Source organism: Ruegeria sp. AE3 (assembly GCF_056542225.1).
On record NZ_JBQFZL010000013.1, the window covers coordinates 1 to 55,886 of the forward strand.

Genomic DNA, 55,886 nt, shown 5'->3' on the forward strand with positions numbered 1-55,886 from the left:
TCTACCAAAGTATCGAAAAACAAATGGGACAAGAAAAACTCAATCAACTCCTCGACCTGCTCGAAGAACTCCAAGCCGTCAAAGTCTGACCGAACGCACATTTGGTCGCGCGGGCCAGCATTGCCGGTTTTCTTTAAGAGACGCAGGTTGGAGTTGCCTAGGCGTCACACACTCCCATCACAAAACGTTTTCCGTCTCAAGCTGAAAGCACCCCGGCTTCTGAGCACAATGCACCTTCACGTTTGACGACGGACCACTTTCGGCCAAAACCTCCAACTCAGTAATACCTGGTGCCAATTCCATTTGGCCACCGTCAAATGACGGCCTTCCACGCGGGCCAAGTCAGTCATTTCAATCGCACCCAAGAGCCATGACACCCTTTGAAAGCAGGCTTTCCCTGCTCAACAAAATACTGGATGTTGGATACAATATCCTCTATAGCTGCGCGTATCGATTGATTCAGGGAGGATCACATGCTCAAGAAACTCGCCGCACTGGCGGCCCTCACCACCATCACCACGGTTCCTGCGATGGCGGACACGCTGGACGATGTCGTAGATCGCGGGACATTGCGCTGCGGTGTTGTGTTGGATTTTCCGCCAATTGGGTATCGCGACGCGAATAACGAACCGGCAGGCTTTGATGTCGAATACTGCAATGATCTGGCCGCCGCTCTTGAAGTTGAGGCCGAAATCCTGCCGCTGACCTGGGCGGAACGCCTGCCAGTGATCGTCACCGGACGCGCAGACGTTGTGTTCGGAGCAACCTCGGACAGCCTTGAACGGGCGCGGACGGTGGGCTTTACCATTCCTTACGCCATCTATTATGCGCAGGGTGTGGTGAATGCCGAAAGTGGCATTGAAACCTTCGAGGATATCCGTGGCAAGCGCGTGGCCGCCGCGATCGGCACCGTGCCCGAGCAGGAATGGCTGAAGATCGCCGCCGAATGGGGTGAAGAAGGCAATTATCAGGGCTATCAATCCGAGAATGAAGTGTTCCTGGCGGTGGCTCAGGGCAAGGCCGATATCGGCATTACCACAAACACTGCCGTGCTGCCGATTACCCAGCAATATGACACTGTTGTTGCCGGTCCTCGCATGCCATGGACCACCGACTACACTTCGGTTGTCGGCAAGCGCGAAGATGTCACCTGGCTGAACTTCCTGAACCTGTTCGTGACCCACCAGGTGCGTTCGGGCCGCTATCAGGAGCATTGGGGAAATTATGTCGGTGGCGAAGCCCCCGAACTTCGCATTCCCGGCGTAATGTACTGATCCTTTACCGTACCAACCTTTCGCCCGGTTCTCTTCGGGCGAAAGGACTGGTAAATTGCGCGAGGAACACCCGTGTTCGACTATAACTTCCATTGGCGGCCGGTGATGAAAAGCCTGCCAGATCTGCTTGAAGCATCGCTGCTGACGATACAGGTTGCCGTGCTGGCAATGGTCCTTGGCATCATCATCGGGCTTTGTCTGGCACTGACGAGGCTGCACCTGAAAGGACTGCCTTACTGGTTCGCCTCAGCCTGGGTCGAACTGGCGCGCAATACTCCGGCACTGTTCCAGCTGTTCTTTTTCGGCTTCGGGCTTGGTGCCTTTGGCCTGCATCTGTCGCCGTACTTCATCGTGCTGGCCGGACTGACATTCAATTGCGCCGGTTATCTGGCTGAAAACTTCCGTGGCGGCTTTCAGGCCGTCCCCGAGACACAGTTACGTGCGTCGCGATCGCTGGGCATGAACGCGTGGCAGGCTTACATACGCGTCGTGATCCCGCAGGTGTTTCGCATTGTCTATCATCCGATCACGAACCAGATGGTCTGGGCTGTTTTGATGTCGTCACTGGGTATGCTGGTCGGCTTCCGGGAACTGTCGGGCGAGACGCAGTTCTTTGCCTCGCGCACTTTCCGAATCTTTGAATATTTCGCCGTCACCGCGGTCATCTACTACGTGATCGTCAAAATCATCCTTTTTGCCTCGCGCCTGCTGGCGTCCCGGCTTTTCCGCTACTGAAGGAGGCACAGATGCAACCCACTGTCAGCTTTTTCAGCGGCTTCAACATCAACGATCTGTGGTTTCTGGGCGAAGCCGCGCTGCGAACGCTCTGGATCTCAATGCTTTCGATTTCCATTGGAACGGTTTTTGGCGTGGTGTGCGGTTGGCTTCTGTACGAGGGCAAACTGGCAGCGACCCTGACGTTGGCTCCGGTTTTGGATATCTTCCGTTCGGTCCCTCTGATCATCCAACTGGTGCTGTTTTACAACTTTGCACCTATTGTCGGACTCAATCTGGACCCGTTCGCCTCGGGCGTGGTGATCCTATCCATCTACACAGCAGCACTGGTTGCGAATGTGGCGCGCGGCGGGATTGAGGCCGTCGGCGATCCGATGCGCCGCGCGGCGCGCAGTCTGGGCATGACCTATTGGCAGGATCTGCGCTATGTCGTCTTCCCAATCGGTGGGCGCGCGGTGTTCCCGGCATGGGTCGGGGTCGCGTTGGGTGTGATGAAAGACAGCGCACTGGTCTCAGTTCTGGGCTATGTCGAGCTGCTCAAGGCCAGCCAGATCCTGATCACCCGCACGCAGGAACCGTTCCTGATCCTGACAATCGCTGGCGCGTTCTATTTCGCGCTCAGCTATCCGATTTCGCGGTATTCCGCGTCACTAGAAAAAAGGTGGGCCCAATGATCGAAATTCGCGACCTGCACAAATATTTCGGATCGCTGCATGTGCTGAAAGGCATCGATCTGGATGTGCAGAAAGGAGAAGTTCTGTCGGTGATCGGTGCGTCAGGCTCCGGTAAATCGACCCTTCTCTATTGCATCAACGGGCTGGAACCGATCCAGCAAGGATCGGTCAGGGTTGATGGCATTGATGTTCATGCTAAAGGCACCGACATCAACAAGCTGCGCACAAAGCTGGGGATGGTGTTCCAGCAATGGAACAGCTTTCCGCACCTGACAGCACTGGAAAACGTTGCGTTGGCCCCGAAGATTGTCAAAGGCAAGTCGAGGGACGAGGCGCGTGACATTGCCGCAAAGCAGTTGACCCATGTAGGGTTGGGCGAGAAGCTGAACGTCTTTCCCTCGGCCTTATCGGGCGGTCAGCAGCAGCGACTTGCCATTGCCCGCGCGCTGGCGATGGAGCCGGAATACATGCTGTTTGACGAAGCAACCTCGGCGCTGGATCCTGAACTGGTGGGCGAGGTTCTCGACACGATGCGGTTATTGGCCGAAGAAGGGATGACGATGATTTGTGTCACGCATGAGATGGGTTTCGCTCGTGATGTATCAGACCGGGTTGCTTTTTTTCATCAGGGCGTGATGGAAGAGATCGGTCCGCCTGCCCAGATTTTTAGCGAAGCCCAATCCGAACATACCCGCAAATTCCTGTCGAATGTGCGATAAAAGCCCCCGCCCCAATACAATTAGGAAGGTTACCTTCATGTCCCAGAATATCTTCACCGGCACCATGCCAGCCCTGATGACCCCCTGCAAACCGGACCGGACACCGGATTTCGACGCGCTGGTGAAAAAGGGCAAGGAAATGATCGAAGCAGGTATGTCTGCCGTGGTCTATTGCGGCTCGATGGGCGACTGGCCTCTCTTGTCGGATGCCGAACGGATGGAAGGTGTCGAACGTCTGATCGCGGCCGGACTGCCTGTTGTCGTCGGCACCGGTGCGATAAATTCGAAATCCGCCGTAGCGCTTGCCGCACATGCGCAAAAAGTTGGTGCGGCAGGGCTTATGGTGATCCCGCGTGTATTGTCGCGTGGATCGTCCATCGCGGCGCAGCGCAACCATTTCAAAGCGATCCTGTCGGCTGCACCTGATATTCCGGCAATCATCTATAACAGCCCGGTTTACGGCTTTGCGACGCGCGCCGATCTGTTCCTGGAACTGCGCGCAGATCATCCCAACCTGGTTGGGTTCAAGGAATTCGGTGGCAAAAGCGATCTGCGCTATGCGGCGGAACACATTACCTCGAAAGATGATCAGGTCACACTGATGGTTGGTGTAGACACCGAAGTCTACCATGGCTTCGTCAATTGCGGCGCCACCGGCTCGATCACAGGGATTGGCACTGCCCTGCCAAAAGAGGCACTTCTGCTGGCGGCCCTGTGTCAGAAAGCGGCAGCCGGTCATGCCGAAGCCCGCCTTCGCGCGCGGGAACTGGAAGAAGCCTTTGGCGTGCTGGCCAGCTTTGACGAAGGCACCGATCTGGTACTGTATTACAAACACCTGCTGGTCCTGAACGGCGAAGAAGAGTACCGCTTGCACTTCAACGAAACCGACGAGTTGACGGATGCCCAGCGCAACTATTGCGAACAGCAATACGACCTGTTCCGCACTTGGTTTACTGATTGGTCCGACCAGGGCGGGGTCATTGCTGAATGCATGTGATTGACAGTCACACCGGGGGAATGCCTACGCGGGTAATCCTCGACGGTGGCCCCGATCTGGGGTCCGGCCCACTGGCCGAGCGTGCACGACGCTTGGCCACCGAGCATGAGGTGTTCTACAAATCCATCTTACTGGAACCGCGCGGACAGCCCGGAATGGTGGGCGCGCTTCTGGTCGCGCCCGAAGATTCAAGATGCGAGACCGGCGTGATCTATTTCGATGCGGATGCCGTTCTGGGCATGTGCGGGCATGGCACCATCGGTTTGGGTGTCACTCTGGCCCATATGGGTCGGATCCGGCCGGGCACGCACCGGGTGGAAACCCCGGTCGGGGTCATCTCGGTGGAGTTGCTGGACGCCAATACCGTGCGCGTCACAAATGTCGAGAGCCGCCGCGTGCGGGCAGCTGTGCAAATTGAGGTCGGCAGCCATGGGTCGATAACCGGCGATCTTGCCTATGGCGGAAATTGGTTCTTCATTGTTGATCCCAGCCCGATCCCGGTGAATCCGGGAAATTTTCGTGCGTTGACAGATCTGACCATCGCCATACGTGAAGCCTGCATCGCACAGGGCGTGCGTGGTGAAAACGGAGAACTGGTCGATCACGTGATCCTACAGGATCAATCCCCCAACAAGGATGTTCACAGCCGCAACTTTGTACTGTGCCCGGACAATCAATATGACCGGTCGCCCTGCGGTACGGGCAGTTCGGCGCGCCTCGCCTGTCTGGCGGAAAACGGGGCGCTGGCCGCCGGGGAAGAGATTGTGCAGGAAAGCGTGATCGGCAGCCCCTATGTGCTGAGCTACCAACCCGGCCCAAACGGGGGTGTCATTCCCACCCTAACCGGGCAGGCGCATATCATGTCGGAAGGCAGGTTGGTTTTCGCGCCGAATGATCCGTTCCGTGATGGTATCGCGCTTTGAAATCAAGTCCGGGGACAGACACTGTCCGGTCCCCGACCCCGCACCACGATTTGAGAACCTGTAACCATGCAGCATGACACCAAAACGGACATAGTTGTGATCGGTGCTGGCATCATTGGCATCAGCGCTGCGCTGGAATTGCAAAAGCGTGGAAGGCAGGTGCTGGTGCTGGACCGTGAAGGCGTTGCAGCCGGAGCGTCAAAGGGCAATGCCGGGGCCTTTGCCTTTACAGATATCGTGCCGCTTGCAACCCCAGGGATCATGCGCAAAGCACCAAAATGGCTGCTTGATCCGCTGGGGCCTTTGTCGATTCCACCCGCTTATGCGCTGAGTATTGCACCGTGGATGCTCCGGTTCTGGCGGGCCAGTTGGCGGGATCGTTATGCTGCCTCACTGTCCGCACAAGCCGCGCTGATGAACCACAGCCGCGCCGCGCTGGAGCGCCAGATCGCGTATGTTGACGGCGAGGCGCTGATGCAGCGCGAAGGCCAGTTGCAGTTGTTCGAGAATGAGAGCGAATTCCGTGCCAGCCTGCCCACCTGGGACCTGCGCAAGGACCATGGCATTCCGTTTGATCTTTTGGACAGTCCGGATGCAATTGCCGAGATTCAACCCGGACTGAACCGGCGATTCACCCATGCGGGTTTTACCCCGACATGGATGAATACCGTCGATCCGGCCCGCTGGACCAAGCATCTGGCGGAACAGTTCATCGCGCGCGGTGGGCAGGTTAAGATCGCAGGGATCACGGCACTGATACCAACCGATGACGGCGTGCGTCTCTTCACCGTCAACGGTGACATTTCGGCAGGTCAGGTGATTGTCGCCGCCGGAGCCTGGTCACACCAACTGGCCAAATCCCTAGGGGATCATATCCCGCTAGAGACCGAGCGGGGTTATAACACGACCCTGCCCGAAGGCGCTTTTGACCTGCGCACGCATCTGACTTTTGGGGGGCAAGGGTTTGTGGTGACCCGGATCAACGGCGGTGTGCGCATCGGTGGCGCGGTCGAACTGGGTGGATTGAAGCTGGCCCCGAATTACCGGCGCGCTGACACGTTGCTGGCCAAGGCCGGGCGCTTCATGCCAGACCTTAACCTAGAGGGCGGCACGCAATGGATGGGCTTTCGCCCGTCACTGCCCGACAGCCTGCCAGTGATTGACCGATCTTCGCGCGCACCAAAGGTGCTTTATGCCTTTGGCCATGGTCATCTGGGGCTGACCCAATCCGCAGGCACGGCCGAACTGGTGGCCGATCTGGTCACTGACGCCAAGCCGGTGCTCGATATGTCACCTTTCGCATCCACACGCTTCTAATCTGGAGAACACCTTATGAAAATCACCGGGCTGAACGTATATCAGGTGAATCTGCCGCTGAAAGAAGGCCGCTATAGCTGGTCCAACGGCAATTTTGTCGAAGTGTTTGACAGCACCGTTTTGGAAATCATCACGGATGAGGGGTTGAAAGGCTATGCCGAATGCTGCCCGCTTGGCTCGGCCTATCTGCCGTCTTTCGCGCTCGGCGTCCGGGCCGGGCTGGCAGAGCTGGCCCCGCATTTGATCGGGCAGGACCCGCTGAATATCGGTCAGATCAACCGCACGATGGATGCGGCCTTGCGGGGTCATCCTTATGCCAAGGCCCCGGTGGATATTGCCTGCTGGGATCTGCTGGGCAAGGCCACGGAACAGCCGCTTTACACCTTGCTGGGTGGCGCGGCGCAGGACGATGTGGTGCTTTATCGCGCGATCAGTCAGGAAGCACCCGAGATCATGGCCAAAAAGATCGAAGGCTATGCCGCCGAAGGCTACACCAAGTTTCAGCTCAAGGTGGGTGGCGAGGCCAATGACGACATTGACCGTATCCACGCCACCCGCGCCGTTCTGAAAAAGACGGACCTGCTGGTAGCGGACGCCAATACCGGCTGGACCCGGCACGAGGCCGCCCGCGTGGTGGGAGCGATTTCGGGTCTGGATGTCTATGTGGAACAGCCTTGCCTGACGTATGAGGAATGCGTGTCGATCCGCCGCCGCACCGCGTTGCCTTTCGTGATGGACGAGGTGATCGACACCCCCAACACGCTGGTCCGCGGCATTGCCGAAGACGCGATGGATGTGATCAACCTCAAGATCTCGAAAGTCGGAGGGTTGACCAAAGCCCGCCTTATGCGTGACCTCTGCGTGGCGCACGGCATCCCCATGACGATCGAAGACACCTGGGGTGGCGACATTACCACTGCGGCGATTGCACATCTGGCCCGTTCAACGCCGTCCGAGTTCACATTCTCTGCCACGGATTTCAATTCCTACGGCACGGTGGACATTGCCGAGGGTGCGCCAAAGCGTGTCAACGGCCGGATGACCGCACCCGCCCGTCCGGGTCTGGGCGTTACACCGATTTTCGACGCTCTGGGCGAGCCTGTCGCACAATATTGAGAGATCCGATGCGGAGCAGCAAAACCGTTCATGTCATTTCAGCCCATGCAGAAGGCGAAGTAGGGGATGTTATCGTTGGGGGTGTCGCCCCGCCACCGGGCGATACCTTGTGGGAACAGCGCAGCTTTGTCGCGGGCGACCAGACGCTGCGCAACTTCGTTCTGAACGAACCTCGGGGCGGTGTTTTCCGTCATGTCAATCTTCTGGTGCCCCCGAAACACCCCAAGGCCGACGCGGCCTTTATCATTATGGAACCCGAAGACACGCCACCCATGTCCGGTTCGAACTCGATCTGTGTTTCAACCGTATTGCTGGATGGCGGAATCATTCCGATGCAGGAACCCGAAACTCATATGGTGCTTGAGGCCCCAGGCGGGCTGGTTCGTGTACGGGCGGAATGCAGCGGTGGAAAAGCGCAACGCATTTTCGTGCAGAACCTGCCCAGCTTTGCCGACAAACTGTCCGTCCCGCTTGAGTTACCCGGATTGGATACGATCATGGTTGATACCGCCTATGGGGGTGACAGTTTTGTCGTGGTCGATGCACAGGCATTGGGATTCGAGATTGTCGAACACGAGGCCCGTGACATCGCCCGATTGGGGGTGAAGATCACCAATGCAGCCAATGAACAGCTTGGGTTTTCGCATCCTGAAAACCCGGATTGGGACCACATTTCATTCTGTGCTTTCTGCGGCCCGATCAGCCAGACCGAGACCGGATTAACTGGCAAATCTGCCGTCGCAATCCAACCGGGCAAAGTTGATAGATCGCCCACGGGTACAGCGGTTTCCGCACGCATGGCGCTGATGGCTGCAAAGGGGTTGATGTCGCCGGGTCAGACATTCGAGGCGGTCTCGATCATCGGATCACGGTTCACTGGCAGGATCGTCGATGCCACCGAGGTGGCGGGCCGTGCCGCGATTGTCCCCGAAATAAGTGGGCGCGGCTGGATCACCGGCATTCATCAACACATGCTTGACCCAGATGACCCCTGGCCTGGCGGGTATCGCTTGTCGGACACCTGGGGTGTCTGACTAAATAGTGCATTGACCGTGCCCGCTCTCAGGGAAAGGCGGTCACAGAAGGTTCCATTCGCACTTGGTCTTACCTCGCTGTCTCAGCAGGGTTGAAACAACATGGATATTGGATGCATTATTAAACGGAGTGTCCTTAATCAGCTTTCTAAGTGGTCGCGTCGCGGCTCAACTTGGAATAACCGCCGGTAACCGGTAGCTGTACCCAAACAAGTGGCAGGAAAAATATGGCAGGAAAGCGCGCAATAACCAAGCAAAGCCTACCAGATGTCATCGCGAACGATCTTCGTGAGCGGATACTGAATGGTGAACTTGCCGAAGGTGAAGCTATTCGCCAGGAAGCTCTGGCCGAGGAATACGACGTATCGCGGATGCCCATCCGCGAGGCCCTGAAGCGTCTGAACGCTGAAGGCCTGATTCAATGGGCCAATAATCGGGGCGGATCAGTCACCAAGCACTCCCTGAATGAAATCGGAGAGATATTCGACCTTCGAATGCTTATTGAAGTCGATCTTTTCCGCAGAGCCATTCCGCAGATGACATCTGCCGACTTTGCGCGATGCAACGACATATTGACACAGATGGAAGCGTCTTATGACGAGAATGACGTCGGGAAGTGGGGGATCCTGAACTATCAATACCACTCCGCCCTTTACGCGGCATCGCAGAGGAAACTGACAAATGAATTGCTGGATCGCGTCAATCTGCAATCAGACCGCTATGTCCGAATGCATCTGAGCGTGATGAAGCAGCGGGAACCGGCGAAAAAAGAACATCGAGAGCTGTTGAAACTAGCGCAAGCAGGGAACGTCGACGAAGCCTGTGACATGCTGATGCGGCACATCCGGCGAACAAAGGAACAACTGCTGGAGATGATCGTGGCAAAACGCGCCATGGAGGAGACCTAACAGGGCGCTTGATTGCCCTCCTTAATTGGATACATTATCCATAACATTAGAATCGTAGATATGGAACATTCATGACCTGCTCCCCCCATGGTAAGCACCTCATCGCTGGAAATTGGCTTTCAGGTGACACGGTTTTTCAGTCACAGCCCGCTTTTGGATCTTCACACAGTTTTTCGGTGGGGCGTCTTCAGGATGTTGATGCAGCTGCGGAAGCTGCCGAAGAAGCGTTCTGGAGCTATGGTTTTTCGACCCGGGAAGACCGCGCGGCATTTCTGAATACCATAGCAGATGAGATCGAAGCCCGCGCCGAGGCGATTACTGCAATAGGCACGCAGGAAACCGGCCTGCCCGAGGCCCGTCTGCAAGGGGAGCGGGGTCGCACATCGGGTCAACTTCGCTTGTTTGCCACACATATTCTGAGCGGTGAGTATCTGGATCGGCGCCACGACGGCCCGTTGCCAGACCGCTCGCCGCTGCCGCGCCCGGATCTGAAAATGATTCAGCGCCCTATTGGCCCTGTCGCTGTATTCGGTGCTTCGAATTTCCCTTTGGCCTTTTCAACCGCAGGCGGCGACACCGCAGCCGCTTTGGCTGCTGGGTGCCCCGTTGTCGTAAAAGGGCACAGCGCTCACCCGGGTACCGGTGAGATCATAGCCGAGGCCATACATGCTGCCATCGAACGCTGCAAAATTCATCCCGGTGTTTTCAGTCTGATTCAGGGGGGTGACCGGACCGTAGGTTCCGCTTTGGTACAACACCCGCTGATCAGGGCTGTCGGATTCACTGGCTCATTGGCTGGTGGTCGGGCACTGTTCGATCTGTGTGCCGCGCGTCCTGAGCCAATCCCGTTTTTCGGTGAACTTGGCTCGGTCAACCCGATGTTCATTCTCGATGCTGCGCTGACGAACCGGGGCGACAACATTGCTCAGAACTGGGCGGGGTCGCTGACCATGGGCGCAGGTCAGTTCTGTACCAACCCCGGGGTCGCCGTTATGCTGGCGGGTGCAGCAGCGGACCGCTTCGCTGAGACCGCGCGAACCGCCCTGTCAAAGACACCCGCGCAGACCATGCTAACCGACGGCATCGCCGACGCTTATCGAGCTGGTCAGGCAAGGATCGCCAATACAACAGGTGTGCAGGAGGTTCTGACCTCGATGTGTGGCCAACGCACCGCGTCCCCGCACCTGTATCGCACCAATGCTGTGAACTGGCTGGCAAACGAAACCCTTGGTGAAGAGGTTTTTGGCCCGCTAGGCGTTATTGTGACCGCCGAAACGCCTGACGAAATGCAGGCCGTCGCACACAGCCTGCAAGGTCAGCTGACCTGTACACTGCATATGGATGATGCGGACATGGACACCGCGCGGTCCCTGATGCCGATCCTCGAGCGCAAGGCCGGGCGTGTGCTGGCCAATGGCTTTCCCACGGGCGTCGAGGTCTGCGACAGCATGGTGCATGGCGGCCCCTACCCCGCTTCGACCAATTTCGGTGCTACCTCGGTTGGCACATTGTCAATCCGGCGGTTCCTGAGACCAGTGTGTTACCAAAACATGCCAGACGCTTTGTTACCCGAACAATTCCTCTGATCCTTCAACAACACGCTGCAAAAGCATCAAGGCTCATCGCGAGAAAAGCGATGAGCCAAGTGCCCTATGCGCGAGTTTGACGGATACTGCGCTTTGGCCTGTTCAGTTGCTTTGCTAAACACCTGCCAGTTAGCCCCACTTACGGCTCTCTTTTCCATTGGTGTTAGCATGTTGTTCATACCTACTGACCATGGCGGAGACCATCGCCCACATATCCGTAAGTGTTTAAGCTGGTAAACGCGGATTAAAAAACAACTTGCTACAAATACACACCATAATGCATAAATATTGCTAGCATTTTAGAGCATTTGAATAAGAATAACACGTTTCTGGGGGCAAAAATCGAGCTTGGCGCGCTTCGCGCTTACTTAGACCCGTCGGGGGAAGGGGCTCTGGTTTGACTTGGTTAAAGATTGTGTTGGTTGTATTTGTTGTCGCGCTCATGCCGGCGCAGGCCCTTGCCAACATCGGAACAGTTATCAGCGCCAAGCAAGGCGCTCAGATCATTCGCGCCGGAAACACTCAGCCTGTCATTTCAGGAATGGACGTTGAATCAGGCGATACGATATCTACAGATCACAGCGGTTTGGTACAGATCGTATTTGTGGATGAAACAAAAATTGCCGTTGGCCCCAATGCGCATATGGTGTTGGACGTGACTATGCTGCGCGGCAATCGAAAGGCCAAAAGCTTTGCCGTGCAGGCCTTGGGTGGCAGCTTTCGATTCATTTCCGGCAAAAGCCGAAAAGGTGCATATTCGATCAAGACACCGACTGCGACTATGGCCGTTCGTGGAACAACTTTCGACATGTGGGTCGTATCACAAACTCAGAGTGCGATGCTTGTCCTGCACGGAACGGTTCAAATGTGCAGTGCACAGGGGTCTTGCAGGTCCACAGGCCGCGTATGCAGCATGTATGCCACCAGCGGAGGCGGGACAGTCGGGCGGCCTGCTGATCAGGAGCAGTATGATCAGGCGCTGAAATCTGGTTTCCCATTTGTTCAGTCGCAGGAAGGCCTGCTGCCTCCATTGCAGGTGAGGGTTGAGGGGTGTTCTGGCGAAGGTGCACCCGTGCAGCAGGCCAAAGTCGACAGGGCCGACATTCGCAGAACTGCGCCGCAGCCGCGCGCAATCAGCGTCGCAGCACCGCCATCGCCCCCGTCACAACCAGAGCCGGAAGTAGAACCCGAACCGGAACCAGAAGAGCCTGAACCGGAAGAACCGGAACAACAGGAGCCGAGAAACGAACTGGTCCAATAGCGCTTTTGACCAATTGGGCTTTGCCTCACTTTTTCGGAGAACGACGTGAGCAACGAGAAGCGCAAAACCAAGACAGGGAAATGGGCGTTCCGCCTTGTCGGATTGTGTCTGATCCTGGTGGGCTGTTTCATCCGGGTCATGGATCCCTATCCGGTGCGAATGACCCGTCTGATCTATTTCGACGTTCTGCAAAGGTCATCTCCGCGAGAGTTCAATCCCGACCTTCCCATACGGGTTGTAGATATTGACGAAGCCTCTCTGGCCAATTGGGGGCAATGGCCCTGGCCCCGGACTCTGGTGGCGCAAATGGTTCAGAATCTGGGTGAATACGGTGCTGCGGCTATCGCATTTGATATGTTGTTCGCTGAGCCTGACCGGTTTTCCCCCTCACGGCTTCTGAACGATCCGTCTCTGGAAGGGGTTCTTACAGTTGAACGGCACGCTCAAAAGCTCGATAACGATGTCTTGCTTGGGATGGAAATCGCCTATTGGCCGGTCGTTCTTGGGACTGCCGCACGAATGTCGGCGGAAGGAAACCCCATCACTGCAAAAGCAGGTATCATTGAATTCGGTGAAAATCCCGCCGCGGGTCTAATTTCAGTTCCTCATTGGACGCCAATTGCGCCTCCGTTGGACCGGACCGCGGCAGGTATTGGTGGGGTCAACGTCTCGCCCATCGGGGGAACAGGTATCATGCGCCGCGTGCCGGTTCTTTGGCGCGGGCCGGATGGGTTGTTGCCGGGTCTGTCAATTGAAGCCCTGAGAGTTGCCTTGGGCGAGACCAATATTGTGGCCGAAGGTGCGCAGGATGAAACAGGCATAATGTTGGCGGTTGAGGTCGGGGGATACCGGATACCAACGACAGAAAACGGCGAGATTTGGCTGAGATACAGGCGCGATGCGCCCGAGCTGTATATTTCGGCCAACGATATCCTCAAAGGCTCGGATGATGCGGACGTTCGGGCGGAAGTTGAGGGGCGGATCATACTGATCGGAACGTCGGCCGCCGGTTTATTCGATATGCACCAGACGGCGCTTGGCGAGAGCGTTCCCGGCGTTTCAATTCACGCCCAGGTGCTGGAACAGGTCCTGACCAACGAAATGCTAAGCCGCTCGGATGTGACCGCTGCGCAGGAAATGCTTGCCTTCGCCTTTCTCGGGCTTGTCGTGATTGCCGTCATGTCCAGTTTTGGTGCGGTTGCATCTTTCATTGCAGGCGGTGTCGCCGCTGCCGCCGTTCTGATATTGAGTTGGCTGGTCTTTCAAAACCAGTCGGTTTTGTTCGACGCCACATTTCCGCTTATCGGTGGCATGGCTAATTTCGGGCTGCTGGCAGGATATCTTTTCCTGTCTACCGAACGGGAAAAGCGCAAAATCCGAAAAGTCTTTTCTCATTACGTCGCCCCGGAGATCCTTGATGAGATGGAAGCCTCGGGACATCAGCTGCAATTGGGAGGTGAGACGCAGGATATCACAGTGATGTTTTCCGACATCCGGGGTTTTACACCTTTGTCTGAGTCCGCATCTGCCACCGAGCTGGTCTCGCTGCTGAATGCGCTTTTTTCCAGTATCGGCGACCAGATACTGGCTGAACGAGGAACCATCGACAAGTTTATCGGCGACGCTGTTATGGCGTTCTGGAACGCGCCTTTACCTGTCGCTGACCACCCGTGCCGGGCTGCATTAGCCGCGCTGAAGATGCGGCGCGCTTTGGCAGAGTTCAATGCATCCGACATCATGCGAAACCGCCCCCCTATCGCGCTGGCAACGGGGCTTGCGACCGGACAGGCCTGCGTCGGCAATATCGGCTCGCAGAAACGGTTCAACTATACGGTCATCGGTGACGTCGTGAATGTCTCAGCGCGAATCGAACAATGCTGTCGAACGGTCGACTACGACATCGTCGTTTCAAACGGCGTCCATGAAATCACGCATGGGAATCTGGCCATGTTAGAGGCCGGGCATGTTGATCTGAAAGGCAAAGCCAACCCGGAACCCGTCTTTGTTTTGGTGGGCGATCAGACCCTGTTGCAAACAACGGCATTCCAGGATCTCAGGACTGCACATGCAGAGCTGATTTTGGCGATCACAAATCGACACCCTAACAGCCTGGTCAAGACCTTGTGCCAACAGTGCGAAAATCTGGCTGAAGACATCGAGCCCGGCTTGCGTCAGTTCTACAGGGCGCTGTCCGGTCGCGCCGCTGACTTCCGGTCGAACCTGCCATCCGGGCAATTCATGTTCACACGCCACAATCTTGGATAACCAGTCATGTTTTCCAGCGGTTGCACTCTTTGGGTCACGCTCACACCAGAACAAACTGGTGCAGAACGGGTCGAAAACCGCCGTTACTGTAATCTCTGTCCGTCATTCCCGAAGTAATATGCGCGGCTGGGATCAAACCCGAATTGTACATCGTCACCCGGGGCAATCGCGTGCTGGCCAAACAACCGGACCGTGATTGGCACGTTGCTGGTTTGCAGAATGACATTTGTATCACCACCCAACTGTTCAACATGTGAAACGGTGCCGGCAATCGGTCCGCCGCTTTCCAAGCGGATGTCTTCCGGGCGCAGCCCAAGTTCACGCGCATCGCCCGGGGTCAGGCTGTCCGCAGGCAGAAAATTCATGGACGGTGAACCAAGAAATCCGGCGACAAAGCGGTTTGCCGGGTTGTTGTACAGCTCCATCGGGGTGCCGACCTGTTCCACCCGTCCGTCGCGCAGCACCACAATCTTGTCGGCCAGTGTCATCGCTTCTGTCTGATCGTGCGTGACGTAGATCATCGAAGCCGAGAGTTGCCTGTGTAGATTTGCAATCTCAATCCGGGTGTTCATGCGCAAAGCGGCATCAAGATTGGACAGCGGCTCGTCGAACAGAAACAGCTTGGGTTGGCGAACGATGGCGCGACCGATGGCAACACGCTGGCGCTGCCCCCCCGACAGTTCGGATGGGTAGCGGTCAAGGTAGGGCTCCAACCCCAGCATCCGGCTCGCCTCGGCGACGCGCTCGTCGATCACGGTTTTCGGCTGGCGTTCCTGTTTCAGGGCAAGGGTCAGGTTGCCGCGTACATTCAGGTGTGGATAAAGCGCGTAGCTCTGGAACACCATGGCGATGCCGCGTTTCGAGGGCGGGGTCAGATTGACCTGCTCGCCCGCAATTCTGATCTCGCCCGATGTGGCGTCTTCAAGCCCTGCAATAACGCGCAGAAGAGTGGACTTTCCGCATCCGGAAGGGCCGACAAAAACCACAAACTCGCCGTCCTCAACCTCAAGACTGATGTCCTTCAGGACCTCTACATTGCCAAAAGATTTGTGAATGTTTTTCAGTGACAGGGCGGTCATTGGCTGGTCTCCTCAAGAGAAACGGGTTGGCCGGTGCGGATGCTTTGGTCAGCGGCCAGGCAGATTGCAAGGGATTGTACGGCGTCGGACATGTGGCGGGTCAGGTCGATATCCTCGGCGATGGCGCGCAGCATATAGGCTTGTTCAGCATCGCAGAGTTCCTGATGACCGGGCTCATCAGGCATGTCGATAGTCCGGTCGCCCTGCGGCGTGTGAACCAGAAGGCCACCAACCTTGGTATGACCATCGATGTCTGCTGACGCGCCCTTGTTTCCGTCGGTGATCGAAACAGACCCGTTGGGCGAAACGATGTCCTTCACGAAAAACGCAGTTTCGGACATCATCGGACCCCAGCCAGCCTCGTACCACCCGATCGAACCGTCATCGAACACCACCTGAAACTGGCCGTAATTGTACATGTCAGGCGCGATCTCATCCGACAGGCGCAGTCCCATGCCATGGACGCGAACAGGCTTTGCATCGGTGATCTGGCACATCACATCGACATAATGCACACCACAATCCACGATGGGTGACGTGGTCTGCATCAGGGCCTTGTGCGTCTCCCACTCAGGCCCTGAGGATTGTTGATTCAGGTTCAGACGGAACACATAGGGGCCACCCAGAGTGCGAGCCTCGGCGATCAGGCGCATCCAGGATGGGTGGTGGCGCAGGATATAGCCCACCACCAGCTTTCGGTTCAGCCGCGCCGCTGTTTCGACCACACGCCGCGCATCGACAACGTTGGTGGCGAGTGGTTTTTCGACAAACACATGGGCACCCGCCTCCATCGCAGCGCAGGCGTAATCCGCGTGACTGTCCGAATAAGTCGCGATAACAACCAGATCCGGTTTGGTTTCGGTCAGAGCGGCTTCAAAACTTGAATACACCGGATAGCGCGTCAGATCAGAGTGATCCACGCGGCCGGATCGGTTCACCAGCCCGACAATCTGCGCGTCCGGGTGATGGTGATGTGCCAGCGCATGGCTCAGCCCCATGTTCCCAAGGCCTGCGATCAGGACGCGAGTCATTTCACCGCTCCTGACGTGATGCCGCGGATAAGCTGTCGCGAGAAGATCACATAGAGGATCAGCACCGGCAGGATCGCCATTGAAAGGGCTGACAGGACCGCGTTCCAGTCTGTCACAAACTGACCGATGAAGACCTGGCTGCCCAGTGTCAGTGTCTTGGTCTCTTCCGCAGGAGCCAGGATCAGCGGGAACCATAGATCGTTCCAGATCGGGATCATGTTGAACACGGCAACCGTTGCCATTGCCGGACGCACCAGCGGCAACACAAGCCGAAAGAAGATTGTGTATTCGCTTAGCCCGTCGATACGGCCCGCATTCTTGAGGTCGTCACTCACCTGTTTCATGAACTCGCTTAGGATGAACACCGCCAAGGGCAGGCCCTGCGCCGTATAGACAAGGATAAGTGCCCACAGCGTGTTCACCAGCCCGGTCGCCACCATCATTTCCAAGATGGCCACGGTGCCGATGCGGATCGGGATCATGATTCCAAGCGCCAGGTAGAGACCCATAAGCATGTTGCCCTTGAACCGGTACTCACTCAGCGCATAAGCCGCCATTGCGCCAAACAGCAGGACCAATGTCAGGGATGCAACAGTCACAATCAGAGAGTTCTGGAAATAAAGGAAGAAATCCCCCTGCTTCATCACTGTCTGATATCCGATCATCGAAAAACTGTCGGCATCGGGCAGCGCCAGCGGTTCGCGAAAGATCGCCTTGCGGGTCTTGAAGCTGTTGATCAGGATCACGAAAACCGGAAACAGTGCGATCAGCGTATAAAAGATCAGTGCACCATGCATCGCGAAGGTGTTTAGCGGGTTGGAGCGGGCCTTGTTCATGTCATCTGCTCCTTACAGCTGGTACCGGCGCATCCGGGTCTGGATGCCGAATAGGTAGACACAGACACCCAGCAGGATAATTGCAAACATCGCACCAGCAATGGCCGAACCCATATGCGGATCACCTAATTGCAGCTGGAAGCCAAAGAATGTGCGATACATGAAGGTGCCAAGAATATCGGTCGAGAAATCAGGCCCCGCCAGAGCACCCTGTGCAGCATAGATAAGATCGAAAGCGTTGAAATTGCCGACAAATGTCAGGATTGAGATGATCCCGATCGAGGGCAGGATCAGCGGCAGCTTGATCTTCCAGAAGGCGCTTGTACCGGTGATGCCATCCACTTCCCCGGCTTCCAGGATTTCCTCGGGGATCGACAGCAAGGCCGCGTAGATCAGCATCATAGGGATACCGACAAACTGCCAGACCGAAATCAGCGCCAGAGTGGTCAGAGCGTATTCCTCCTTCCCCAACCACGGGGCAAAGAGGGATTTCAGCCCAACCGCGTCCAGCATCGAAGGCGCGATGCCCCAGATGGGCGACAAGATCAATTTCCATGCAAACCCGACAATCACAAAGCTGAGGATTGTCGGAATGAAGATCGCCGACCGATAGAGCACCGCAAATCGCAGGCGCGGATGGCTGAGCAGCGCGGCCAGCGCGACGCCGATGGGGTTCTGCACCAGCATGTGAACCAGAAAGAACCAGAAATTGTTACCCAGCGCATTCCAGAACTGTTCCGACCAGATCGGATCGAAAAACAGCGTTTGAAAGTTCTGCAGTCCAACAAATACGCGGCTCTGGTCGACTTCAGAGTAAAGGGCCAGACGGAGCGTATTGAACAGGGGAAAGATCATCACCGCTGTGTAGACAAGCACGGCTGGTGCCAGAAACACGACGATATGCCAGCGGATGCGGGGGCGGGTCATGGGGAGCGCTTTCAATGGAATGCTGGGCGTACCCGGGCAACTCATGCTGCCCGGGTATGGTTCAGCTTACTGATGTGGTGCGTACCACGAGGCGAGGCCCGTCTGTAGTTCTGCACCCAGCTCTTCGGGCGACTTGGCACCTTTGATCGCGGCAACGGATGCACCCCAGGTCTCATTCTCGAGGTTTGGTGTTCCGCGCGACAGGATTTGGTAGGTCGAGCGGATCGTCGATTCACATTCTTCACGCCAGCCGACGATCTCCTTGGCCAGCGGGTCCTGCAACTCGACCGGAGTGCTCGACAACGGGAAGAATCCGGGCAAAGCGTTGCCGAAGATCTCAGCAAACTCAGGGCTTGCGACCCAGGTCAAAAACGTTTCGGCGGCTTCAGGATTCTTCGTGGCCGCGTTCATGCCGATGCCGATATCCGTATGGTCCGAGATATAGCAGGTGTCGCCTGCGTTCTGAACCGGAGGCTTGAAAGCTCCCATCTCGAAATCGGCTTGTGCGTTGAAGCCGGAAATCTCCCATGATCCCGCAGGATAGATGGCTGCGCGGCCCAAAGTGAAGATGTTCTGGCTGTCGGGATAGGTCTGTGCTTCGTAGCCATCACCCAGATAGGCACCCCAGCGGGCCAGCGTTGCGTACGGGGCTGTCCAGGCTTCATCGGTCAGCTTCTGTTCGCCTGCGATCAACGCCTGACGACCTTCTTCACCCTTCCAGTAGTTTGGACCGATGTTGTTGTAGCCCATCGTGGCAGCTTCCCATTGGTCGTTGGTACCCATTGCCATTGGGATGTAAGTGCCGTCTTCCTTGATTTTGTCCAAGGCGGCAAAGAACTCGTCTTCCGTGGTCGGCACTTCGAGCCCCAACTCGGCAAAAGCGTCCTTGTTGTAGATGAAGCCGTGAATTACCGACGCCATCGGCACGCAGAAGCTGGCCGAACCGTCATCCGTCTGCCAGGCAGACTTTGCAACGTCCGAGAAGTTGTTCATCGCCTCGACCGAGGACAGATCGGTCAGGTGACCAGCCTCATAAAGCGCCAACGAAGCATCGAAGGGGCGGCAGGTAATCAGGTCACCGGCAGACCCCGCATCAAGTTTCGAGTTCAAAACCGCGTTGTATTCTGCCGGAGCAGACGGCGTGAACTGGACTTTGATGCCAGGATGCTTTGCTTCAAAGGCCGGGATGATCTGGTCCTGCCACAGGGTCAGGTCATCGTTACGCCAGCTTTCGATGGTCAGCGTGACGTCTTCGGCATAGGCGGCAGAGGCTAACAGCGTCCCACCAAGCAAGGCCAGTTTCAGGCTATTACGTTTCATTGTACTCTCCCATTTGGTTTGCAGTTATTTATCAGGTGTCAGTGCCACGCTCAGAACTCCGCCCGTTTCTTTCAGGCGCGCATCGGCTGCCGCCAGTGAAACGCCGCGAGCAGCGATGAGGATGGCGGATTTGGCGTCTCCTTGCGCTTCAGCCAGGGCGTTTTGGGCGGTGCTTGCATCAACTCCGGCGATCCGGGCGACGATGCCGGTCGCACGCGCCTGCAGCTTTGCATTGTCTGCTCGCAAGTTGACCATCATCCCGTCATGAACATGACCCAACTTGATTGCCATAAGGCTGGAAAGCATGTTCAGCGCGATTTTCTGGGCTGTACCGGCGCCCATTCGGGTTGAGCCTGAAATCAGTTCAGGCGGGGTGGCAAGCAGAATCGCGTGATCGCATTGCGCCAACAGCGGGCTGCCCAGGTTGTTGGCTATCCCGATCGTGCATGCACCCGCAGCACGCGCAAGTCGCGCCGCCTCAAGTGTATACGGGGTGGTGCCGCTGGCAGAGACAGCAATGACCGTGTCGTTGCACGTAAGTCCGGCCAGCGCCTCAACCAGCCCGTCGGTGTCATCCTCGGTTCCACCGGGCATATGCGCGGATTGCGGCAGCCCTCCGGCCATCAGGATACGGATACAGTTTTCGTCGATACCGAAAGTGCCGCCCAGTTCCATTGCATCAGCCGCAGCCATCAGCCCCGAAGACCCCGCCGCCGCGTAATACAATGAACCACCTGATGCCAGACTGCGGGCCATGGCGTCGGCACCGTCGCAAATCGCACGCAGGGCGCCCTGCGGGGCACCGGCCGCTTCCTGTTGACCCCTGCACAAGGCCAGCGCCGCTTCTTCCAGCGGTCGGTTGCCCAAATCATATGCGTCCGGGTGGAGTTGTTCGGTAATGTGTGGCAGCACGTGTTTCTCCTCGTTGCCAGAAAGCATACCTATACAATACCATTTGTCCACTAATTTTTTTTCAGCCGCTATTGGCCTTATTAATCAATGTATTTTTGATCTTTCTGCCCTTATTGGATTTACTTTGGCATTTACATTACAGCATAGGCATTATATAGGTATCATCATGCTTAGGTCGAAAAACAATCCAATCATCGCAGCAGATGGCGGCGGAACGACCTGTCGGATCGCCTATGACGATGGGGAGCAGCGGCTGGTGGTCGAGGTTGGCCCCGCCAACGTAGCCAGCGATTATGACGGTGCGATTGCACGTCTGAAAGACGGCTTGAAAATGCTTGCGACCAAGCTCAGTGTTCAGCCAGACGTCCTGAGACCGGCACCGGCGTATTTTGGACTGGCAGGCGTTACCGGTGATCAGATCGCCCAGCGGGTGGCCTCGGATTTGCCGTTGGACAGTATACTGGTCGAGGATGATCGCCACCCTGCGCTGGCGGGTGCGCATCAGGCAACCGACGGTGCAATCGCCCATTGCGGGACGGGTTCTTTTCTGGCCCTTCAATCGCAAAACGGCCGACGCTTTGCCGGTGGCTGGGGCTCCGTGCTGGGGGATGAGGCTTCTGCTCAGTGGATTGGGCGCAGAGCGCTTTCGGTGACGCTGGATGCATGGGATGGGCTGGTGCCAAAATCCAACCTGACTGAGGCCTTGCTGAACGAATTTGGCAGTACAAGCGGCATTGTCGCTTTCGCGGCTGCGGCCCGACCTCATGAATTCGGCCAAATTGCGCGACAGGTGACAGCGGCAGCTAGGTCAGGGGATGAACGGGCGGTTTCGCTTATGCGCGAAGGCGCCGTGCATCTTTTGCAGGCACTGGAAGCAATGGGCTGGACGCCGGCCATGCCATTATGCCTGACCGGGGGTATTGGCCCTCATTACGAGGCGTATCTGCCGGATCGTGCGCGTGGCGCAGTAACAGAACCAAAAGGTACGCCTATCGACGGGGCCATCGCGTTGGCCCGGGCTTTTCAAGTGGAGCATTCGGCATGAACGCAGCTTCTTTTCTGGCTTCTGACGACTGGCTCGAAAACAGCGGCGGGCCGCGCTATGTCCGGCTGCGCCAGCGGCTGGAAGAAGGCATCGACGCTGGTGTCCTTCCCCCGAATTCCTCATTACCGCCCGAGCGCGAAATCGCCGAGATCACCGGCCTGTCCAGGGTCACCGTGCGCAAGGCCATTCAGGAATTGGTGAAACAGGGCGCAATCGTACAGCGGCAGGGTTCCGGATCTTTCGTGCGGAACGCCGCGCCGAAATTAGAACAATCGCTTTCGCATCTGACTTCGTTCAGTGAGGACATGCGCCTGCGCGGCATGGAGTCAACCTCCAAGTGGTTGGAACGGGGCGTTTTTCTGCCATCACCCGAGGAAACGGCGGTACTCGGGCTGCCCGCTGACGGACAGGTGGCCCGCATTTGCCGCCTGCGAGAAGCTGGCGGGCGCCCCATGGCAGTCGAACGTGCCTCGTTGCCATTGGACATTCTGCCAAACCCACTAGCCGTGCGCGACTCACTCTACGATCTTCTGGAAGAAAACGGCTGCCGACCAGTTCGCGCTATCCAGAAGATTTCCGCCGTTAATCTTGAGGCTGAAGATGCCGCTCTGCTCGGTGTCGCCGAAGGCGCAGCAGGGCTGAGCATCCAGCGGATTTCCCATCTGGAAGGCGGGCGCGTCGCCGAGTTCACAAAATCCAACTATCGCGGCGATGCCTACGACTTCGTGGCTGAGCTGCGACTCACTCCATGATCTGTGATTCCGATGGAAAGGCTGCCCCGATGACCCCGAAAACGACCCTGATGCGTCAGGAAATCGAAGAGATTCCTGTTGCTGTCGAGCGATTACTCAGCAATGGCGGAGATGCCCTGAGCACAGCGACGGACGTCGCCCGGAACGGCGGGCTGAAGTTCATGATTTCGGCGGCGCGTGGCTCTTCGGACCACGCCTGCACATTTCTGAAATACGCAAGCGAACTGCTTCTTGGTTTGCCCATGGCATCCGTCGGCCCATCAGTCGCGTCCGTGTATGGCGCCGACCTGCATGTGGCCGGGGCGCTTTGCCTTTCTGTTTCACAATCAGGAAAAAGCCCGGATATCGTGCAGCTTACGAAAAGTGCCCGAAAGGCCGGGGCCAGCACGGTGGCAATCACAAATGATCCGTCGTCGCCCCTTGCACTGGCGGCTGAGGCGGCTTTGCCGCTGCACGCGGGTCCTGAGCTTAGTGTAGCGGCGACAAAGACATTCGTGACCTCGCTGGTTGCCGGGCTTTGGCTGCTGGCGGAACTGAAAGGCGACAAAGATCTTCTGGCTGCGCTGCGTGACCTGCCCAAGCACCTTGATGCCGCCACGCGGTGTGACTGGAGCAAAGCGGCGGCTGTCGTCACCCAAAGCTCGCTTTATACGCTTGGCCGCGGACCAAGCGTAGCAATCTCGAACGAGGCTGCGCTGAAATTCAAAGAAACCTGCCAGATCCATGCCGAAAGCTATTCCTCGGCCGAGGTGCTGCACGGCCCGGTCTCGATCGTGGAAGGCGGGTTCCCGGTTATTGCCTTTGCCGCCAATGATCCGGCTGAGCCGCTGTTGGCCGAGGTTGCCGACACGCTCGCGGCCAAAGGAGCACAGGTATTTGCCACCAGCGCAATGGTCACAAAGGCCGAGGTGCTGCCTCATGTCCGCACGGATCACTGGCTGACGGACCCGGTGGCGGCTATCGTGTCCTTTTATTCAATGGTCGAGCAGGTCGCAGTACAGCGCGGGATCAACCCGGATGCGCCACGTCACCTGCGAAAAGTGACGGAAACGGTATGAGCGGCCAGGCGATCACCTACCACGGCGGGCTTGTTTACGACGGCACCAGATTGCACGACGGTGCCGCGCTGCGGCTGGAGTCGGGCCGCATAGCTGACATAGGCGTTGACGTGAAGACAGACGCTGGCAAGCTTGTCGACCTGCAAGGCGATATACTGGCGCCCGGTTATGTTGACCTGCAAGTGAATGGCGGCGGCGGAGTGATGTTCAACGCCGCCCCGTCTGTCGAAACACTGGCACGCATCGCCAAGGCGCACCGGACGCTTGGGGCGACCTCGATCCTTCCCACCCTGATCACGGATACCGCAGCCAAGACCCGCGCCGCCATCGAAGCGGTCAAGGCCGCGATTTCTGCGGGTGTTCCGGGGATCGCTGGCCTGCATCTGGAAGGGCCGCATCTTTCGGTGGCTCGGAAAGGTGCCCATGATGCAGCCCTGATCCGCCCCATGGATGACGAGGACCTGACGACGCTTGTCGCGGCTGCGCATGCCCTGCCCGCATTGATGCTGACGGTTGCGCCAGAAAACGTGTCAATTGCGCAGGTGAAAGCGCTGGTCTCAGCAGGCGCCGTTGTTTCGCTGGGCCACAGTGATGCGGATTTTGATACCTGCTTGTCCTATGCCGAAGCCGGTGCGTCCTGCGTCACGCATCTGTTCAACGCAATGAGCCAACTTGGCAATCGATCTCCCGGGCTTGTCGGGGCGGTTCTGACCTCGGGTCGATTAAACGCCGGACTGATCGCAGACGGTATTCATGTTCACCCTGAAGCCATGCGCACAGCCTGGGCCGCCAAGCGGGGCCCAGGCCGGATATTTCTGGTCAGCGATGCGATGGCACCGGCTGGCACAGACCAGCGCATGTTCGAACTGGAAGGCCGCCGCATTTCCCGCAAAGACGGCCGTTTGACACTGTCTGATGGCACTTTAGCGGGGGCTGATTTGGACTTGACCACAGCACTGCGTGTTCTGACCACGCAGGCAGAAGTGCCGTTGGAAGACGCATTGGCTGCCGCAACTCGCATACCCGCCGAAGTGACAGGATTATCCGACGCGGGGCGGTTAACCATAGGAGAGCAATGCCCGCTGATCCGCATTGCCAGAGATCTGAGCAATGTAGCCGTGCTGGTTTGACCCAGCAATCCAAACGTTTTTTGCGTTGCTCAGAACCAGTGTCATAAGACCTGCGCTGACAAATGCCCGAGTTTCTGCAACCAGTAGCCAATTCACTGAACGGGAACGGATTTCAGATAAGCAGCAATGGCCAATCGGTCTTCATCGCTTAGTTTCGAGGTGTTCTCGATGACTTCGACCATTTCGCCTCCGGCGCTGTCATAATCCGGTGTGAAACCGGATTTCAGATATTCAGCGATGTCAGCCTCGGACCAGTCAAGCTGGGCGGTGGTCAGACCGGGGATGCGCCCCTTGCCATTCGGATTTGGCGCTCCGGTCAGCCAGAGATCCCGCTTCAACCCTCCCAGTCCGTTTCGCGGTGAATGGCATTCCGCGCAGTGCCCCAAAGCTTCCACCAGATACCGCCCCCGGATTTGCTGGTCGGTCAAATCACCTTCAATCACCCAGCCCGAGCCTGAAAACAGAAATTTCCACAACCCCAGCCCGCGCCGGATATTGAAAGGGAAACCAACGTCATGCGGGATACTTGCCGCATCAGATGCAGGCAGGGTGTTCAAAAACGCATGAAGCGCCGCGACGTCCTCGACCGTCATCTTGGCATAAGAGGTATAGGGAAAGGCCGGGTAATAATGTTGTCCCTTTGGTCCTGTTCCGTGTTTCAGGGCATTGGCCAGATCCAGCACGGACCATGATCCAATTCCGGTGTCTGGATCACTGGAGATGTTTGGAGCTACAAACGTACCGAAATCCGTTTCAAACCGGCGCCCGCCTGCTAGAACAAGCTTTCCTTCCTCGCTGGCATCCGGGGCCGAGTGGCACGAGGCGCATCCTGCTGAATAGAAGACAGACGCCCCTCTGGTCACGTCGGGGGTCAGACCGGCCAACCGGGCTGGATCAACCCTTTGCGGTCGGGTCAGCAGCAAACCGGCCAACTCGACCAAAAGCATGACGAGAACGGCGAAAAGTAGAATGCGCCGCACTGATCAATACTCCTTTAATTTTCCGGTGCTCTGTATGCTTTGTGACAGGCCGAGCAGGCTCCGCCAAGTTGGCCCATCGCCCCTTTCAGAGCTTCAACGTCCTGACCTGCCGCAGCCTGCATCGCAACAGCGGCATCAGCCAGTGCCTGCCCTTTGGCCCCGACATCTGCGAAGTTTTCCCAAATAGCGGGCAAGGCGCGGGTTGACGGGTCTGACACATTATCCGATCCGGCTGGCCACATCGCGGACTGGTCGATCTGCGACACAACGACAATATTATTTGCGGCTCGCGTAGCCGCTTCGGCATCATATTCTGCCTCTCCCTTGGCCATGGCGCCCAGCGTGCCAAGGTTGAAAGCGTAAAGCTGCATAATCGAAGTCCGCGCTTTTACAGCCGGGTTTTCGCTATCCTGAGCAATTGCAGTTCCAACTACGGCCAAGGACAAAAGACCTGCCGCAAAGATCGAAGACTTCTTAATCATGGTGTGGCTCCCTGTTTAATGTGCCATATGATAGCTTGAACGATTTTTCTTGTAATTGTTTGTTATTCGGCCTCACCTGTTCATTTATGAACAACGACAATTGGGACGATATTCGGTATGCCCTCGCCGTCAGCAAACACGGCTCGTTGAATGCGGCGGCGACAGCCCTGGGCGTTGCACATGCAACCGTCCTGCGCAGAGTTGCCGCCTTCGAACACCGATATGGCTGTGTTGTTTTTCGGAAAGACCCGTCAGGGTATTCAGTACTTCCCGAAGCCAGAACAATTCTGTCCGCCATGGAAAGCGTTGAAGACGCCGTGCTTTCGGTAGAACGCGCCGTTGTGGGCGCAAATCGTTCGCCAGCGGGTCATGTGCGTATCGCGTCCACGGACAGCCTTTGCCAGTTTGTCCTGCCGCAGGTACTAAACTCAATTTCCGCCCTCTATCCGAGCCTCGAACTGACGATCCTCAGCGGTAACAGTCACCATGATCTGACCAGGTTAACTGCGGATATAGTTGTCCGCCCTTCGGTTCAACTTGGTGAAGGGTTGACCGGAGAGCGCGCAGGAACGTTGCACTTTGGGGTTTATAGTGACGGTACCCGTGACCAAAAATGGATTCGGCTTGATGGGGCTCTCAGCCGTTCACTCCCGGCCAAATGGTTGGCTGAACATGTTCGCGCCGATGACATGACAAACGGAGCAGACAGTTTTCTGGTGCTTCAGCAGATGGTTGCATCCGGTGTGGGGCGAGCTTTCTTACCTGCTTTTATTGGCGACGCTGATCCCCGGCTTCACAGGTTGAACGACATTGATCCCGGAATCGAGGTTCCACTTTGGGTCGCGACGCTAGAGGAAATCGCACACACGCCAAGATTTGCGGTCGTGCAACGGGCTCTGGTTGAACACCTGCCGCATGCACTGGCTGGGTGACGTCACAATTATAGTGGTGGAAAGCCCAGAGATAATGTGCCGTCCGGGCCATTCATCATTTACAAATAAAAACATTCATCTTAATGATTATGTATGAGCAGAGACCCACATTTCTCCCGGCGCACCTTCCTGTCTCAGGGCGCATGTCTGGCGCTCTGCCTGCGACCCAGCTTTGCGATTGCGGAAATGACACTTGGCCAATCGGCAAGGATTTCGACTTTGTCAGATGGGTATCTGTCGTTGCCGCCCGAAATGGTCTTTGGCGCAATGCCCGAGGCAGAGCTGACAGAACTTCTGAACCGCTATCAGGTAGATCTGACCAGATACGAGCCCGAGTGCAACATTGTGCTCTACCGCGATGACCAGAATACCATACTGTTCGATGTTGGAGCCGGGCCCGACTTCATGCAAACCGCTGGCAAACTTCCGGAAACTTTGGACGCCGTCGGGTTGTCTCCGGATGAGGTCACGCAGGTGATCTTCACCCATGCACATCCAGATCACATCTGGGGTGTGCTGGACGACTTCGGAGATCCCCTCTTTCCCAATGCCAGATTTCATCTTGGCCGCACGGAATGGGACTATTGGTGGAACCCCGCAACCGTGGAAAAGATAGGGGCCGACCGCACGGCCTTCGCGGTGGGCGCAAAGCGGCGCATGGAAGCCATCGAAGGCATGGTTGCGTTTTTTGATGATGGGCAGGAAATCCTTCCCGGTATCGCAGCACGCGCTAGTTTCGGGCACACGCCCGGACATATGGCCTTCGAGATTCGCAAAGGCAGTGACGCGGTGATGGTCGTGGGCGATGCGCTCGGCAATCCGCACGTCGCGTTCGAGCGTCCGGATTGGCGCAGCGGTACGGATCAGGACCCCGACGCCGCGGCAAGTGCACGGAAATCGCTGCTGGATCAGATTTCTCATGCCCAAATGAATATTATTGGATTCCATCTGCCAAATGGCGGATTTGGCCGTGTCGAAAAGGCCGGTTCGACCTATCGATTTATTGGAGAGCCTGCATGATGCGCGCTTTGTTGATTGCCTGTACCCTGGCCACACAAACCTGGGCCAGTGAGGATATTGCTGACCAGTACCCGCAGAGCGTTCTTTACTCGAAACCTGTCGAGTTTATTCCCGGCGTCTTTTCCGCCATCGGTGCAACCGCACCCCCAACCTATGAGAATTCGGGCCACAACAACAACCTCAGCTTCATCGTGACCGGAGAGGGCGTTGTCGTCATCAACGGTGGCGCGGCTTATGCGCTTGCCGAAGCGCTTCACAAGGAGATCCAAGCGATCACGGATCAGCCCGTGAAGCTTGTCTTTAACGAAAACGGTCAGGGGCACGCCATGCTGGGGAACGCCTACTGGTCGGAACTTGGAGTGCCCATCGTTGCTCATTCAGATGCGGCGGCTGAATTCGAAGAATATGGGCCGCAAATCCTTGAAGGGATGCAGGCATATAACAAGGACAAGGCAAAAGGAACTTTTCTGGCCGGTCCGACAGAAACGTTTGACGATGAATACATCGTCGAACTCGGCGATTTTCGCATCGAGGCCAAACATCTTGGACCTGCGCACAGCCCCGGCGACATTTCGATCTGGTTGCCCAATCAAAGCCTTGTCATCGCGGGTGACATGGCATTTCACGAACGTATGCTGCCGATCTTTCAGGACACCTACACCGCAGATTGGCTTGAGACCTGGGACAATGAGTTCGAGGCACTGGAAGCCACATATGTGATCCCCGGGCACGGTCATCCTACGAACATGGATCAGGTGCGCCGGTATACACGTGATTATCTGGTCTACCTGCGCGCAAAGATACGCGAACATATGGATGCAGGCGGGGATCTGGCCGAGGCCTATTACGTCGACCAAACCCTTTATGCCCATTTGGACACGTTCGAGGAACTGGCCACAAAAAACGCCGGTCGTGTCTACGAACAGATGGAATTCGAATAAGTCAGGACCGCCGAAGAACGAGCATTCGCATCATCATCCGATGGGTGGCGACGGCCCCGACCCACATCGAGAAGACGGCAAGCCACGCAGTTAGCGACAAGGACGATCCCCCGGACAATCCGGCACCAACGGCGCAGCCACCTGCCAACATTGCACCAAATCCCATCAAGACGGCCCCCACAAGGTAGCGCTCCATCGGAGTATCCGGGCCAAATTGTTCGATCTTCCACTCGCCGGAAAGAATGGCAGAAACAGCGGCGCCAATTGCAACGCCCGGAACCAGACCAATGCCAAAGGACAGGGCAATGTTCCGCTCAGCCACCAGCGCCATCAATGTGTCCGTTGCCGGGCCGGTGAACGTGACCGAAGACACCGGCACGACGTCGAAGGAGGCTTGTGCAATCGCAAATGTCATCAACCAGCCAAGCGCCACAGCGACACCAACTCCGGCTGCCATGACAATCTTTGTCATTGCAACCTGCTGGCGCGCTGCAAACGCAACGGCCAGAACAAATGTCCCCGCGGCAAAGGCTGAGTATGCGATCGGCGAAAATCCAAGTAGTGCCGAAAGGTCGCGCGCGTTGCCACCTGCGATCGTCCAAAGACCGGACAGCGCCTCGCGCGCGGGGCTGAGCACACCTGTGTAAGCCGCTTGCGCGACCAACGTCAGAACCAGCCCCGTCACCATTGCCCTCAGGTTGCCGCATGAGGCCAACACCAACAGGCGCGACGCGCATCCGCGCGCCAAAATCATTCCGACGCCAAACATCAAACCGCCGATCACCGCGCCACTCAGGCTGCCTGTCGACGCAATTGACCGCGCCTCGGACAAATCCAGCCATTCAATCGAGACGAACCCCTGTACCAGCGTCAGCGCCGACGTGAACGCGACCAGCCAGACGGCCAGACGGGGGCCAAGCTCGCCCTCGGCGACTTCAACAGTGGATGCCCGCAAACAGAATTGAGATTTCTGAGCGGTGACTCCGAACAGGATGCCAACAAGCAAACCGGCGGCAGCCAATGTGCCCGAATCTCCCAGCAGATCGATGAGGCGTTCCATAGACAAAACTCTCACCTCTTTACGTGTCCGTCTTTGCCTTCCGTCAAGTTCTCACTGTGCGGCCATCGGTTTGCGCGCAAGCTGGCACTGTGTCCACAATGCACCCAACGCCTCGACCAACAGGGTTACATCTTCTGACGAATGTACAGGTGACGGCGTAATCCGAAGGCGTTCGGTGCCTTTCGGGACAGTAGGATAGTTTATCGGCTGGATATAAATCCCGTAGTCGCGCATCAAAACATCCGAGATGAAGCGGCACTTGACCGGATCACCGACCATGACCGGGATAATATGGCTTGGGTTGGGCGTGTGCGGGATGCCCAAAGCGTCCAGCCTGCTCCGAACCTCGCTTACGCGTTGCTGATGCAGGCACCGCTCCTCATTGCTATGCTTGAGGTGCCGGACGGATGCTGCGGCGCCGGCGGCGACGGCCGGGGGCAATGCTGTGGTAAAGATAAATCCGCTGGCAAAGGAACGGACAAAGTCGACAAGTTCCTTTGACGCCGCGATGTATCCACCAACCACGCCGAACGCTTTACCCAACGTGCCTTCGATAACCGTCAGGCGATCCATCAGCTCTTCGCGTTCAGCGATGCCGCCACCGCGCGGCCCATACAGCCCGACGGCATGAACCTCGTCCAGATAGGTCATCGCGCCGTACCGATCCGCCAGATCGCAGATTTCGGCAATCGGCGCGATATCGCCATCCATCGAATACACACTTTCAAACGCGATCAGTTTTGGTGCGTTGGATGGCAGGTCCATGAGATGTCGTTCAAGGTCCTTCAAATCGTTATGCTTCCAGACCCGCTTTGCGCAACGACTGTGACGGATACCCTCGATCATCGACGCGTGGTTCAATTCGTCGGACAGAACCGTGATACCGGGAATTCGCGAAGCCAGAGTTCCCAAAGCAGCCCAATTTGAAACATACCCGGACGTGAATAGCAGCGCTGCTTCCTTGCCATGCAGATCCGCAAGCTCCTGCTCAAGCAGAACATGTTCATGCGTGGTCCCCGAAATATTCCGAGTCCCGCCAGCCCCTGCGCCACAGGTGTCGATCGCGCGGTGCATGGCCGCCAGAACCTTTGGATGCTGACCCATTCCCAAATAATCGTTCGAGCACCAGACTGTGACTTTCTCAGGTCCGTTTTCTGCATGGTTGTGTGCAGTTGGAAATGCTCCGCAGTGACGCTCAAGCTCGGCGAAGACCCGGTAATTTCCTTCGGCCTGCAATTGCCCTAGCTGATCACGAAAAAACTGTTGGTAGTTCATGTCAGTTTCCAACGGCTTCTTCTACGATACCGGCCAACAGGGCTTCGACTTTCTCCATCGGTCCGTCAGGATAGCTTCGGTAGCCCACTTTGACACCGCCTTCGTCCTCGGCCACGAAGATCCCGTAGGGGCAATAGCCGATATTCATCGGGTCGGCCTCCATCATCTCGCGCGAGAGCTTTGCGGAACAAAAGATAAATATTTCAGCGGCTGTGAAGATCTGCTTGTCGCTGCCGACATCCGCCCCCGTCCGGTTCAGCATGTCACCAACATGGCTCACATAATCGATAACCAGCCCCTGCCCAACAATTGCTGATTCAACGGCAAAGGTGGCGTCATCAAAGCTGCCGTCAAAGGGGACGGCAATGACCTCCCCTGCAAAAACCGGGTTTGCTAATGCAACCGAAAAAGCGGCTGATGCGATAAAGTGTTTCATGATGATGTTCCTCCTCCTGAACCACATTTCTTCAGATTTCACCGCCAAGGCTTTGACACCGGTCAAAGCCTTGGCGTTTCTTAACCGAACATGTCCGATGTGATACCGGCATACCAACCCAGCGACTCTTGGTAGGTTGCTTTTCTCAGGTCGGAGTCTTCGCCGGTCTGGCTGATAAAGCCGTCCACCTTGGCAATCTTTTCTGGCGTTGCTTCATAAGTCGCACCAACCTTGACCCCGTCATCCGTATCAATGAGCGACCAGCACGTGTTCGAAAACTTGGCCGGAAATATCTTTGATCCGGTCAATGCACCGCGAACGGCATTGGCGCAGACTTTCGCCTGGCTGTTGGCCGAAAAACCGGATTTCGGCATATCGCCTTGCTGGCTGGCATCACCAAGAACATAGATGTCAGGGTCAGCTTTCGATGACATGTCCGCCGCGTTCACCGGTGCCCAGTTGCCATCGGTCACACCGGCCATTTCCGAAATACGCCCGGCTTTCATGGCCGGGATCACGTTGCAGACATCGACCTTGGTTTCTTCACCATCGATGGTCACCGTCATGGCATCCGGATTGACCGAGACATTGCCGCCGCCAAAATCCTCTCCGATCCAGTCGATCATGCCTTCGTAGTGGTCGGCCCAACCTTCCTGGAACAAAGACATCTTGGAGAATTTGTTTTTCGGATCAGCAATGATGATTTTCGCTGTCGGATTGTTCGCCTTCAGCACATGCGCAACCATCGAAACCCGCTCATAAGGTCCGGGGGGGCAACGGTACGGGTTCGGCGGCGCGACCATCGCAAAGGTTCCACCCTCGGGCATCGCCAGAACCTGCGCCTTCAACAGCTCGGTTTGAGAGCCCGCCTTATACGCATGCGGCATCTTGTTCTGTGCAGTCACATCCCACCCCTCGACCGCGCCATCGACAAAGTCGATACCCGGGCTCAGGATCAGTTTGTTATATGGAATAGATCCGCCACCCGCTAACGAGACGGTTTTGGCGTCGCGGTCGACACCGACGGCCCAATCGTGAACCACGTTGATACCGTATTTTGCGGCAAGCGTGCCATAGCTGTGCGCAATGTCCGAAAGCTCCTGAAACCCGCCCAGATACAGGTTCGAGAAAAAACAAGTGTAATATGTTTTGGACGGCTCGATCAGGGTGACGTCAATCTCGCCCTTGCTGTCTTTGGCAATATAGCGCGCGGCGGTTGCGCCGCCTGCCCCGCCCCCGACCACCACGACACGGGGCTTTCCCTGCGCCAGCACCATCGGGGCCGACAGCCCGGCGGCAAGTACCCCTGCGGTTCCCAGAAATGTCCGTCTGTTGAGTGTCATCGCGTTTCCTCCCCTTGGGCATTGTCACTGTGGGTTGTTGAAGTAAGCGGCCAATGCCGCGATCTCATCGCTGCTCAGGCGGCCCGCGATCATCTGCATGACGGGATGGGGCCGCTGCTTGTCCTTGTAGGCGTGCATGGCGACAACGAAATCCTGGTCGGGCCAGTAAACGATCGAGGGAATCCCATCATCGCCTCCCTCTATCTGGTGGCATGTCGTGCATTCGCTGCTCAGATATTCGCCGTATTCCGGATCACCCTGTATCGCGAGGATTTCGGGGTTGACGGAATGGTCCGTTCTCTTTGCCGTTGGGTCGGCTTCGGGGATGTCCTGCGGGTTGTCGGAAAACACACGCAAATAGGCAATTACATTGGCCCGATCTTCCGGGTTCTCGAGCCCACGAAAGCTCATTCTGGTGCCGGATGCGAATGCGCGGGGGTTTTCAATGTAAGCCGACAATGTGTCGGCGTGCCATTCCAGCCCCGAAGTACCTGCACGGATCAGGCTTTTGGAATAGGTGAACTCCTCTAGCCCGGCAGCCCGGCGGCCAAATACACCATTCAGGTGCGGACCGATCCTGTTTTCAGCATCGGCGCCGACCTGATGACATTCTTTGCATTGGGCAAACACAAGTTTGCCGGCTACAGCATCGCCCAAGTCTTCGGTCGCGGTGGCGGCAGTTGTCAGTATACTCGCAGCAAACATGACACCTGTTGCCCACCGCCGCCACATGATCAGCTTCCGAACGACTTCAGGTAAACGATGACCGCGTCGATTTCATCCTGTTTCTTCAGCCCGGCAAAGGACATACGCGTCCCCTTCATGTAGGCTTTAGGCTTGGCCAGAAACGCGGCCATCTCTTCATCCGTCCAGATCAAGCCATCCTCGGCGGCAGCTTTCATGGCCTTGGAGTACTTAAAGCCTTCGACGGCGGCCGCATTGGCACCGGCAACGCCGTTCAATGCCGGACCCGTGCGATGCTTGGCCCCTTCGCCGACCTGATGGCATGACTTGCACTTCTTGAAAACTTTTTCGCCATTTTCGATCATTTCGGGATCAAGTGCTGCTATGTCCTCAGCAGGTTCTTCGACTTCGACGGATGTTTTTTCGTATACAGACGCCTGGTCCGGACTGTCAGCCCCGGCTTCGTCGGGCGTTACATCCAGAACGGCGGCGCGCATGGTGATTTCCACGCCTTCTTTGCAATCCGACATGCATGGCTCGTCCGTCCAGAAATGCGCCTCGGCGGTTTCGCGGTCATCCGCGATGAAACCCCCGGCATTCGGCATTTCCACTTCAAGGAAGTTTTCATGCGACAGCGTGAACTCATCATCAACAATGTCATTTGAATAAAGGATATAGGCGACAATCGCGTAAACTTCGTCAGGCTCCAGCGTTTGTGCGTCTCCAAACGGCATCGAACGGTTCACATAGTCCCATACCGTCGAAAGGTGCGGCCAGTAGGAGCCCACTGTTTTCAGCGGGTCCTTATCTGCAAGCGTGCCCTCGCCGCCCGCCAGTTTCGGCCAATTGCCCACACCTTCTGCAAAATCGCCATGACAGATCGCGCACCGTTCGGTAAAGACCTCTTCACCGGTGAACACGTCGCCGGACCCTTCGGGCAATCCGGTTCCGTCAGGCGCAACGTCGTGGTCCCATGCTGCGATTTCTTCGGGCAACGCAGGGCGCCCAAGTCCAAGCTTGTTTGCATGGGCTGGAACCGCCACGCACAACCCAAGGGCCGAGGCGGCCAATAGCTTACGATACTTCGACATTTTCCGCCTCTCCGTTTTCCTTGATCCACCAGGTCTGGATACAATTGTTGTGGTAGATCGAGTTCTCACCACGCACGTCGCGCAGCTGAGCTTTGCTGGGTTGGACGTAACCGGTCGAATCCTTGGCGCGGGCCTGCAACAGCATCTCTGTACCGTCCCAGTTATGGTCCAAGTAAAACCGGGTCAGCGCCTTGTCTGTTCCGGGGGCCGCCAGACGGGCCGGAACCCAGTTTTTGCCACCATCCACCGACACATCGACGCCGGTAATCGAGCCCCGCCCGGACCAGGCCAACCCGGTGATCACCAACGGCCCCGGCCCATGCGTGATCGGCGCTTGCGGGCTGGGCGAGGTGACGACCGATTTGGCGTCCATTACCCATGTCCATTTGCGTGATGTTCCGTCTTCGAGTGTATCCGTATACTTGGATGTCTCTTCGCGACTTTCGATAGCAATCTCGGTGACCTCGACCCGGCGCAGCCACTTAACCCACATGTTGCCTTCCCAGCCGGGAACGACCAGCCTGACCGGATAGCCGTGTTCTTTGCGCAAAGCCTCTCCATTGGCTTTGAACGCAACAAGTACGTCGTCCATTGCCTTTTCCAGTGGGATTGAGCGGCCGTTCGAGGAAGCATCCGCGCCTTCGACGTAAACCCATTTGCCTTCGGTCTTTACCCCCGCTTCTTCCAGCAGGGTGCGCAGCGGCACACCGGAGTATTCCATGTTGTGGATCATTCCGTGCGTGAACTGCGCGCCGTTGAGCTGCGCACCGGCCCATTCCATACCGGTATTGGCAGCGCATTCGCAGAAATAGATACGGTTTTCACGCGGGAAACGTTCCAGATCTTCATATGTGAAGATCAGCGGAGTTTCGACCAGACCGTTGATCATCAGACGGTAGTCCGCCTTGCTCAGCTCGATCGCACCCGAATGGTGCCGCTCGAACGCGCATCCCTGCGGGGTGATCGTACCGTCCAGCGCGTGGATCGGCGTGAAATTGATCGAACTGATCGTGTCTGCGGTCAACCACTCGACATTGCGCCGTACAACATCACTCTCGAATTGGATTGGCAGGCCGTAGGGGGTTGCATCCACGCCTTCGCCCGTTGACTGTGCCCATTCCTGAACCTGCGTGATCAGCGGGTCAGGGCCTGCGGCGCGCGCCGCTGAGGCTCCGACCGCACCTACGCCAACCGCGGCGGCACCGCTTAGAAACTGGCGACGCGATGGGGCTTTTCCCCTTGGGTTCTCGCTCATCTTGTTTGCCTCCGTCATTCGATCAGCAAATCTTGTATTCAATGTTTGAAGTTCGGTTCGCGCTGTCAGGCTCCGATCACCTCGACCGATGTATTCGGTTCGACAGTTACGGTACCCTGGCTGCGAATGTGGTTTTCGACGACATCCCAGATGGGCGGGCCTTCGGTGCCTTCGTTGACGCTGGCCCAACCGGCCACAACATAGGATTTCGCCGGATCAATCGCCTCACCAGTCTTGAGCAGGGTCATGTCGCTGATCCGCTGCCCTTGCGGTTTGGTCACATCGATACGGTATCCAAGTCCGCCGACACGAACCATGTCGCCACCCTGCTGGTAATAGGGATCGGGGTTAAACAGGTTGTCGCCAACATCCTCGAGGATCACGTGAATGAATTCACCCGTCATTTCCGTGCGATACGCATTCGGATAAGACATCGAGGTGATGTTCCAGATATCCTCACGCGTGATCTCGTGACCGGGCAGAATCGACGGACCCCAGCGCACACCCGGCGACATGGCAATATCCGCCTCGCGCTCGCTGATCAGTGCGTCACAGATCAGATCGTCCCACGTGCCATTGAAGTTTCCGCGGCGATACAGCAGCGAGTCCGTCTTGCCAATCACTTCGCTTAGCGCCGCATCATATGGTGCACGCTGTTCGTTGATCAGGGCCGTGATTGCCGGATCAGGCGCGATGACGTCTGAAAAGATCGGGATCAGCTTGTGCTTCAACCCCATCATCTGGCCATCCCGCACGTCCAGATCAACGCGGCTGACGAACTTGCCGTTCGAGCCGGACGCGATGATATGCGTCTTTTCGACCAGAACCGGTTCAGGCAATGCGTCATGGGTGTGACCGCTCAGGATTACGTCAATCCCCTGAACACGGCTCGCCATCTTCTTATCCACGTCAAAGCCGTTATGGCTGAGGACAACGACCACATCGGAACCGACGTCGCGCACCTCGTCCACCATGGCCTGCATGTTCTCATCCCGGATCCCGAACGAGTATTCCGGGAACATCCAACTGGGGTTGGCAATTGGCATATACGGGAAAGCCTGTCCGATAACGGCAACTTTGGCCCCGCCGCGCTCGAAGAACTTGTAGGGCCTGAATAGTTCCGCAGGTTCATCCCATTCCGCGTCAAAGATATTCTGACCTAGCGCCGCAAAGGGCAAACCTTCGACGATCTCGTTGACCCGCTCGCTGCCCAACGTGAACTCCCAATGGAATGTCATCGCATCGGGCTTGAGTGCATTCATCACGTTGACCATGTCCTGACCCGCCGTCTGATAGCAGGTATACGAGCCATGCCAGGTGTCGCCCCCATCCAGCAACAGCGCATCTGGCCGGTCGGCACGGATGGCGTTGATAACAGTCGAGACCCGGTCAAGCCCTCCGACGCGGCCATACGTTTTTGCCAATGCAGCAAAGTCATTGTAGGTAAGCGCATAGGCGGACGGGCTGCCATCTTCGATTCCGTAAGCCTTGCGAAACGCGGCCCCCGTCACATGCGGCATTTGCCCGCGCGCGTCTCCGATGCCCAAATTGACCTCGGGCTCGCGGAAGTAGATCGGTTTAAGCTGCGCGTGGATATCGGTGATGTGAATCAGGCTGATATTTCCGAAGGTCTCAAATTCCAGCAACTGGTCCTGGCTCAGGCTTTGCTGGGCCGCCAGCCTTGCCCAGTTCCCTAAACCGGATGCCCCATATAGCGCTGAGGCCGCCATGGAGACCTGTAGAAAATCACGTCGCGATATCATCTGTCGGCTTTCCTGTTTCACATATAAATGTGTGAATGTAGTAGAAATGAAAAACCCGCGCCCGACAATCCCGGCGCGGGTTCTTTGTTACTGGCGTACCGACGGCGTTTCGACCGAAAGCCCATTGCCGCGCGATGCTACATAAAGCTCCAGTGCGCGGAATTCGTCCGAGCCTTCTGCAAAGGTTTCAGCGCGTGTATCGCGAATACAGCCGCGGAAGCGATTGTGGCGCGAGATCAGCTTGGCCTGTTTCAGACGATAGGTCGGGAAACCGTTGACCATCCCCTGGCTCAGATGGTCGGCCCGGATCATGTTGCCCCAGTTGTCTTCGTGACAGTTGGCGCAGCTCAACTCCAGCTGACCATATCGTGTGTAGTACATTTCCTTGCCCTGCTCCCAATACGGGGCCGCATCACCATCAATGGCGACATTCATGGGCAATCCACGCGATTGCAGAGCGATCAATGCCACCACACCCTGCATATCCGCACCCGACCACTTCCACGCGTCCGCTTCCATGCGTTCCGTGCGGCACTTGTTGATCAGGTCTTCCATTACCACCAGCTTGCCGGTTTCCGCATCGACCTTGGGCATAGATGCCTGCAACCCCTCAAAGCTTTCCACGTCACTGTGGCAGGACGCGCAGCTTTTGCCAGCCGCCCCATCGACAGTCTGGTACAGGTCCGAGGCCTGATCGACAAATACCATCGCCGGGTTGTCGAAATCGTCGATCTGCAAAGCCTGGGTTTCATCGGTCCTGAAATGCCACCCTGAGTAGATCGTATCGAAGTTCTCGACATGGGCCGGGGCTTCGGTCACCGAAACCATTTCCAGTTCTTCGTTGATCACCAACTTGTCTTCGTCAGGTCCGGCGGCCACTGATACTGGGAATGCCAGAACTGCCGCGATCGCCGTGAGTGCTTTTTTATTCATTGCGTTCCTCCCTTGGGTGATCAGCGCAGGTTTCGCCACCGGCGCTGATCTGCCAGTGCGGTCGAGCCGTCAGGCGATCTCAATCGAGTTTTTTGTGTCGTAAACAGAACCGTCATCGTCATACCACGTGAAGACGAATTCCCCGGCTTCGGGCACGGTTGCATCGAATTGAAAGTACGGGTTTGTCGAAATCGCTGGTTCCATGGCCACGTCTATCACGAGCTGGCCGTTAAACTCGCAGGTGAATCGGTTGATGATCGACCGCGGGATAACGTTGCCTTCCTTGTCCTTTCGCTGACCGCTTTCCATATTGTGGCTAATCAGCGTTTTGATCGTGACTGCTTCGCCAGCAGCGGCTGTTTTTGGAACCTTGACGCGGGGTTTTACACCGGATGCCATTGGTTGTTCTCCTGTTCTTCAGGGCGCGCGGCGATCAGCCGCCGCAGCCGCCAATTGTCACTTTTACGGTTGCCGAGGCCTTGGCAAAGCTGCCATCAGCCATTTTGGCCACAGCAATGACATCCTGCGTTCCGGCAAGTCGAATACGGGTCGAAGCCGCCTGTGCAGCAGCCAGCGGGCCAAAGTTGAACGTGGCAACGCCGGGCTCGGGGTTTCCGGCTGCTACGATCAGGATTGCAGCCGCACCCGGCGCGCTGACTTCGATCGGAACGGTGTTTCCGTTCTCGGCAATTTCCGGCGCCGTCAGTGTCACACCGCCGTCGGCCATGTCTGCACCGCCAGTAAACGCAGCTATCGCGTCTTCCGCAGCCGCATTTGCGCGGAACGGCATCAGGGTCAGGACCGCAGCGCCCAGACCGAGAGCCAGAGTCTCGCGACGAGAAAGTTCCATTTTCAATCTCCTTTGGATCCTCACGAATTCACGCCTGAAAGCGTGATTATTGTTCTTTAAGGGTTGCGAGGAACGCGACGACGTCCTCGATTTCCTGTGAAGTCAGGATTGACGTCAAAGGCCCTGACGGGGCTTTGCCCGTATAGGCGTCGCCCGGGCGGATATATCCGTCATCCTTGTAGAAGGCGGGCATGACCGTTCCGTCAAACGTCATCTTGGCATTTGCAACCAATCCTCGAAGCTCCGCTTCGGACCACCGATCCCCGGCCCCATCCAGCAGCGGACCGACTTCGCCATGGAACGGAATATCCGCCAAGGCCGTGACCTGATGACAGGCCACACAGTTGCCCTTGGATTTCTCGCCCACGATGACCGCACCGTTTGCCGCATCGCCAGCGACGCCGGTCAACGAAGCCTCCACCGCGCCATAATCGTCAAACTGTACGTCTTTTGGTCCTGTTTCTGCCGCGATGGCGGCACTGCCTGTTATGATACAAGCCAAAGTCAAGTGTCTCAGCTTCATGATCCCTCCCATTTGCTACCGCGCCGATGGCGCTTTGCGACCCAAAGCCTCTGTGTACCGTAGTCGACGGGCAGGGTTCATCGCAACATTAAATTCATCTTAATGAATTTTTTTATTTATATTGCGCCGCATCAATCTTGCGAAACATTGTTTCGCTCTTGAATGCGGCGCGCATGATACCGTTGAAAATCTTCCCCATTATCAAGCTCGTACCGTTTTTCATTGACCCAGGTAAAAAGATCGAGGGTCGTTCCCTTCGAGAACGCCCCGGGCATGACCGCAACGGCCGCTTCGATTGCTGTGGCATCCTCTGATACGTCCTCCGGTAAGAAAACCAATGTAGGGGTGAACAGAATCCCCCATTTGCGCATCAGTGATCTTTGCTCGGCTTCTTCTCCGTCAAAATCGGTGGCCAAGGTGCTTCCGTGTAAGTCCAGCTGAACGACAAAGAAGTTTTCTTCGATATACGAAGACAGGTCGGGTTGGGGGAAAACCTCTTCATGCATTTTTTTGCAGTAGATGCAGCCCTGTTGTTCAATGAACAGAACCAGCCGCTTACCTTCCCCCCTCGCCTCTTCAAGGTCTTCACGAAGGTCTTTGAACGTGTCTCGCATCCACGGCGTTTTATGCAGACCGTCATCCCCCAGTTCAGCTGCGGAAACCGCCCCTGCAAACAGCCCTGTAATCAAGAACAGTATTACCCGTGTCATGGTGTCCTCCCGAATTAGCCGATGGCCGCCAGCCAAGGCATGTGATCCAGCATCCATTGTGCGATTAGATTTATGGTATTGGTCGCGATCAGGATGCCAAAAAGAATCAGCAAGACACCCATCGCCTTTTCAATGATTCCCAGATGTTTCCGGAAGCGCGCCATCCATTGCATGAAGGGTCGAACCAAAAAGGCTGCCAGAACAAACGGCGCCGTCATGCCAACCCCATAGACAAACAAAAGCGCGGCACCGCGCCAAGCGGTTTCGGTTCCGGCCGCCATGAACAGGATCGCCGCCAGAACCGGCCCGACGCAAGGCGTCCAGCCAAAGGCAAAAGACAGCCCCAGAACATATGCCCCGATCACGCTTACATTTGTCGTCTTGCCGTTATCTGCACGGAACTGTCGATACAGGAACCCGATACGGAAAAGACCCAGAAAATGCAGGCCCATCGCGATGATGATGAGCGCAGCGATCCATCGCAGAATGTCGAAATACGCGCGTACCATCTGACCAAAGATCGACGCCGTGGCCCCAAGCGCCATGAAGACCGTGATGATCCCGGCGGCAAAAGCTATCGCTGACAGGGTCGCCCGGCGGCGAACATCCGGGGTGATCGTCGAACCAGCCGAAATCTGCTCCATCCCGACACCCGCCAGATAACTTAGGTAGAACGGGACTATGGGCAGAATGCAGGGGGACAGGAAAGACAAAAGCCCCGCGATCAGAGCCCCTGCAAACGTGATGTCGAGCATGGTCAAATCAGTCCTGACAGGCTATTATTCATACATTCAAAATAATAAAGATATACCACCTCGGTCAATCGGAGCTTTTGATGCGTCACGCAATTCAAACATTGTTCGTCATCACATTGTTGATCTGGCCTGCTGCGTCGCGGGCCGAAATGGTGTTGCTGATGGCGGAAGAAGACGGGTGCATGTGGTGCGCCCGCTGGGACGCCGAGATTTCCGAAATCTACCCGCTGACAGCGGAAGGAAAAGTTGCCCCATTGCAACGAACGGACATCCACGCAACCACGCCCGAATGGATTATCCTGGATCGGCCCCTTTTCTATACGCCGACCTTTGTATTGCTGGAGGACGGTCATGAAATCGGCCGGATCGAGGGTTATCCTGGCGAAGACTTTTTCTGGGGGCTATTGGGTGTTTTACTACGTGACGCCGGAGTAATGATCGAGAGCTCTGGTTAAATCCCCAGGATTTACATATACTGTTTTGAATACGTGAAGCCACTAAAGCGAGAGGATCTTGTTGGACAAACAGTCGAAACTGCCCGTGTTCACCAAGGACATGTACAACGAGGACTTGGACAGGATGATGGATAACGCCCAGACGGCGTCCAATTTCCTCAAGGCGATCAGCCATGAGGGGCGGCTGATGATTCTGTGTTATTTGTCATCTGGTGAGAAATCCGTCACGCAGATGGAGGAAATGCTGTCGGCCAGACAGGCTGCCGTTTCCCAACAGTTGTCCCGCCTGCGCTTTGAAGGGCTGGTCAAGACACGACGCGAAGGCAAAACGATCTACTACAGATTGGCGGACGACCGGTCGACTCAGATTCTGGAAGTCGTCTACAATCTTTTCTGTCGGGACAAGTAGAAGCCCGAGAGAAACACCGCCAGCTTTGGGAGGAGACTGGCCATGTTCGAACTTCTGGGAGACGCCAATACAGTTGCGCTGGTCGGTCTGGTCGGCGGCATTGTACTTGGGCTTGCCGCGCGCATTGGGCGGTTCTGCACCTTGGGTGCGATTGAAGATTATCTTTATGCAAATGACGACCGGCGCCTGCGTATGTGGGCCGTCGCGATTGGTGTTGCGATCGTCGGCAGCCATTTGGGCATGGCGTTAGGGTGGATTGATCCACTCAGCACGACCTATATTGCGCAGACGTGGAATCCGATCGGATCGGTCATTGGCGGATTGATGTTCGGATATGGCATGGCCATCAGCGGAAACTGTGGCTATGGCGCGCTCGCGCGCCTTGGCGGCGGTGACCTTCGGTCATTCGTCATTGTCCTGATCGTGGGCCTTTCCGCATATGTGGTCATGTCCGGCCCTCTGGCCTATGTCAGGATCTGGCTTTTTCCCGAAGCCATGGATCTCGGTAATCCACAAAGCGTCAGCTTCCTTGCCGAACGGCTGACGTCGATACCTGCATGGGTTACAGGAACGCTTGTCGGCTCTGCCATAGTAGTGTTTGCCCTGACAAATGATCGTTTTCGTAAATCACCTGCGCAGGTTTTTTGGGGTGCGGCGGTCGGATTGGCAGTCGTTTCAGGCTGGCTTGGCACCAATTGGGTAGCCACACACGGGTTTGACGGTGAGACCTTGCAGACACACACGTTTGCCGCGCCTTTGGGTGATACCGTGTTCTATCTCATGACCGCCTCAGGCAACACGCTCTCGTTTGCGGTCGGTTCGGTTTCAGGGGTTCTGATTGGTACTTTCCTGGGGTCATGGTCAAAAGGTCATTTCCGATGGGAAGCCTGCGAAGATCCACGTGAGCTTAAGCGGCAGATGTTGGGGGCGGCGATAATGGGGCCCGGGGCAATAATTGCGGTTGGATGCAGTGTCGGGCAAGGCATCTCCGCTTTTTCTCTGCTGGCCTATAGCGCGCCCATAACCTTTGCGGCGATCTTTGCCGGAGCAGCTCTTGGCCTGCGACAGCTTGTGTCAGGATTGTCTTTCATTCCCGAACGTTAAGCCCCACCACACGCTGCGGTTTCTTCGAACAGTCCCTGCGCAGGTTTTCGGTGCACGCACCAAGCATCGAAAACCTGCAACAGACCTTTCGATCAGCCATTGGCCATGATGGAATCCAGCGTGTCGTGTTCCGCTACAAAATGGTCTGGTGCGACTTCTTGCAGCTTTGGAACATAATCACTGTGACCGTTGACCAGTCGGCTGGGCAAAAACCGCAACGCGGCTTTGGGATCCAGCGGCGATGGCAGCTCACCCGGCAGTTTAAGGCGCTGCCGCGTCCGCTCTACATCCGGGTCCGGTATCGGCACGGCCGAGATCAGTGATTGAGTATAAGGATGGATCGGCTCCGAGCAGATCACCTCTCCATCACCCATTTCCACAATCCGACCAAGATACAGAACCATGATCCGGTTCGATACCGCACGCACAACCGACAAGTCATGGCTGATGAATATCATCGACAGGCCAAATTCCTGCTGAAGTTCCTTTAGCAGCTCGACAATCTGTGCCTGAATGGAAACGTCGAGCGCTGAAACCGCTTCGTCACAGATAATCAGCCTGGGCTTGTTGATCATCGCCCGTGCAATGCCGACGCGCTGGTTCTGCCCTCCGGACAGCTCGTGCGGGTAACGGTTGATCATGTTGGCCTGTAGACCAACCCGCTCCATCATCTCGGCGACCATCTGTTTGCGTTCCCGGTCCGTCAGATCGGGGCGGTAGGTTTTCAGCGGCTCAGCAATCGACGCTGAAATGGTCATGCGTGGATCAAGACTGGCCAACGGGTCTTGGAACACGATCTGCAGGTCCTTGCGGTATTTGTTCAGCTCGGATCGCTTCAAGCCGACGATCGGATGGCCCAACCAGCTGACGCCGCCCGCGCTGGGTTCGATCAGTTGCAAGACCGCGCGCGCCAGTGTCGATTTTCCGCAACCGGATTCGCCCACGACACCCAGAGTTTCGCCCTTGCGAATATCAAAGCTGACACCGTCGACAGCTTTCAGCGGAACCTTGCGCCCGAACAACCCGCCAGAGACATGAATAGGGAAATGAACCTTGACATCATCGACCTTGAGAAGGGGTTCTTCGGCCTTTTCCAAAGCGCGCGGTGCGTCGCCGGAATCAATCCGGGGCATCGCCTCCAGCAGGGCCCGCGTGTATTCATGTTGCGGATTTCGGAACAGCGCGCGTGTTTCACCGGCTTCGACGAATTCACCCATCCGCATGACCTGAACCCGGTCGCACATGCGCGCAACGACGCCCATGTCATGCGTGATCAGTGCAATTGCGGTGCCCTCATCTTTTTGCAGGTGAACCATCAGGTCAAGGATGTCTGCCTGAACAGTAACATCCAGCGCTGTCGTCGGCTCGTCCGCAATAAGCAGTTTGGGGCTGCACAGCATCGACATCGCAATCATCACACGCTGCCGCATTCCGCCGGATAATTCGTGCGGGAACTGGTCCAGACGACGGCCCGCTTCGGGAATTCGCACCCTGTCCAACCACTCCAGACAGCGCGCGCGCGCCGCGGACCCCTTCAGGCCCTCGTGGACCTGCAGCACTTCGCGCATCTGCTGCCCAATCTTCAGATGTGGTGTCAAAGCGGTCAGAGGATCCTGAAAGATCATGCCAACATCATCGCCGCGGATCTGGTTCAGCTTGTTCACTGGCAGGTTCAATATCTCCTGACCGTTCAGCTTGGCTGACCCGCTGGCGTGTCCGGCAGAGGGCAACAAACCCATAGCGGCCATGAAAGTCTGGCTTTTGCCGGATCCACTTTCACCAACGATACCAAGGCATTCGCCCGGATTGATATCAAAACTGATATCCTTGACCGCCTCGACGACACCATCGGGGGTGTCAAACCGGACGCTCAGGTTCTTTACGGAAAACAGACTCATATCAGCGGTCCTTCGGGTCCAAAGCGTCACGCAGACCATCGCCGATGAAGAACATCGTGATGATAATGGCGACATAGAATGTCAGCGGGAACATCAATTGCCACAGCGTTCCATAGCCCATGGTTCCCGCCCCTTCTGCGATCAGTCTTCCCAGCGACGTGTAAGGTTCGGAAATTCCCAGACCCAGGAATGAGATGAAGCTTTCGGTCAGGATCATTTCGGGCACCAGAAGCGACGCATAGACGATCACGACACCCAGCAGATTAGGCAATATATGGCGATACATGATCGTGAATTCACTGACGCCCGCGGCGCGAGCAGCCTCGATGAATTCGCGGTTCTTCAGGGCAAGCGTCTGCCCGCGAACGATACGTGACATGGTCAGCCATCCAACCGCGCCCAGTGCGATGAAAAGCGTGAAGAAGGATCGCCCGGCAACAACCAGCAGAAGGATGATGATCAGAGTTGTCGGGATAGCCAGAAGGATGTCGACAAAACGCATCATCGCACCATCCGTCCGCCCCCCAAAGTACCCGGCAGTAATGCCATAACACGTTCCAACGATCAGAGCGGTCGCCGCCCCGATCAACCCCACAAGCAGGGACGTCGTGGTTGCCTGAATGACGCGGCTGTACAAATCGCGCCCCAGATCGTCGACACCGAAATAGTGACCCGTTTCCATCGACGGCATTCCCATGCCCCGGACATCGCCCATGACATTCCAGTCGATCTCTTCATTGCTCCAGACGGCAAAATACGGGCCTATGATCGTGAACAACACGATAAGCAGCAGAATGAACACACTGGCCATTGCCGCTTTGTTTCGTACAAAGCGCATACGTGCATCCTGCCAGAGAGAACGTCCCTGAACGGCTGTATAATCGGTGATTTCTTCGGCCAGATGCGCGGCTTTTTGTGATTTTCCTAGCATATCCAGCCCCTCAATAGCGGATCTTCGGATCGAACCAGGCATAGGCCAGATCGGTCAGCAGGTTTACCAGAACGGTCAGAACGCCATAGAGGATCGTTACCCCAAGCAGCACGGCATAGTCGCGTGACAAGGCCGAGCCGACATATGCCTGCCCCAGACCACCGGTCGAGAAATAGATGTCAACAAAGACGGACCCGGTCAGCACATAGACAAACACCGGCCCCAGATAAGATACGACCGGCAGCAATGTCGGCTTCATCGCATGGCGCCAGATCACGGTTCTAGTCGGCAGGCCCTTGGCACGGGCGGTTCTGATGAAGTTCGAATTCAGAACCTCCAGCATTGAAGACCGGGTGATCCGCGCAATCGACCCCATGTAAGATGTCGCAAGGGCGATAACCGGCATGATTAGATAGGGCCACTGACCACCATTCCACCCACCGCCGGGCAACCATCCCAGCCACAGGGTGAAGGTCAGGATCAGGATCGGACCCATGATGAAGTTGGGCAGCGCCTGCGCTGCAATCCCCAGCCCAACCGCAAAGTAGTCGATCCAGCTGTTGTGCCGGATTGCGGCGGCTATCCCCAGTCCGATGCCCACCACTGTGGCGACCAGAAAGGACAGCGACCCATAGGTCAGCGAGATCGGAAAGCCCTGCGCGATGATGTCGTTCACATCGCGGTCCTTGAACTTGAAGGACGGGCCAAAGTCGAAATGCACAACGATATTGTACAGATAATCCCAGAGTTGCTTCCACAACGGCTGGTCCAGACCGTACCGCGCCTCGATATTGGCCAGAACCTGCGGCGGCAATGTCCGTTCCGAGGTAAAGGGCCCACCGGGCGCATAGTGCATCAAAAAGAAACAGGCGACGATCAACAGCAGGATCGTCGGTATGGCGGTCAGCACCCGCCGAATGACATAGGCAAGCATTCAATGCCCCCAATAGATGGCGCTGCCCCGAAGAAAACTTCGGGGCAGGTCATGGTCAGAAGATGATTACTCGGCGATTTTGTAGAGGTTCTTGGAGTACCAGTTTTGCTCTACGTTTTTGACCGGCCAGTTTCCGACATCGCTGTCCATCATGTAGACACCGGCATAGTGGTAGATCGGAATAACGGGGGTTTCCTGAGCGATAATACGCTCGACCTCGGTGTACAGCGGTGCCGGATCGTCCGAAGTTTTGGCTTCGGCCAGCAACTCGTCCACGCGGGCATTGTTGTACTTGCCGTCGTTGTAGCCCGAATCCGACTGCAACAGGTCAAGGAAGGTTGAGGCTTCGTTATAGTCGCCGCACCACGCGCCGCGGGCCAGATCAAAGTTCTGGTTGCCCCGCTCTTCCAGAAAGACTTTCCATTCCATGTTGGCCAGTTCAACATTGGCGCCCAGTTTTTGCTTCCACATCTGGCTCAGCGCGACTGCAACTTTCTTGTGGGCTTCCGAAGTGTTGTAGACCATCGAGAAGGTCAAAGGATTATCCGCGCCAAAGCCGGCCTCGGCCAGCAGTTCCTTGGCCAGCTCGTCGCGCTCTGCCTGGCTCATCGATGCCATTTCCACGACCGGAACCGTAAAGCCTGCGGTTGCTTCTGGAACGAATGTATATGCGGGCGGCTCGCCACCGGCCTTGATGTTCTTGGTGATGATGTCCCGGTCAACGGCTAGCGACAGGGCCTGACGAACTTTGGGATCCTTGAATTCTTCAGGGCCGCTGTCAGACACGTTAAACGTGTAGTAGTAGTTGCACAGGCGCGGGAAGCTGATGGCCTCATCAGGATGCTCTTCCTGCAGACGCGGGAATTGACCGGCGGGAACTTCGGTCCGGTCCAGTTCACCGGCCAGATAGCGGGTCAGGGCTACGTTTTCGTCATTGATGACCAGTGCCACAACCTTGTCGATGATGGTGTTGTCATTGTCCCAGTACATCTCGTTACGCTCACGGACTGAACGTTCCTGCGGCAGGTGCTCGGTCAGAACATACGCGCCATTCGACACGATGTTTCCGGGCTTGGTCCATTCATCGCCAAATTCCGCGATCACCTTCTGAGGTGCCGGGAAGGTCGTCGAATGCGTTGTCATCTGCGGGAAATACGGCAGCGGCGCGCTCAGCGTGACTTCCAGGGTCGTGTCATCGATGGCTTTGACACCCAGATCATCAACCGGCTTTTCGCCTGCGATGATCGCTGATGCGTTTTCGATCGACATCAGCTCCATGAACCACGCGTAAGGAGAGGACAGTGCCGGATCAACCGCGCGTTTCCAGGCGAAAACGAAATCTCCGGCGGTTACCGGGTCGCCATTCGACCATTTCGCATTGTCACGCAGTGTGAAGGTATAGACTTTCTTGCTGTCATCGACGGTGTAGCCTGTGGCGACGCCCGGAACCAGATTGCCATCCTCATCCTGGTTCATCAGCCCCTCAAACAGGTCACGTACAATCTCAGCACCGGAAACGTCTTCGACAACCTGCGGATCGACCGAGCTGTGCTCGTCCAGAATACGGTAGGTAAAGGTTTGGTCGTCTGCCAGCGCTTCGCCGGTTTCAGGATGCGTGCCTGCAGCAAATGCAGCACCAGTAATCATGGTCGAAGACAAAAGCCCCGCCACTGAGTTTCGAATGTATCTGTTCATGTTTTCTCTCCCATATGTTCGTCGCCGCGCGGCCCCACTTGATCGGGAACGCACACAGCAGCCGGATTAGACCGACGCCCGCTGAGACTTCGTTCATTTCGATTTTGATTTTGCCAAGTCGCAAAGAACACTGCGTCGCAGCTTTCTTGGTTTCTGTCGGTAAAGAAGTTGCGAAAGTTGTCTTTCACTGCCGCGAAGCGTGACATCTTTTGGCTTGGGGATAAAGCCTTGATGAATTTTCAAGCAACCATAAGCAGAAATATCTCCAACGACTTGGTGCCGGCAATTTTCTAAGGATTGGACCAGTCTTCGTGACATTTTTGTGAAGCCACGCGGATTCCGAACCATCCTCCATGCCCGGTTGGCGACTGCATTGCGGTCTCAGACAAGCCAAAACGGCGCGAATCAGTGGCGCCGTTTTAACAAACCTGCGATCCGTTACCCGTCACGCGTGGTTTAGAATATCACCGGTCAGATCGTTGAGCCTTGCCAACCCCTCTCGCAAGTGGTCTTCCGGCAGGGCGGAGCTGAACCGAAAGTGGCTTTCGACCCCGAACCGTGTGGGATGTGTCGCAAATTTTTGGGACGGCCAGAGTAAGCGACTTACTGGATATACTTATCCTGCTATCTTGGCGAATAGCTGAAAGCCGGAAGTCGTATCGCCTGAGAATGCCGCTTCCGGATCATGTTGGCGACCTCGATACCATCCAAAGTCGCCGATGCGGATCTGAATGATTTGAACCTGCACATGTGTCGTACGCGACGCTTAATAAGCCGATGATCCTGTTCGATCAGGTTATTATCCGGCATGAATGATCGCGACGCTTCAATCGGAGGTTCCGAAGACTTCAATGTGGTTTATTATTGAACCACCGGGATTGGGGCGTTGGGAGCACGAATGGCGGATAACAATATCGTGGAACAGGACCACCGTTTCATCAAGAGACGCACGCGGCCAATGATGGGGTTCAAGGCCTTCGCTTCAGCGGCGGCAACGCTCGACGGAATCGAAGCGTCGCATATGATCCACAAGGACCAATTCACACCCAGACTCTGTCCATTTCAGCAGTTCGCTGAGCTCGCCACCTGACTCATAAGCGATTGCTGAAACAACTCAGCGGGCTCAAATCTTTGCAACAGAACCATGATGATGCGCGCGTTTTCAAGGATTGCGTCCAATGTCCGGGCATGGTGCCTCTGCCTGGCGGAGAATACCATATGGGATCTCCAGACGGCGAAGCCGGTCGCGGCGTGGACGAAGGGCCGGTACATCTTGTCACAGTTCCGGATGGACTCTCGGTCAGCCAGTTCGAGATCACCTTTGATGACTGGCAATTCTGCCAGGATGCAGGCACCTGCACGCTTGACCCGGCGGATGTCGACTGGGGTCGAGGCGCAAGGCCCGTCATCTAGTGAGCTGGTATGACACTGCGCAATACCTAAGCTGGCTGACGGGGGTTTCCGGACATCTCTACCGGCTGCCGACCGAAGCCGAATGGGAGTATTTCGCCCGCGCTGGCACAACCACCCCCTATCATACAGGCACAGAATTACTGGCAACTGACGCAAACTGGGATATCAGAACAACCGCTGACCGGATCGCCAATACAACCGTGGCCAAGACCGTCCCGGTTGGGGAATATGCGCCAAACGCGTTTGGACTGCACGACATCCACGGCAATGTTTCCGAATGGGTGCAGGATTGCTATGACGAATCTGCCTATGCCGAATTCAGTGACTACCCAAAGCCTCGAACAGGAGAACCGGGTTGCCGCCGTGTTGCGAGAGGAGGAACCTCTCACTACTCAATGACCTACGCCAGATCCGCCAACCGATCTGCCTTTGATCCAACCTCAGATCGTTCGATGTAGGCTTTCGCGTAGTGCGCGATGACCCAGGATGATTCAGAACGCCGATCGAGCCGCATGATGAGTTCGCCCGTTTTTTCGCCCGATCTGAAAATCGGGATCAGGACATGCGAACAGCGATAGAAAATGAGTACCCTTTCCGGTAGGGTTTGCGGTCATACACGGAGATTCCTAAGCAGCCTACCAACAGATTCTTTCGATGACCGTACTGGACGCACACATCAACAACGCTGCATTCTGCGACGCTGTTCTTGCACAGTTCGACGCCTGGGTTGAGGATGGTACGATTAAAACCTAAGCCAGAACGACCTTACAACTGACCCACAATTCCCCGCAGAACCGGGTCGGGAAAAGTTTGCGGCCATTCCTGCCAATCGCTATCAACATCCAGACAAGGATGAATGGCGATCGTTTGATGGTAAATAAAACGGATACTGAAAAAGAAGTCGGACAGACTCTGCAAAGGTTACGGCAGGAGCGTAATCTGACGCTGGCGGATCTGGCCACCCGGGCGCAGGTTTCAACCGCGATGATCAGCCGGATCGAAAACGGGCATGTATCCCCTTCACTTGGCACGTTGCAATCATTGGCGGATGCTTTGGACGTCGCGCTGATGGCGCTGTTTGCACATTCCGAAGTGGCAGCTGATGTGCATCATGTCAAAGCGGGCGACGGGTTGCCATCGCGGCGCATAACACAGGGCCACGCACATGATTACATGTTGCTGGGCAAACATGGCGGGCCCCGTGGCACGTTTCAGTCTGCCCATATCACCATCTCACGTGACCAGTCAGAAAGCCTGCCAAGCTATCAGCATGAAGGGTACGTCTTTCTCTATATGATCAGGGGCACGGCGGTCTATCGATGCGGGACCGAGGATTTTACGATGGCCGCCGGAGATACGCTGAGCTTTGACGCCAAGCTGCCTCATGGCTTTCATCAAATCCTGTCAAATGCGATTGAATTCATCACCGTTTCAACACGTCCGCAGTAAGCAGGCATCACATTCCGGCGGCATCGGGCCGTATAACCCACCGGAACCATTTCATATTCCTATATTATGTGAAACTATGAATAATCCGACCGTAAATCTCAATCAGGCCTAGTCCCCGCATGAAGATCACTTTCAAACAGGTTGACGCTTTTCGAACCGTGGTTTCGACCGGAACCGTGACCGAGGCGGCGGCGATGCTGGGTATCTCGCAGCCCGCGGTCAGTCGCCTGATTTCGGACTTTGAGGCCGAAGTTGGATTTCGGTTGTTTCAACGCTCGGGCCGGGTGCTGGTGCCCACGGATGAGGCCCGTCTGCTGGTGGAAGAGGTGCGGCAGGCCGTCAGCGGCATGGAACACATCAAGGAATCTGCGACTGCCATCGGGAAATTCGGCCACGCGCGGCTTAGCCTTGTGATCACCCCGGGGGTGTCGTCCCAACTGGCCCCCGATCTGATTCAGGAATTCGCCGCCACCTGGCCGCAGGCCATGGCCCGGATGGAAATCGCGCCCAGCGACGATGCGGTCGAATGGATGGTCTCGCAGAATTACGATTTCGGGGTCACGACGACCGAACCCGCCAACCCGTCCTTTGATAGTCTGGTTATCCGGAACAGCGATGTGTGCTGCGTCGTTCCAACTGGTCACCCTCTGGCCGGGAAAACCCTTGTACAGGCGCAGGATCTGGCTGGTGAGAATTTTATCTCATACATGCCTTCCTCGCGGTTCCGGTTCGAGATGGATCAGTTTTTCGAGGCAAAAGGCATTCAACGGCAGATGCAGTATGAGACGCGCACTACCGACGCAGTATGCCGTCTTGTTGCGCGTGGGTTGGGCGTCTCGGTTGTCGGGGCCAGCCTGGATTACCTCAGAACAATTCCTGACTGTGTCGCCCTGCCCTTTGCGGCACCTCTGACCTTTCGGGCAGTTCTGTTCTGGTCCAAAAACAAGCCCCTGTCTGCCGTCGGGCAATCCTTTCTAAAGATCGTGCAATCTCAGATCAACGGCGATTAAGCGCCTCGCGGAAACTGGCACGCGCCTGTGCGCTGTGAATATAGGCGTAGTCCTGCGGATAAGGAGCACCTGCCGTCAATTCCATCGAAACAAACTGTGGGCCGGTGGATGACAGCACCTGCGGCAGCGCCGCGGAAAACTGATCCAGCGTGGTAAATCGCTGCACTCCGGCATAACCGGCGGCCCATGCCATAGCAGTAAAATCCACTTTGTCCGCGCCGGGCAAAGGGTGCGACCCGTTCACCTCATAGACGCGGTTGGCCGAAAGGAAATGGTAAAGGTTTGTCACTCCCGCATTGGCAATCGTCACCAAAGTTCCCAGATTCATCAGCAGGCTGCCGTCGCCATCCAGCACGATCACACGCCGATCAGGATTGGCCAGTGCCAGACCCAAACCATGAGAGGATGCCTGCCCCATCGCTCCTACAGCCACGTAGTTCAGATCGCGCGGGTTCAGGGCAAGCCAGTCGAAACAGTTCTGATACACGGCAACCACGATGTCCTCCTCGCGGACATGAGGGATCAGGGCTTTCAACGCGGCATCGCGGTGCATTGTCATGGCGCCTCCGGTGCGCGGCCAATCAGGAAAATATGAGGTCTTGAGGCCGCATAGGCCGCTTCGATCGCCTGCGGGATATGGTCTTCATCTCCCGGTTCCTCGATCAGGGAATGTGACAGCTTCATCGCATCCAGCACAGGCCGGACGATCCGCACCCCATAAGAGGCTGACTGATCCGGGTGCATATGTGGCTCCTTGCCTTGCAGTCCAACCATCATGACCACCGGCAGTTCATAGTCGACGCCAATGGCCCGGATCGCATTCAGGGAATCCATCAACCCGGTTTGCTGCATCATCAAGACCGCCCGCGTACCGTTGTATGACATCGCCCCGCAAATACTGACGCCCTCATCTTCTTTACAGATACGGGTCAGGCGAAATACGGGATCGCGTGAGATCGGCCAGAGAAGTCCATCACTGGTAACAATATCCGGCAGCGCAACTATTTCACGAACACCCACCACCTTGATTGCGGCTATGATTGCGGCGCCGGATGGATGCGCGACCTGCGGAGCATCTTCTGCTGGTTGAGGGGACGCGACCATCAGGCACCTCCGGCCAGAAACGCAGCGATCCCGTCCCGTGCCGCCTGCAATTCATGGCGGTGGCCAATGGTAATGCGGATATAGTCGCGATAGGCGGGCGAGGCGAACCGGCGGACGGCAACGCCGCGCTGCCGCAAGAACCGATCCACCGCTTCGGCAGATTTCCTGGGATCTGGAAACTGAACCAGCACAAAGTTGGTCTGGCTTGGAACCACATACAGGCCCAGTTCCGTTAGTGCGGTCGAAAGCCATTTTCGATTATTCAGGTTGGTCTCTCGCACAAAACGGGTGTGCACAGTGTCTTCCAGTGCTGCAACTGCTGCCGCAACCGAAGAAGACGCCACGGGAAAGGTCAGACTGATCCGGCGCACGCTGTCGACCACATCCTCAGGCCCGAACATCCAGCCGACGCGTGCGCCCGCCAGTCCGAAAATCTTTGAAAACGTCCGGCACATGACAACATTGTCCGCAGCCTCCACCTGCTTGTGCGCAGGCTCATAATCCGCCGCATCGGCATATTCCTCGTAGGCGGCATCAATGATCAGAAGCACATTTTCAGGCAACGCAGCATGAAGACGGCGCAGCTCTGATCCGTTCAGATATGTACCTGCCGGGTTTTCGGGATTGGCGAGGTAAACGATCCGGGTACGTTTAGTCACCGCCTCGATCATTCGGTCGACTGAGGGTTTGAAGGCATCGTCCGCGACCGACACCACCTCGGCGTCATTGGCATAGGCGTAGTTCGGTACTTTGAGATAGCCGTTTGCGCTGCGGATCAACTCGGTGCCCTGCCCCAGATAGGCGCGGGCCAGGCGGGCCAGCAGATCGTCCGATCCCTGCCCGGTGGTGATCCGTGCGGCGTCCAGCCCAAATTTCTCGGCGATTGCTGGGGCCAGAATGTGATCGGGGTTTTCAACATAGCGTTCGACACTGCTGATGGCCGCACAGGCGGCGGAGCGGGCCGTCGGGCTGGGACCAAACACACTTTCATTCGAGTTCAGAAGGATCGCAGGCGGCGGAACGTCCATGGACGCCGCACCCATCATATGAGGTTTGATCCTGTCTATTCCAGCTTTAGCACGGGCTATGACCATCCAAATCCTCCGGCGCCGCCAGTGACGGCAATGGCAATTTCATACATATATCACACAACATATAACTTTAGACAATTCACTTTCAAAAAAATTATGTTATGAAAGTCGCAGCCCAGTAGAAGAACCCGGATGACCGACACGCTTTCACCCCAACCCAGCAGGCTTCACCTGACCATTAATCTGGATGCGCCGGGTCGGCAGGTTGGCGATCTTATGCTGAAATGGTCCGACAATACCGTACCGCTGGGATACCATCCCATCCCGATCATCAGCCTGCGGGGCAAACCGGGGCCGTCTGTCCTGATTCTGGGCGGCACACATGGGGACGAATTCGAAGGGCCCTCAGCAATCCTGCGTCTGGCGGAACGGCTGAACCCTGCCGAACTCTCCGGGCAGGTGATCCTGATCCCGGCCCTGAACGCGCCCGCCTTTCAGGCTTCGTCGCGGGTTTCGCCATT

General features: G+C 56.6%; 57 protein-coding genes and 2 pseudogenes (1 of these 59 running past the window's edge). 29 read left to right on the forward strand and 30 right to left on the reverse strand.

Annotated elements, in window-relative coordinates:
- Nucleotides 1–473 precede the first annotated feature (473 nt).
- From ACR0NZ_RS17105 to ACR0NZ_RS17165, 13 genes are all read left to right on the forward strand, one after another.
- Complete coding sequence (locus ACR0NZ_RS17105) at nt 474–1,274, forward strand: transporter substrate-binding domain-containing protein (RefSeq protein ID WP_480520573.1); 801 nt, start codon at nt 474–476, stop codon at nt 1,272–1,274.
- Between the two features lie 105 nt (nt 1,275–1,379).
- Nucleotides 1,380–2,009: an amino acid ABC transporter permease gene (locus ACR0NZ_RS17110; protein WP_480520575.1), complete on the forward strand. Its 630-nt coding sequence runs from the start codon at nt 1,380–1,382 to the stop codon at nt 2,007–2,009.
- 11 nt (nt 2,010–2,020) lie between these two features.
- A complete protein-coding gene (locus ACR0NZ_RS17115) occupies nt 2,021–2,683 on the forward strand; it encodes an amino acid ABC transporter permease (RefSeq protein WP_480520577.1) in 663 nt (220 codons plus the stop codon).
- Complete coding sequence (locus tag ACR0NZ_RS17120) at nt 2,680–3,402, forward strand: amino acid ABC transporter ATP-binding protein (RefSeq protein ID WP_480478144.1); 723 nt, start codon at nt 2,680–2,682, stop codon at nt 3,400–3,402. Before ACR0NZ_RS17115 ends, ACR0NZ_RS17120 begins: the two co-directional genes overlap by 4 nt.
- Nucleotides 3,403–3,439: 37 nt before the next feature.
- The gene (locus ACR0NZ_RS17125) at nt 3,440–4,399 is read left to right on the forward strand and encodes a dihydrodipicolinate synthase family protein (RefSeq protein WP_480478142.1); all 960 of its coding nucleotides are present in this window, start codon (nt 3,440–3,442) and stop codon (nt 4,397–4,399) included.
- Nucleotides 4,390–5,322 (forward strand): 4-hydroxyproline epimerase, encoded by a 933-nt coding sequence (locus ACR0NZ_RS17130; protein WP_480478140.1) that lies wholly within the window; start codon nt 4,390–4,392, stop codon nt 5,320–5,322. Before ACR0NZ_RS17125 ends, ACR0NZ_RS17130 begins: the two co-directional genes overlap by 10 nt.
- A gap of 66 nt (nt 5,323–5,388) precedes the next feature.
- On the forward strand, nt 5,389–6,639 hold the full coding sequence (locus ACR0NZ_RS17135; RefSeq protein ID WP_480520579.1) for an NAD(P)/FAD-dependent oxidoreductase: 1,251 nt from the start codon (nt 5,389–5,391) through the stop codon (nt 6,637–6,639).
- 15 nt (nt 6,640–6,654) lie between these two features.
- Nucleotides 6,655–7,755, forward strand: coding sequence for a cis-3-hydroxy-L-proline dehydratase (locus ACR0NZ_RS17140; RefSeq protein ID WP_480520581.1), 1,101 nt, complete (start codon nt 6,655–6,657; stop codon nt 7,753–7,755).
- An 8-nt stretch (nt 7,756–7,763) separates the two neighbouring features.
- Nucleotides 7,764–8,789, forward strand: a complete 1,026-nt coding sequence (locus ACR0NZ_RS17145; RefSeq protein ID WP_480520583.1) for a trans-3-hydroxy-L-proline dehydratase — start codon at nt 7,764–7,766, stop codon at nt 8,787–8,789.
- Between the two features lie 227 nt (nt 8,790–9,016).
- On the forward strand, nt 9,017–9,697 hold the full coding sequence (locus ACR0NZ_RS17150) for a GntR family transcriptional regulator (protein WP_480478132.1): 681 nt from the start codon (nt 9,017–9,019) through the stop codon (nt 9,695–9,697).
- Between the two features lie 71 nt (nt 9,698–9,768).
- Nucleotides 9,769–11,283, forward strand: a complete 1,515-nt coding sequence (locus ACR0NZ_RS17155) for an aldehyde dehydrogenase (NADP(+)) (protein WP_480520585.1) — start codon at nt 9,769–9,771, stop codon at nt 11,281–11,283.
- A 397-nt stretch (nt 11,284–11,680) separates the two neighbouring features.
- Nucleotides 11,681–12,544, forward strand: coding sequence for a FecR family protein (locus ACR0NZ_RS17160; protein WP_480520587.1), 864 nt, complete (start codon nt 11,681–11,683; stop codon nt 12,542–12,544).
- Nucleotides 12,545–12,589: 45 nt separating this feature from the next.
- Nucleotides 12,590–14,809 carry a CHASE2 domain-containing protein gene (locus ACR0NZ_RS17165; protein WP_480520589.1) on the forward strand — a complete coding sequence of 740 codons (2,220 nt, stop codon included), beginning with the start codon at nt 12,590–12,592 and terminating at the stop codon, nt 14,807–14,809.
- A gap of 83 nt (nt 14,810–14,892) precedes the next feature.
- Here the strand turns inward: ACR0NZ_RS17165 and ACR0NZ_RS17170 are convergent, their stop codons facing one another.
- From ACR0NZ_RS17170 to ACR0NZ_RS17195, 6 genes are all read right to left on the reverse strand, one after another.
- Nucleotides 14,893–15,888 (reverse strand): ABC transporter ATP-binding protein, encoded by a 996-nt coding sequence (locus ACR0NZ_RS17170; protein WP_480520591.1) that lies wholly within the window; start codon nt 15,886–15,888, stop codon nt 14,893–14,895.
- The gene (locus ACR0NZ_RS17175; protein WP_480520593.1) at nt 15,885–16,919 is read right to left on the reverse strand and encodes a Gfo/Idh/MocA family protein; all 1,035 of its coding nucleotides are present in this window, start codon (nt 16,917–16,919) and stop codon (nt 15,885–15,887) included. The genes ACR0NZ_RS17170 and ACR0NZ_RS17175 overlap by 4 nt, the downstream gene beginning before the upstream one ends.
- Entirely contained in the window at nt 16,916–17,755 is an 840-nt protein-coding gene (locus ACR0NZ_RS17180; RefSeq protein ID WP_267366204.1) for a carbohydrate ABC transporter permease, read from the reverse strand. The genes ACR0NZ_RS17175 and ACR0NZ_RS17180 overlap by 4 nt, the downstream gene beginning before the upstream one ends.
- A gap of 12 nt (nt 17,756–17,767) precedes the next feature.
- A complete protein-coding gene (locus tag ACR0NZ_RS17185) occupies nt 17,768–18,682 on the reverse strand; it encodes a carbohydrate ABC transporter permease (RefSeq protein WP_480520595.1) in 915 nt (304 codons plus the stop codon).
- Between the two features lie 66 nt (nt 18,683–18,748).
- Entirely contained in the window at nt 18,749–20,002 is a 1,254-nt protein-coding gene (locus ACR0NZ_RS17190; RefSeq protein WP_480520597.1) for an ABC transporter substrate-binding protein, read from the reverse strand.
- Nucleotides 20,003–20,026: 24 nt separating this feature from the next.
- The gene (locus tag ACR0NZ_RS17195) at nt 20,027–20,914 is read right to left on the reverse strand and encodes an N-acetylmuramic acid 6-phosphate etherase (RefSeq protein WP_480520598.1); all 888 of its coding nucleotides are present in this window, start codon (nt 20,912–20,914) and stop codon (nt 20,027–20,029) included.
- Between the two features lie 166 nt (nt 20,915–21,080).
- Here ACR0NZ_RS17195 and ACR0NZ_RS17200 point away from each other — a divergent pair, with 166 nt between their 5' ends.
- The 4 genes from ACR0NZ_RS17200 to nagA are packed head-to-tail and all read left to right on the forward strand — an operon-like array spanning nt 21,081 to nt 24,899.
- Entirely contained in the window at nt 21,081–21,959 is an 879-nt protein-coding gene (locus tag ACR0NZ_RS17200) for a glucosamine kinase nucleotide-binding domain-containing protein (protein WP_480520599.1), read from the forward strand.
- Nucleotides 21,956–22,711: a GntR family transcriptional regulator gene (locus ACR0NZ_RS17205; RefSeq protein WP_480478115.1), complete on the forward strand. Its 756-nt coding sequence runs from the start codon at nt 21,956–21,958 to the stop codon at nt 22,709–22,711. The genes ACR0NZ_RS17200 and ACR0NZ_RS17205 overlap by 4 nt, the downstream gene beginning before the upstream one ends.
- A 29-nt stretch (nt 22,712–22,740) precedes the next feature.
- The gene (locus ACR0NZ_RS17210; protein WP_480520601.1) at nt 22,741–23,769 is read left to right on the forward strand and encodes an SIS domain-containing protein; all 1,029 of its coding nucleotides are present in this window, start codon (nt 22,741–22,743) and stop codon (nt 23,767–23,769) included.
- Complete coding sequence (gene nagA, locus ACR0NZ_RS17215; RefSeq protein ID WP_480520603.1) at nt 23,766–24,899, forward strand: N-acetylglucosamine-6-phosphate deacetylase; 1,134 nt, start codon at nt 23,766–23,768, stop codon at nt 24,897–24,899. Before ACR0NZ_RS17210 ends, nagA begins: the two co-directional genes overlap by 4 nt.
- A gap of 92 nt (nt 24,900–24,991) precedes the next feature.
- Here the strand turns inward: nagA and ACR0NZ_RS17220 are convergent, their stop codons facing one another.
- Nucleotides 24,992–25,879, reverse strand: coding sequence for a c-type cytochrome (locus tag ACR0NZ_RS17220; protein WP_480520605.1), 888 nt, complete (start codon nt 25,877–25,879; stop codon nt 24,992–24,994).
- 14 nt (nt 25,880–25,893) lie between these two features.
- Nucleotides 25,894–26,361 carry a c-type cytochrome gene (locus tag ACR0NZ_RS17225; RefSeq protein ID WP_480478107.1) on the reverse strand — a complete coding sequence of 156 codons (468 nt, stop codon included), beginning with the start codon at nt 26,359–26,361 and terminating at the stop codon, nt 25,894–25,896.
- Nucleotides 26,362–26,447: 86 nt separating this feature from the next.
- Between ACR0NZ_RS17225 and ACR0NZ_RS17230 the strand changes: the two genes are divergently transcribed.
- From ACR0NZ_RS17230 to ACR0NZ_RS17240, 3 genes are all read left to right on the forward strand, one after another.
- Nucleotides 26,448–27,293 (forward strand): LysR family transcriptional regulator, encoded by an 846-nt coding sequence (locus ACR0NZ_RS17230; RefSeq protein WP_480520607.1) that lies wholly within the window; start codon nt 26,448–26,450, stop codon nt 27,291–27,293.
- Between the two features lie 93 nt (nt 27,294–27,386).
- Nucleotides 27,387–28,313 (forward strand): MBL fold metallo-hydrolase, encoded by a 927-nt coding sequence (locus ACR0NZ_RS17235; RefSeq protein ID WP_480520609.1) that lies wholly within the window; start codon nt 27,387–27,389, stop codon nt 28,311–28,313.
- Entirely contained in the window at nt 28,310–29,254 is a 945-nt protein-coding gene (locus tag ACR0NZ_RS17240) for an MBL fold metallo-hydrolase (protein ID WP_480478101.1), read from the forward strand. Before ACR0NZ_RS17235 ends, ACR0NZ_RS17240 begins: the two co-directional genes overlap by 4 nt.
- A 1-nt stretch (nt 29,255) precedes the next feature.
- On the opposite strand, the gene ACR0NZ_RS17245 is transcribed toward ACR0NZ_RS17240, so the two are convergent.
- From ACR0NZ_RS17245 to ACR0NZ_RS17310, 14 genes are all read right to left on the reverse strand, one after another.
- The gene (locus tag ACR0NZ_RS17245; protein WP_480520611.1) at nt 29,256–30,314 is read right to left on the reverse strand and encodes a YeeE/YedE family protein; all 1,059 of its coding nucleotides are present in this window, start codon (nt 30,312–30,314) and stop codon (nt 29,256–29,258) included.
- Nucleotides 30,315–30,365: 51 nt separating this feature from the next.
- A complete protein-coding gene (gene hemA, locus ACR0NZ_RS17250; protein ID WP_480478097.1) occupies nt 30,366–31,589 on the reverse strand; it encodes a 5-aminolevulinate synthase in 1,224 nt (407 codons plus the stop codon).
- Nucleotide 31,590: 1 nt separating this feature from the next.
- Nucleotides 31,591–32,025, reverse strand: a complete 435-nt coding sequence (locus tag ACR0NZ_RS17255) for a DUF302 domain-containing protein (RefSeq protein WP_480520613.1) — start codon at nt 32,023–32,025, stop codon at nt 31,591–31,593.
- 80 nt (nt 32,026–32,105) lie between these two features.
- The gene (locus tag ACR0NZ_RS17260; protein WP_480520615.1) at nt 32,106–33,368 is read right to left on the reverse strand and encodes an FCSD flavin-binding domain-containing protein; all 1,263 of its coding nucleotides are present in this window, start codon (nt 33,366–33,368) and stop codon (nt 32,106–32,108) included.
- A gap of 24 nt (nt 33,369–33,392) precedes the next feature.
- Nucleotides 33,393–34,073 (reverse strand): c-type cytochrome, encoded by a 681-nt coding sequence (locus ACR0NZ_RS17265; protein WP_480495924.1) that lies wholly within the window; start codon nt 34,071–34,073, stop codon nt 33,393–33,395.
- A gap of 29 nt (nt 34,074–34,102) precedes the next feature.
- Nucleotides 34,103–35,143 carry a c-type cytochrome gene (locus ACR0NZ_RS17270; RefSeq protein ID WP_480495922.1) on the reverse strand — a complete coding sequence of 347 codons (1,041 nt, stop codon included), beginning with the start codon at nt 35,141–35,143 and terminating at the stop codon, nt 34,103–34,105.
- On the reverse strand, nt 35,127–36,398 hold the full coding sequence (gene soxC, locus ACR0NZ_RS17275) for a sulfite dehydrogenase (protein WP_480495920.1): 1,272 nt from the start codon (nt 36,396–36,398) through the stop codon (nt 35,127–35,129). The genes ACR0NZ_RS17270 and soxC overlap by 17 nt, the downstream gene beginning before the upstream one ends.
- 65 nt (nt 36,399–36,463) lie before the next feature.
- Complete coding sequence (gene soxB, locus ACR0NZ_RS17280; RefSeq protein WP_480495918.1) at nt 36,464–38,161, reverse strand: thiosulfohydrolase SoxB; 1,698 nt, start codon at nt 38,159–38,161, stop codon at nt 36,464–36,466.
- Between the two features lie 87 nt (nt 38,162–38,248).
- Entirely contained in the window at nt 38,249–39,094 is an 846-nt protein-coding gene (gene soxA / locus ACR0NZ_RS17285; protein WP_480495916.1) for a sulfur oxidation c-type cytochrome SoxA, read from the reverse strand.
- 69 nt (nt 39,095–39,163) lie between these two features.
- Nucleotides 39,164–39,493, reverse strand: a complete 330-nt coding sequence (gene soxZ, locus ACR0NZ_RS17290) for a thiosulfate oxidation carrier complex protein SoxZ (RefSeq protein WP_480495914.1) — start codon at nt 39,491–39,493, stop codon at nt 39,164–39,166.
- A 34-nt stretch (nt 39,494–39,527) separates the two neighbouring features.
- The gene (gene soxY / locus ACR0NZ_RS17295; protein WP_480520617.1) at nt 39,528–39,944 is read right to left on the reverse strand and encodes a thiosulfate oxidation carrier protein SoxY; all 417 of its coding nucleotides are present in this window, start codon (nt 39,942–39,944) and stop codon (nt 39,528–39,530) included.
- A 46-nt stretch (nt 39,945–39,990) separates the two neighbouring features.
- Nucleotides 39,991–40,467: a sulfur oxidation c-type cytochrome SoxX gene (gene soxX / locus ACR0NZ_RS17300; RefSeq protein WP_480520619.1), complete on the reverse strand. Its 477-nt coding sequence runs from the start codon at nt 40,465–40,467 to the stop codon at nt 39,991–39,993.
- 131 nt (nt 40,468–40,598) lie between these two features.
- On the reverse strand, nt 40,599–41,177 hold the full coding sequence (locus ACR0NZ_RS17305) for a thioredoxin family protein (protein ID WP_480520688.1): 579 nt from the start codon (nt 41,175–41,177) through the stop codon (nt 40,599–40,601).
- Between the two features lie 14 nt (nt 41,178–41,191).
- On the reverse strand, nt 41,192–41,932 hold the full coding sequence (locus ACR0NZ_RS17310) for a cytochrome c biogenesis CcdA family protein (RefSeq protein WP_480520621.1): 741 nt from the start codon (nt 41,930–41,932) through the stop codon (nt 41,192–41,194).
- Nucleotides 41,933–42,012: 80 nt separating this feature from the next.
- Between ACR0NZ_RS17310 and ACR0NZ_RS17315 the strand changes: the two genes are divergently transcribed.
- The 3 genes from ACR0NZ_RS17315 (at nt 42,013) to ACR0NZ_RS17325 (ending at nt 43,900) form a co-directional block, all read left to right on the forward strand.
- Nucleotides 42,013–42,387: a hypothetical protein gene (locus tag ACR0NZ_RS17315; RefSeq protein WP_480520623.1), complete on the forward strand. Its 375-nt coding sequence runs from the start codon at nt 42,013–42,015 to the stop codon at nt 42,385–42,387.
- A gap of 100 nt (nt 42,388–42,487) precedes the next feature.
- On the forward strand, nt 42,488–42,796 hold the full coding sequence (locus ACR0NZ_RS17320) for a metalloregulator ArsR/SmtB family transcription factor (RefSeq protein WP_480520690.1): 309 nt from the start codon (nt 42,488–42,490) through the stop codon (nt 42,794–42,796).
- A 42-nt stretch (nt 42,797–42,838) separates the two neighbouring features.
- The gene (locus ACR0NZ_RS17325; RefSeq protein WP_480520625.1) at nt 42,839–43,900 is read left to right on the forward strand and encodes a YeeE/YedE family protein; all 1,062 of its coding nucleotides are present in this window, start codon (nt 42,839–42,841) and stop codon (nt 43,898–43,900) included.
- 92 nt (nt 43,901–43,992) lie between these two features.
- Here the strand turns inward: ACR0NZ_RS17325 and ACR0NZ_RS17330 are convergent, their stop codons facing one another.
- The 5 genes and pseudogenes from ACR0NZ_RS17330 to ACR0NZ_RS17350 form a co-directional block, all read right to left on the reverse strand.
- A complete protein-coding gene (locus tag ACR0NZ_RS17330; protein WP_480520627.1) occupies nt 43,993–45,798 on the reverse strand; it encodes an ABC transporter ATP-binding protein in 1,806 nt (601 codons plus the stop codon).
- A 1-nt stretch (nt 45,799) separates the two neighbouring features.
- On the reverse strand, nt 45,800–46,729 hold the full coding sequence (locus ACR0NZ_RS17335; RefSeq protein WP_209507494.1) for an ABC transporter permease subunit: 930 nt from the start codon (nt 46,727–46,729) through the stop codon (nt 45,800–45,802).
- Nucleotides 46,730–46,739: 10 nt separating this feature from the next.
- Nucleotides 46,740–47,663, reverse strand: a complete 924-nt coding sequence (oppB, locus tag ACR0NZ_RS17340; RefSeq protein ID WP_209507493.1) for an oligopeptide ABC transporter permease OppB — start codon at nt 47,661–47,663, stop codon at nt 46,740–46,742.
- Nucleotides 47,664–47,729: 66 nt separating this feature from the next.
- Nucleotides 47,730–49,358, reverse strand: coding sequence for a peptide ABC transporter substrate-binding protein (locus ACR0NZ_RS17345; protein WP_480520630.1), 1,629 nt, complete (start codon nt 49,356–49,358; stop codon nt 47,730–47,732).
- Nucleotides 49,359–49,974: 616 nt separating this feature from the next.
- Nucleotides 49,975–50,159: pseudogene (locus tag ACR0NZ_RS17350) on the reverse strand (DDE-type integrase/transposase/recombinase); the annotation flags it as partial.
- A 106-nt stretch (nt 50,160–50,265) separates the two neighbouring features.
- On the opposite strand from ACR0NZ_RS17350, the pseudogene ACR0NZ_RS17355 reads away from it, so the two are divergent.
- The 5 genes and pseudogenes from ACR0NZ_RS17355 to ACR0NZ_RS17375 form a co-directional block, all read left to right on the forward strand.
- A pseudogene (locus ACR0NZ_RS17355) lies at nt 50,266–50,448 on the forward strand (DDE-type integrase/transposase/recombinase); the annotation flags it as partial.
- A gap of 98 nt (nt 50,449–50,546) precedes the next feature.
- Nucleotides 50,547–50,771 (forward strand): SUMF1/EgtB/PvdO family nonheme iron enzyme, encoded by a 225-nt coding sequence (locus ACR0NZ_RS17360; protein ID WP_480520692.1) that lies wholly within the window; start codon nt 50,547–50,549, stop codon nt 50,769–50,771.
- Complete coding sequence (locus tag ACR0NZ_RS17365) at nt 50,771–51,229, forward strand: formylglycine-generating enzyme family protein (protein WP_480520632.1); 459 nt, start codon at nt 50,771–50,773, stop codon at nt 51,227–51,229. Before ACR0NZ_RS17360 ends, ACR0NZ_RS17365 begins: the two co-directional genes overlap by 1 nt.
- A gap of 412 nt (nt 51,230–51,641) precedes the next feature.
- A complete protein-coding gene (locus tag ACR0NZ_RS17370) occupies nt 51,642–52,220 on the forward strand; it encodes a helix-turn-helix domain-containing protein (protein WP_480520634.1) in 579 nt (192 codons plus the stop codon).
- A gap of 119 nt (nt 52,221–52,339) precedes the next feature.
- Entirely contained in the window at nt 52,340–53,230 is an 891-nt protein-coding gene (locus ACR0NZ_RS17375; RefSeq protein WP_480520636.1) for a LysR substrate-binding domain-containing protein, read from the forward strand.
- On the opposite strand, the gene ACR0NZ_RS17380 is transcribed toward ACR0NZ_RS17375, so the two are convergent.
- Genes ACR0NZ_RS17380 through ACR0NZ_RS17390 form a run of 3 tightly spaced genes read right to left on the reverse strand, consistent with a single transcriptional unit; the run spans nt 53,217 to nt 55,428 of the window.
- Nucleotides 53,217–53,789, reverse strand: coding sequence for a thiamine pyrophosphate-dependent enzyme (locus ACR0NZ_RS17380; RefSeq protein ID WP_480520638.1), 573 nt, complete (start codon nt 53,787–53,789; stop codon nt 53,217–53,219). The two genes, ACR0NZ_RS17375 and ACR0NZ_RS17380, sit on opposite strands and share 14 nt — an antisense overlap.
- On the reverse strand, nt 53,786–54,334 hold the full coding sequence (locus ACR0NZ_RS17385) for a decarboxylase (RefSeq protein ID WP_480520640.1): 549 nt from the start codon (nt 54,332–54,334) through the stop codon (nt 53,786–53,788). The genes ACR0NZ_RS17380 and ACR0NZ_RS17385 overlap by 4 nt, the downstream gene beginning before the upstream one ends.
- Nucleotides 54,334–55,428 (reverse strand): pyridoxal phosphate-dependent aminotransferase, encoded by a 1,095-nt coding sequence (locus ACR0NZ_RS17390; protein ID WP_480520642.1) that lies wholly within the window; start codon nt 55,426–55,428, stop codon nt 54,334–54,336. The genes ACR0NZ_RS17385 and ACR0NZ_RS17390 overlap by 1 nt, the downstream gene beginning before the upstream one ends.
- Before the next feature lie 129 nt (nt 55,429–55,557).
- Between ACR0NZ_RS17390 and ACR0NZ_RS17395 the strand changes: the two genes are divergently transcribed.
- A protein-coding gene (locus tag ACR0NZ_RS17395) for a succinylglutamate desuccinylase/aspartoacylase family protein (protein WP_480496280.1) crosses the window boundary here: on the forward strand, nt 55,558–55,886 show its 5' portion. The gene runs 694 nt beyond the window's last position; 329 of the gene's 1,023 nt are visible here — the first part of the coding sequence; it begins with the start codon at nt 55,558–55,560; its stop codon lies off the right edge, out of view.

What these genes read in the sequence shown, in the direction of transcription:
- ACR0NZ_RS17105 (WP_480520573.1), top strand. Translation starts at nt 474, where the DNA reads ATGCTCAAGAAACTCGCCGCACTGGCGGCCCTCACCACCATCACCACG.
- ACR0NZ_RS17110 (WP_480520575.1), top strand. Translation starts at nt 1,380, where the DNA reads ATGAAAAGCCTGCCAGATCTGCTTGAAGCATCGCTGCTGACGATACAG.
- ACR0NZ_RS17115 (WP_480520577.1), top strand. Translation starts at nt 2,021, where the DNA reads ATGCAACCCACTGTCAGCTTTTTCAGCGGCTTCAACATCAACGATCTG.
- ACR0NZ_RS17120 (WP_480478144.1), top strand. Translation starts at nt 2,680, where the DNA reads ATGATCGAAATTCGCGACCTGCACAAATATTTCGGATCGCTGCATGTG.
- ACR0NZ_RS17125 (WP_480478142.1), top strand. Translation starts at nt 3,440, where the DNA reads ATGTCCCAGAATATCTTCACCGGCACCATGCCAGCCCTGATGACCCCC.
- ACR0NZ_RS17130 (WP_480478140.1), top strand. Translation starts at nt 4,390, where the DNA reads ATGCATGTGATTGACAGTCACACCGGGGGAATGCCTACGCGGGTAATC.
- ACR0NZ_RS17135 (WP_480520579.1), top strand. Translation starts at nt 5,389, where the DNA reads ATGCAGCATGACACCAAAACGGACATAGTTGTGATCGGTGCTGGCATC.
- ACR0NZ_RS17140 (WP_480520581.1), top strand. Translation starts at nt 6,655, where the DNA reads ATGAAAATCACCGGGCTGAACGTATATCAGGTGAATCTGCCGCTGAAA.
- ACR0NZ_RS17145 (WP_480520583.1), top strand. Translation starts at nt 7,764, where the DNA reads ATGCGGAGCAGCAAAACCGTTCATGTCATTTCAGCCCATGCAGAAGGC.
- ACR0NZ_RS17150 (WP_480478132.1), top strand. Translation starts at nt 9,017, where the DNA reads ATGGCAGGAAAGCGCGCAATAACCAAGCAAAGCCTACCAGATGTCATC.
- ACR0NZ_RS17155 (WP_480520585.1), top strand. Translation starts at nt 9,769, where the DNA reads ATGACCTGCTCCCCCCATGGTAAGCACCTCATCGCTGGAAATTGGCTT.
- ACR0NZ_RS17170 (WP_480520591.1), bottom strand. Translation starts at nt 15,888, where the DNA reads ATGACCGCCCTGTCACTGAAAAACATTCACAAATCTTTTGGCAATGTA.
- ACR0NZ_RS17175 (WP_480520593.1), bottom strand. Translation starts at nt 16,919, where the DNA reads ATGACTCGCGTCCTGATCGCAGGCCTTGGGAACATGGGGCTGAGCCAT.
- ACR0NZ_RS17180 (WP_267366204.1), bottom strand. Translation starts at nt 17,755, where the DNA reads ATGAACAAGGCCCGCTCCAACCCGCTAAACACCTTCGCGATGCATGGT.
- ACR0NZ_RS17185 (WP_480520595.1), bottom strand. Translation starts at nt 18,682, where the DNA reads ATGACCCGCCCCCGCATCCGCTGGCATATCGTCGTGTTTCTGGCACCA.
- ACR0NZ_RS17190 (WP_480520597.1), bottom strand. Translation starts at nt 20,002, where the DNA reads ATGAAACGTAATAGCCTGAAACTGGCCTTGCTTGGTGGGACGCTGTTA.
- ACR0NZ_RS17200 (WP_480520599.1), top strand. Translation starts at nt 21,081, where the DNA reads ATGCTTAGGTCGAAAAACAATCCAATCATCGCAGCAGATGGCGGCGGA.
- ACR0NZ_RS17205 (WP_480478115.1), top strand. Translation starts at nt 21,956, where the DNA reads ATGAACGCAGCTTCTTTTCTGGCTTCTGACGACTGGCTCGAAAACAGC.
- ACR0NZ_RS17210 (WP_480520601.1), top strand. Translation starts at nt 22,741, where the DNA reads ATGACCCCGAAAACGACCCTGATGCGTCAGGAAATCGAAGAGATTCCT.
- nagA (WP_480520603.1), top strand. Translation starts at nt 23,766, where the DNA reads ATGAGCGGCCAGGCGATCACCTACCACGGCGGGCTTGTTTACGACGGC.
- ACR0NZ_RS17225 (WP_480478107.1), bottom strand. Translation starts at nt 26,361, where the DNA reads ATGATTAAGAAGTCTTCGATCTTTGCGGCAGGTCTTTTGTCCTTGGCC.
- ACR0NZ_RS17230 (WP_480520607.1), top strand. Translation starts at nt 26,448, where the DNA reads ATGAACAACGACAATTGGGACGATATTCGGTATGCCCTCGCCGTCAGC.
- ACR0NZ_RS17235 (WP_480520609.1), top strand. Translation starts at nt 27,387, where the DNA reads ATGAGCAGAGACCCACATTTCTCCCGGCGCACCTTCCTGTCTCAGGGC.
- ACR0NZ_RS17240 (WP_480478101.1), top strand. Translation starts at nt 28,310, where the DNA reads ATGATGCGCGCTTTGTTGATTGCCTGTACCCTGGCCACACAAACCTGG.
- ACR0NZ_RS17245 (WP_480520611.1), bottom strand. Translation starts at nt 30,314, where the DNA reads ATGGAACGCCTCATCGATCTGCTGGGAGATTCGGGCACATTGGCTGCC.
- hemA (WP_480478097.1), bottom strand. Translation starts at nt 31,589, where the DNA reads ATGAACTACCAACAGTTTTTTCGTGATCAGCTAGGGCAATTGCAGGCC.
- ACR0NZ_RS17255 (WP_480520613.1), bottom strand. Translation starts at nt 32,025, where the DNA reads ATGAAACACTTTATCGCATCAGCCGCTTTTTCGGTTGCATTAGCAAAC.
- ACR0NZ_RS17260 (WP_480520615.1), bottom strand. Translation starts at nt 33,368, where the DNA reads ATGACACTCAACAGACGGACATTTCTGGGAACCGCAGGGGTACTTGCC.
- ACR0NZ_RS17265 (WP_480495924.1), bottom strand. Translation starts at nt 34,073, where the DNA reads ATGTTTGCTGCGAGTATACTGACAACTGCCGCCACCGCGACCGAAGAC.
- ACR0NZ_RS17270 (WP_480495922.1), bottom strand. Translation starts at nt 35,143, where the DNA reads ATGTCGAAGTATCGTAAGCTATTGGCCGCCTCGGCCCTTGGGTTGTGC.
- soxC (WP_480495920.1), bottom strand. Translation starts at nt 36,398, where the DNA reads ATGAGCGAGAACCCAAGGGGAAAAGCCCCATCGCGTCGCCAGTTTCTA.
- soxB (WP_480495918.1), bottom strand. Translation starts at nt 38,161, where the DNA reads ATGATATCGCGACGTGATTTTCTACAGGTCTCCATGGCGGCCTCAGCG.
- soxA (WP_480495916.1), bottom strand. Translation starts at nt 39,094, where the DNA reads ATGAATAAAAAAGCACTCACGGCGATCGCGGCAGTTCTGGCATTCCCA.
- soxZ (WP_480495914.1), bottom strand. Translation starts at nt 39,493, where the DNA reads ATGGCATCCGGTGTAAAACCCCGCGTCAAGGTTCCAAAAACAGCCGCT.
- soxY (WP_480520617.1), bottom strand. Translation starts at nt 39,944, where the DNA reads ATGGAACTTTCTCGTCGCGAGACTCTGGCTCTCGGTCTGGGCGCTGCG.
- soxX (WP_480520619.1), bottom strand. Translation starts at nt 40,467, where the DNA reads ATGAAGCTGAGACACTTGACTTTGGCTTGTATCATAACAGGCAGTGCC.
- ACR0NZ_RS17305 (WP_480520688.1), bottom strand. Translation starts at nt 41,177, where the DNA reads ATGACACGGGTAATACTGTTCTTGATTACAGGGCTGTTTGCAGGGGCG.
- ACR0NZ_RS17310 (WP_480520621.1), bottom strand. Translation starts at nt 41,932, where the DNA reads ATGCTCGACATCACGTTTGCAGGGGCTCTGATCGCGGGGCTTTTGTCT.
- ACR0NZ_RS17315 (WP_480520623.1), top strand. Translation starts at nt 42,013, where the DNA reads ATGCGTCACGCAATTCAAACATTGTTCGTCATCACATTGTTGATCTGG.
- ACR0NZ_RS17320 (WP_480520690.1), top strand. Translation starts at nt 42,488, where the DNA reads ATGTACAACGAGGACTTGGACAGGATGATGGATAACGCCCAGACGGCG.
- ACR0NZ_RS17325 (WP_480520625.1), top strand. Translation starts at nt 42,839, where the DNA reads ATGTTCGAACTTCTGGGAGACGCCAATACAGTTGCGCTGGTCGGTCTG.
- ACR0NZ_RS17330 (WP_480520627.1), bottom strand. Translation starts at nt 45,798, where the DNA reads ATGAGTCTGTTTTCCGTAAAGAACCTGAGCGTCCGGTTTGACACCCCC.
- ACR0NZ_RS17335 (WP_209507494.1), bottom strand. Translation starts at nt 46,729, where the DNA reads ATGCTAGGAAAATCACAAAAAGCCGCGCATCTGGCCGAAGAAATCACC.
- oppB (WP_209507493.1), bottom strand. Translation starts at nt 47,663, where the DNA reads ATGCTTGCCTATGTCATTCGGCGGGTGCTGACCGCCATACCGACGATC.
- ACR0NZ_RS17345 (WP_480520630.1), bottom strand. Translation starts at nt 49,358, where the DNA reads ATGAACAGATACATTCGAAACTCAGTGGCGGGGCTTTTGTCTTCGACC.
- ACR0NZ_RS17360 (WP_480520692.1), top strand. Translation starts at nt 50,547, where the DNA reads ATGGTGCCTCTGCCTGGCGGAGAATACCATATGGGATCTCCAGACGGC.
- ACR0NZ_RS17370 (WP_480520634.1), top strand. Translation starts at nt 51,642, where the DNA reads ATGGTAAATAAAACGGATACTGAAAAAGAAGTCGGACAGACTCTGCAA.
- ACR0NZ_RS17375 (WP_480520636.1), top strand. Translation starts at nt 52,340, where the DNA reads ATGAAGATCACTTTCAAACAGGTTGACGCTTTTCGAACCGTGGTTTCG.
- ACR0NZ_RS17380 (WP_480520638.1), bottom strand. Translation starts at nt 53,789, where the DNA reads ATGACAATGCACCGCGATGCCGCGTTGAAAGCCCTGATCCCTCATGTC.
- ACR0NZ_RS17385 (WP_480520640.1), bottom strand. Translation starts at nt 54,334, where the DNA reads ATGGTCGCGTCCCCTCAACCAGCAGAAGATGCTCCGCAGGTCGCGCAT.
- ACR0NZ_RS17390 (WP_480520642.1), bottom strand. Translation starts at nt 55,428, where the DNA reads ATGGTCATAGCCCGTGCTAAAGCTGGAATAGACAGGATCAAACCTCAT.